Origin of the sequence: Mesorhizobium sp. M1423 (genome assembly GCF_040317575.1) — a bacterium.
Taxonomy (GTDB): domain Bacteria; phylum Pseudomonadota; class Alphaproteobacteria; order Rhizobiales; family Rhizobiaceae; genus Mesorhizobium.
The window spans coordinates 1-54,846 of the sequence record NZ_JAMYKU010000035.1 but is presented as its reverse complement, the minus strand read 5'-3'; the positions used below and the strand labels follow the sequence as shown (position 1 = coordinate 54,846).

Annotated in this window: 62 protein-coding genes, 1 tRNA gene and 2 pseudogenes (1 of these 65 only partly in view); 5 read left to right on the top strand and 60 right to left on the bottom strand. The window is 61.8% G+C overall.

The genetic code is table 11. The annotated features are described in order from the left end of the window. Nucleotides 1-187, bottom strand: the 5' portion of a protein-coding gene (locus tag NKG95_RS30180; protein ID WP_352496328.1) for an NAD(P)H-hydrate dehydratase. 1,364 nt of this gene lie to the left of the window's left edge; only the first 187 of its 1,551 coding nucleotides appear in the window; its start codon is at nt 185-187; the stop codon falls past the left edge of the window. A 364-nt stretch (nt 188-551) separates the two neighbouring features. Between NKG95_RS30180 and NKG95_RS30175 the strand changes: the two genes are divergently transcribed. Both NKG95_RS30175 and glnA read left to right on the top strand, forming a co-directional pair. Beyond that, the gene (locus NKG95_RS30175; protein WP_019857988.1) at nt 552-890 is read left to right on the top strand and encodes a P-II family nitrogen regulator; all 339 of its coding nucleotides are present in this window, start codon (nt 552-554) and stop codon (nt 888-890) included. Nucleotides 891-944: 54 nt separating this feature from the next. Further along, complete coding sequence (glnA, locus tag NKG95_RS30170; protein ID WP_023717536.1) at nt 945-2,354, top strand: type I glutamate--ammonia ligase; 1,410 nt, start codon at nt 945-947, stop codon at nt 2,352-2,354. Nucleotides 2,355-2,469: 115 nt separating this feature from the next. Here the strand turns inward: glnA and NKG95_RS30165 are convergent, their stop codons facing one another. Then, entirely contained in the window at nt 2,470-3,510 is a 1,041-nt protein-coding gene (locus tag NKG95_RS30165) for a glutamine synthetase beta-grasp domain-containing protein (protein WP_353043293.1), read from the bottom strand. 317 nt (nt 3,511-3,827) lie between these two features. Here NKG95_RS30165 and NKG95_RS30160 point away from each other — a divergent pair, with 317 nt between their 5' ends. Beyond that, nucleotides 3,828-4,022 carry a DUF2735 domain-containing protein gene (locus NKG95_RS30160; protein ID WP_353043292.1) on the top strand — a complete coding sequence of 65 codons (195 nt, stop codon included), beginning with the start codon at nt 3,828-3,830 and terminating at the stop codon, nt 4,020-4,022. 89 nt (nt 4,023-4,111) lie between these two features. On the opposite strand, the gene NKG95_RS30155 is transcribed toward NKG95_RS30160, so the two are convergent. The 41 genes and pseudogenes from NKG95_RS30155 to rpsL form a co-directional block, all read right to left on the bottom strand. Further along, nucleotides 4,112-6,001, bottom strand: coding sequence for an MFS transporter (locus NKG95_RS30155; RefSeq protein WP_023717534.1), 1,890 nt, complete (start codon nt 5,999-6,001; stop codon nt 4,112-4,114). Between the two features lie 185 nt (nt 6,002-6,186). Continuing rightward, entirely contained in the window at nt 6,187-6,978 is a 792-nt protein-coding gene (locus NKG95_RS30150; protein ID WP_352849263.1) for an ATP12 family chaperone protein, read from the bottom strand. A gap of 2 nt (nt 6,979-6,980) precedes the next feature. After that, complete coding sequence (locus tag NKG95_RS30145) at nt 6,981-7,838, bottom strand: DMT family transporter (protein WP_502899004.1); 858 nt, start codon at nt 7,836-7,838, stop codon at nt 6,981-6,983. A 68-nt stretch (nt 7,839-7,906) separates the two neighbouring features. Beyond that, a complete protein-coding gene (locus tag NKG95_RS30140; protein ID WP_352507446.1) occupies nt 7,907-8,887 on the bottom strand; it encodes an RluA family pseudouridine synthase in 981 nt (326 codons plus the stop codon). Nucleotides 8,888-8,949: 62 nt separating this feature from the next. Continuing rightward, nucleotides 8,950-9,288, bottom strand: a complete 339-nt coding sequence (locus tag NKG95_RS30135) for a DUF190 domain-containing protein (protein WP_254817158.1) — start codon at nt 9,286-9,288, stop codon at nt 8,950-8,952. Next, the gene (crcB, locus tag NKG95_RS30130) at nt 9,285-9,773 is read right to left on the bottom strand and encodes a fluoride efflux transporter CrcB (protein WP_352849269.1); all 489 of its coding nucleotides are present in this window, start codon (nt 9,771-9,773) and stop codon (nt 9,285-9,287) included. Before crcB (NKG95_RS30130) ends, NKG95_RS30135 begins: the two co-directional genes overlap by 4 nt. Next, nucleotides 9,770-10,156, bottom strand: a complete 387-nt coding sequence (gene crcB / locus NKG95_RS30125) for a fluoride efflux transporter CrcB (protein WP_031193553.1) — start codon at nt 10,154-10,156, stop codon at nt 9,770-9,772. Before crcB (NKG95_RS30125) ends, crcB (NKG95_RS30130) begins: the two co-directional genes overlap by 4 nt. Nucleotides 10,157-10,187: 31 nt before the next feature. Further along, complete coding sequence (locus NKG95_RS30120; RefSeq protein WP_023717527.1) at nt 10,188-11,018, bottom strand: aspartyl/asparaginyl beta-hydroxylase domain-containing protein; 831 nt, start codon at nt 11,016-11,018, stop codon at nt 10,188-10,190. A 135-nt stretch (nt 11,019-11,153) separates the two neighbouring features. Continuing rightward, nucleotides 11,154-12,465: pseudogene (locus NKG95_RS30115) on the bottom strand (replication-associated recombination protein A). Between the two features lie 42 nt (nt 12,466-12,507). Then, nucleotides 12,508-13,995 (bottom strand): DegQ family serine endoprotease, encoded by a 1,488-nt coding sequence (locus NKG95_RS30110; protein WP_023717525.1) that lies wholly within the window; start codon nt 13,993-13,995, stop codon nt 12,508-12,510. Nucleotides 13,996-14,187: 192 nt separating this feature from the next. Next, the gene (gene rplQ / locus NKG95_RS30105) at nt 14,188-14,619 is read right to left on the bottom strand and encodes a 50S ribosomal protein L17 (RefSeq protein ID WP_023675127.1); all 432 of its coding nucleotides are present in this window, start codon (nt 14,617-14,619) and stop codon (nt 14,188-14,190) included. A 39-nt stretch (nt 14,620-14,658) separates the two neighbouring features. Continuing rightward, nucleotides 14,659-15,669, bottom strand: a complete 1,011-nt coding sequence (locus NKG95_RS30100) for a DNA-directed RNA polymerase subunit alpha (protein ID WP_023675128.1) — start codon at nt 15,667-15,669, stop codon at nt 14,659-14,661. A 106-nt stretch (nt 15,670-15,775) separates the two neighbouring features. Next, nucleotides 15,776-16,165: a 30S ribosomal protein S11 gene (rpsK, locus tag NKG95_RS30095; protein WP_006205444.1), complete on the bottom strand. Its 390-nt coding sequence runs from the start codon at nt 16,163-16,165 to the stop codon at nt 15,776-15,778. Nucleotides 16,166-16,304: 139 nt separating this feature from the next. Further along, nucleotides 16,305-16,673, bottom strand: coding sequence for a 30S ribosomal protein S13 (gene rpsM / locus NKG95_RS30090; RefSeq protein ID WP_006205445.1), 369 nt, complete (start codon nt 16,671-16,673; stop codon nt 16,305-16,307). A 198-nt stretch (nt 16,674-16,871) separates the two neighbouring features. Next, nucleotides 16,872-17,483 carry an adenylate kinase gene (locus NKG95_RS30085; RefSeq protein ID WP_023717524.1) on the bottom strand — a complete coding sequence of 204 codons (612 nt, stop codon included), beginning with the start codon at nt 17,481-17,483 and terminating at the stop codon, nt 16,872-16,874. Further along, nucleotides 17,480-18,820 carry a preprotein translocase subunit SecY gene (gene secY / locus NKG95_RS30080; RefSeq protein ID WP_023717523.1) on the bottom strand — a complete coding sequence of 447 codons (1,341 nt, stop codon included), beginning with the start codon at nt 18,818-18,820 and terminating at the stop codon, nt 17,480-17,482. Before secY ends, NKG95_RS30085 begins: the two co-directional genes overlap by 4 nt. A gap of 191 nt (nt 18,821-19,011) precedes the next feature. Further along, nucleotides 19,012-19,485, bottom strand: a complete 474-nt coding sequence (gene rplO, locus NKG95_RS30075) for a 50S ribosomal protein L15 (RefSeq protein ID WP_023717522.1) — start codon at nt 19,483-19,485, stop codon at nt 19,012-19,014. Between the two features lie 22 nt (nt 19,486-19,507). Next, nucleotides 19,508-19,705, bottom strand: a complete 198-nt coding sequence (gene rpmD / locus NKG95_RS30070; RefSeq protein ID WP_006205449.1) for a 50S ribosomal protein L30 — start codon at nt 19,703-19,705, stop codon at nt 19,508-19,510. A 24-nt stretch (nt 19,706-19,729) separates the two neighbouring features. Beyond that, a complete protein-coding gene (gene rpsE, locus NKG95_RS30065) occupies nt 19,730-20,293 on the bottom strand; it encodes a 30S ribosomal protein S5 (RefSeq protein WP_006333394.1) in 564 nt (187 codons plus the stop codon). 155 nt (nt 20,294-20,448) lie between these two features. Continuing rightward, the gene (rplR, locus tag NKG95_RS30060; RefSeq protein WP_353043291.1) at nt 20,449-20,808 is read right to left on the bottom strand and encodes a 50S ribosomal protein L18; all 360 of its coding nucleotides are present in this window, start codon (nt 20,806-20,808) and stop codon (nt 20,449-20,451) included. Between the two features lie 87 nt (nt 20,809-20,895). Further along, nucleotides 20,896-21,429, bottom strand: coding sequence for a 50S ribosomal protein L6 (gene rplF / locus NKG95_RS30055; protein ID WP_023675133.1), 534 nt, complete (start codon nt 21,427-21,429; stop codon nt 20,896-20,898). An 88-nt stretch (nt 21,430-21,517) separates the two neighbouring features. Further along, the gene (rpsH, locus tag NKG95_RS30050; RefSeq protein WP_006205453.1) at nt 21,518-21,916 is read right to left on the bottom strand and encodes a 30S ribosomal protein S8; all 399 of its coding nucleotides are present in this window, start codon (nt 21,914-21,916) and stop codon (nt 21,518-21,520) included. A 12-nt stretch (nt 21,917-21,928) separates the two neighbouring features. After that, nucleotides 21,929-22,234 (bottom strand): 30S ribosomal protein S14, encoded by a 306-nt coding sequence (rpsN, locus tag NKG95_RS30045; protein WP_352849274.1) that lies wholly within the window; start codon nt 22,232-22,234, stop codon nt 21,929-21,931. A 27-nt stretch (nt 22,235-22,261) separates the two neighbouring features. Then, a complete protein-coding gene (gene rplE / locus NKG95_RS30040; protein WP_023717521.1) occupies nt 22,262-22,840 on the bottom strand; it encodes a 50S ribosomal protein L5 in 579 nt (192 codons plus the stop codon). Beyond that, entirely contained in the window at nt 22,833-23,147 is a 315-nt protein-coding gene (gene rplX, locus NKG95_RS30035; protein ID WP_254817150.1) for a 50S ribosomal protein L24, read from the bottom strand. The genes rplE and rplX overlap by 8 nt, the downstream gene beginning before the upstream one ends. A gap of 12 nt (nt 23,148-23,159) precedes the next feature. Then, nucleotides 23,160-23,528 carry a 50S ribosomal protein L14 gene (rplN, locus tag NKG95_RS30030; protein ID WP_006205457.1) on the bottom strand — a complete coding sequence of 123 codons (369 nt, stop codon included), beginning with the start codon at nt 23,526-23,528 and terminating at the stop codon, nt 23,160-23,162. 86 nt (nt 23,529-23,614) lie between these two features. After that, nucleotides 23,615-23,854: a 30S ribosomal protein S17 gene (gene rpsQ / locus NKG95_RS30025; protein ID WP_023675136.1), complete on the bottom strand. Its 240-nt coding sequence runs from the start codon at nt 23,852-23,854 to the stop codon at nt 23,615-23,617. 11 nt (nt 23,855-23,865) lie between these two features. Next, nucleotides 23,866-24,066: a 50S ribosomal protein L29 gene (rpmC, locus tag NKG95_RS30020; RefSeq protein ID WP_006205459.1), complete on the bottom strand. Its 201-nt coding sequence runs from the start codon at nt 24,064-24,066 to the stop codon at nt 23,866-23,868. 13 nt (nt 24,067-24,079) lie between these two features. After that, nucleotides 24,080-24,493: a 50S ribosomal protein L16 gene (gene rplP, locus NKG95_RS30015; RefSeq protein WP_352849276.1), complete on the bottom strand. Its 414-nt coding sequence runs from the start codon at nt 24,491-24,493 to the stop codon at nt 24,080-24,082. Nucleotides 24,494-24,520: 27 nt separating this feature from the next. Further along, nucleotides 24,521-25,246, bottom strand: coding sequence for a 30S ribosomal protein S3 (gene rpsC / locus NKG95_RS30010; RefSeq protein WP_095488567.1), 726 nt, complete (start codon nt 25,244-25,246; stop codon nt 24,521-24,523). Continuing rightward, on the bottom strand, nt 25,246-25,635 hold the full coding sequence (gene rplV, locus NKG95_RS30005) for a 50S ribosomal protein L22 (RefSeq protein WP_006205462.1): 390 nt from the start codon (nt 25,633-25,635) through the stop codon (nt 25,246-25,248). Before rplV ends, rpsC begins: the two co-directional genes overlap by 1 nt. 2 nt (nt 25,636-25,637) lie before the next feature. Continuing rightward, entirely contained in the window at nt 25,638-25,916 is a 279-nt protein-coding gene (gene rpsS / locus NKG95_RS30000) for a 30S ribosomal protein S19 (RefSeq protein ID WP_006205463.1), read from the bottom strand. 16 nt (nt 25,917-25,932) lie between these two features. Further along, on the bottom strand, nt 25,933-26,766 hold the full coding sequence (rplB, locus tag NKG95_RS29995) for a 50S ribosomal protein L2 (protein ID WP_023675138.1): 834 nt from the start codon (nt 26,764-26,766) through the stop codon (nt 25,933-25,935). A 22-nt stretch (nt 26,767-26,788) separates the two neighbouring features. Continuing rightward, nucleotides 26,789-27,082 carry a 50S ribosomal protein L23 gene (locus tag NKG95_RS29990; protein ID WP_006205465.1) on the bottom strand — a complete coding sequence of 98 codons (294 nt, stop codon included), beginning with the start codon at nt 27,080-27,082 and terminating at the stop codon, nt 26,789-26,791. After that, complete coding sequence (gene rplD / locus NKG95_RS29985) at nt 27,079-27,699, bottom strand: 50S ribosomal protein L4 (RefSeq protein WP_023675140.1); 621 nt, start codon at nt 27,697-27,699, stop codon at nt 27,079-27,081. Before rplD ends, NKG95_RS29990 begins: the two co-directional genes overlap by 4 nt. Beyond that, on the bottom strand, nt 27,699-28,427 hold the full coding sequence (gene rplC, locus NKG95_RS29980) for a 50S ribosomal protein L3 (protein ID WP_352469149.1): 729 nt from the start codon (nt 28,425-28,427) through the stop codon (nt 27,699-27,701). The genes rplD and rplC overlap by 1 nt, the downstream gene beginning before the upstream one ends. A 96-nt stretch (nt 28,428-28,523) precedes the next feature. Continuing rightward, on the bottom strand, nt 28,524-28,832 hold the full coding sequence (gene rpsJ, locus NKG95_RS29975; RefSeq protein ID WP_006205468.1) for a 30S ribosomal protein S10: 309 nt from the start codon (nt 28,830-28,832) through the stop codon (nt 28,524-28,526). A gap of 63 nt (nt 28,833-28,895) precedes the next feature. Next, nucleotides 28,896-30,071 carry an elongation factor Tu gene (tuf, locus tag NKG95_RS29970; protein WP_127294065.1) on the bottom strand — a complete coding sequence of 392 codons (1,176 nt, stop codon included), beginning with the start codon at nt 30,069-30,071 and terminating at the stop codon, nt 28,896-28,898. A gap of 66 nt (nt 30,072-30,137) precedes the next feature. Beyond that, nucleotides 30,138-32,228: an elongation factor G gene (gene fusA / locus NKG95_RS29965; RefSeq protein ID WP_353043290.1), complete on the bottom strand. Its 2,091-nt coding sequence runs from the start codon at nt 32,226-32,228 to the stop codon at nt 30,138-30,140. 30 nt (nt 32,229-32,258) lie between these two features. Further along, complete coding sequence (gene rpsG, locus NKG95_RS29960; protein WP_008875664.1) at nt 32,259-32,729, bottom strand: 30S ribosomal protein S7; 471 nt, start codon at nt 32,727-32,729, stop codon at nt 32,259-32,261. 85 nt (nt 32,730-32,814) lie between these two features. Next, a complete protein-coding gene (gene rpsL, locus NKG95_RS29955) occupies nt 32,815-33,186 on the bottom strand; it encodes a 30S ribosomal protein S12 (protein WP_006333356.1) in 372 nt (123 codons plus the stop codon). A 462-nt stretch (nt 33,187-33,648) separates the two neighbouring features. On the opposite strand from rpsL, the gene NKG95_RS29950 reads away from it, so the two are divergent. Together NKG95_RS29950 and NKG95_RS29945 are read left to right on the top strand one after the other, a co-directional pair. Beyond that, a complete protein-coding gene (locus NKG95_RS29950; protein ID WP_023680447.1) occupies nt 33,649-33,930 on the top strand; it encodes a transcriptional regulator in 282 nt (93 codons plus the stop codon). 124 nt (nt 33,931-34,054) lie between these two features. Further along, complete coding sequence (locus NKG95_RS29945) at nt 34,055-34,984, top strand: Gfo/Idh/MocA family protein (protein WP_353043289.1); 930 nt, start codon at nt 34,055-34,057, stop codon at nt 34,982-34,984. Nucleotides 34,985-35,020: 36 nt separating this feature from the next. Here the strand turns inward: NKG95_RS29945 and NKG95_RS29940 are convergent, their stop codons facing one another. The 17 genes and pseudogenes from NKG95_RS29940 to NKG95_RS29860 all read right to left on the bottom strand — a co-directional run. After that, the gene (locus NKG95_RS29940; protein ID WP_023721673.1) at nt 35,021-35,392 is read right to left on the bottom strand and encodes a hypothetical protein; all 372 of its coding nucleotides are present in this window, start codon (nt 35,390-35,392) and stop codon (nt 35,021-35,023) included. A gap of 38 nt (nt 35,393-35,430) precedes the next feature. Continuing rightward, complete coding sequence (locus NKG95_RS29935) at nt 35,431-36,096, bottom strand: O-methyltransferase (protein WP_023721672.1); 666 nt, start codon at nt 36,094-36,096, stop codon at nt 35,431-35,433. 84 nt (nt 36,097-36,180) lie between these two features. Further along, nucleotides 36,181-40,377, bottom strand: coding sequence for a DNA-directed RNA polymerase subunit beta' (gene rpoC, locus NKG95_RS29930; protein WP_353043288.1), 4,197 nt, complete (start codon nt 40,375-40,377; stop codon nt 36,181-36,183). 131 nt (nt 40,378-40,508) lie between these two features. Next, on the bottom strand, nt 40,509-44,645 hold the full coding sequence (rpoB, locus tag NKG95_RS29925; protein ID WP_352496503.1) for a DNA-directed RNA polymerase subunit beta: 4,137 nt from the start codon (nt 44,643-44,645) through the stop codon (nt 40,509-40,511). 283 nt (nt 44,646-44,928) lie between these two features. Then, complete coding sequence (gene rplL / locus NKG95_RS29920) at nt 44,929-45,306, bottom strand: 50S ribosomal protein L7/L12 (RefSeq protein ID WP_023680442.1); 378 nt, start codon at nt 45,304-45,306, stop codon at nt 44,929-44,931. 54 nt (nt 45,307-45,360) lie between these two features. Then, entirely contained in the window at nt 45,361-45,879 is a 519-nt protein-coding gene (rplJ, locus tag NKG95_RS29915; RefSeq protein WP_008875657.1) for a 50S ribosomal protein L10, read from the bottom strand. 391 nt (nt 45,880-46,270) lie between these two features. Further along, a complete protein-coding gene (rplA, locus tag NKG95_RS29910; RefSeq protein ID WP_352485033.1) occupies nt 46,271-46,969 on the bottom strand; it encodes a 50S ribosomal protein L1 in 699 nt (232 codons plus the stop codon). A 4-nt stretch (nt 46,970-46,973) separates the two neighbouring features. Further along, nucleotides 46,974-47,402, bottom strand: a complete 429-nt coding sequence (rplK, locus tag NKG95_RS29905; RefSeq protein ID WP_023680440.1) for a 50S ribosomal protein L11 — start codon at nt 47,400-47,402, stop codon at nt 46,974-46,976. Nucleotides 47,403-47,561: 159 nt separating this feature from the next. Beyond that, nucleotides 47,562-48,089, bottom strand: a complete 528-nt coding sequence (gene nusG / locus NKG95_RS29900) for a transcription termination/antitermination protein NusG (RefSeq protein WP_006333333.1) — start codon at nt 48,087-48,089, stop codon at nt 47,562-47,564. 27 nt (nt 48,090-48,116) lie between these two features. Then, a complete protein-coding gene (gene secE, locus NKG95_RS29895; protein ID WP_023721668.1) occupies nt 48,117-48,320 on the bottom strand; it encodes a preprotein translocase subunit SecE in 204 nt (67 codons plus the stop codon). Between the two features lie 366 nt (nt 48,321-48,686). Continuing rightward, nucleotides 48,687-48,762, bottom strand: a tRNA-Trp gene (locus NKG95_RS29890). Between the two features lie 77 nt (nt 48,763-48,839). After that, entirely contained in the window at nt 48,840-49,355 is a 516-nt protein-coding gene (locus tag NKG95_RS29885) for a hypothetical protein (RefSeq protein ID WP_352844900.1), read from the bottom strand. 130 nt (nt 49,356-49,485) lie between these two features. Continuing rightward, entirely contained in the window at nt 49,486-49,968 is a 483-nt protein-coding gene (locus tag NKG95_RS29880) for a group II truncated hemoglobin (protein WP_023721633.1), read from the bottom strand. A 105-nt stretch (nt 49,969-50,073) separates the two neighbouring features. Beyond that, nucleotides 50,074-51,756, bottom strand: coding sequence for a COG3904 family protein (locus NKG95_RS29875; RefSeq protein WP_502900390.1), 1,683 nt, complete (start codon nt 51,754-51,756; stop codon nt 50,074-50,076). Nucleotides 51,757-52,084: 328 nt separating this feature from the next. Continuing rightward, nucleotides 52,085-52,183, bottom strand: a pseudogene (locus tag NKG95_RS29870) (EF-Tu C-terminal domain-related protein); the annotation flags it as partial. Between the two features lie 21 nt (nt 52,184-52,204). Next, nucleotides 52,205-53,890, bottom strand: coding sequence for a COG3904 family protein (locus NKG95_RS29865; RefSeq protein WP_352844903.1), 1,686 nt, complete (start codon nt 53,888-53,890; stop codon nt 52,205-52,207). 150 nt (nt 53,891-54,040) lie between these two features. Further along, nucleotides 54,041-54,846: elongation factor Tu (locus NKG95_RS29860; protein ID WP_353043287.1), on the bottom strand; the 806-nt coding region annotated here is incomplete at its 5' end.

The following is a 54,846-nucleotide window of genomic DNA, read 5'->3' as shown; positions in this document are numbered from 1 at the left end:
CGCCGCCATTGTTGCCGGGGCCGCACAGGACATGGACGCGTCTCGCCTGGGGATAGCGCGCCAGGACGACGGCAGCGACCGCTTCGCCGGCGCGCCGCATGAGGCCGAAGCCATCGAGTGGCCCGGCCGCAATCGCCAGCCGATCGGCCTCGGCCATTTCAGACGGAGACAAAAGTTCGTTGCTCATGGAATATCAGGCGACATGCACATCATTTCCCCAAGCATTGTCCAGTTTTTGATCCGACGCAAACAACGAAGGTCCCTAAGCAAAGTTGGCGGCGTACCTCGTTCGGGACGACGGCGCGCAGCTGCTCATGAAATATCCGATCTGCCCAATTTTTGTGCGGACGGCAGGACCGGCGGTGTGTAGGCTCGCGGTGTTCATGGCGCATCCGACGCAGCGAATGATGCGAATGTACATTCCTGCGCGGCATGGTATCCAAATCATGTGAGGCTGCTCGGCGCCCCATCAATTGGCACAGTTCGTGCTTGATTGAGGCGCAAGCGGGGCTCACAACCCGTCTTTTTTGGCAGTGGAGGCCACTTTTTACATGAAAAAGATCGAAGCGATCATCAAGCCGTTCAAGCTAGACGAAGTGAAAGAAGCGCTTCAGGAGGCCGGGCTGCAAGGTATCACCGTTACCGAGGCCAAAGGGTTTGGCCGCCAGAAGGGCCATACCGAGCTTTATCGCGGTGCCGAATATGTCGTCGACTTCCTGCCGAAGGTGAAAATCGAGGTCGTGCTCGGCGACGATGCCGTCGAAGCCGCGATCGAAGCCATCCGCAAGGCGGCCCAGACCGGCCGCATCGGCGACGGCAAGATCTTCGTCTCCAACATCGAGGAAGTCGTGCGCATCCGCACCGGCGAAACCGGCATGGACGCGGTCTGAATTTTCCCGTTAAAAGGCCATGTTCAAAACGTCATCACATAGGGAAGCAGGGACATGACGACAGCCAAAGACATCATGAAGCAGATCAAGGACAACGACGTGAAGTTCGTCGATCTGCGCTTCACCGATCCGAAGGGCAAACTGCAGCACGTTACTATGGATGTCGTCGAGGTCGAGGAAGACATGTTTGCCGATGGTGTCATGTTCGACGGTTCCTCGATCGCCGGCTGGAAAGCGATCAACGAGTCCGACATGGTGCTGATGCCCGATCCCGATACGGTGCATATGGACCCGTTCTTCGCCCAGTCGACCATGGTCATCCTGTGCGACATCCTCGATCCGATCTCGGGAGAATCCTACAACCGCGACCCGCGCGGCACCGCCAAGAAGGCCGAGGCCTACATGAAGGCGGAAGGCATCGGCGACCAGATCTTCGTCGGTCCTGAAGCCGAGTTCTTCGTGTTCGACGACGTCAAGTACAAGGCCGACCCCTACAATACCGGCTTCCGGCTGGATTCGACCGAATTGCCGTCCAATGACGACACCGATTACGAGACCGGTAACCTCGGCCACCGGCCGCGCATCAAGGGCGGCTATTTCCCGGTGCCGCCGATCGATTCGGCACAGGACATGCGCTCGGAAATGCTCACCGTGCTCGCCGAGATGGGCGTGCGCGTCGAAAAGCACCACCATGAAGTGGCCGCCGCCCAGCACGAGCTCGGCATCAAGTTCGACACGCTGGTCCGCAACGCCGACAAGATGCTGATCTACAAATATGTCGTGCACCAGGTCGCCAATGCGTACGGCAAGACGGCCACTTTCATGCCGAAGCCGGTATTCGGCGACAATGGCTCTGGCATGCACGTCCACCAGTCGATCTGGAAGGAAGGCAAGCCGACCTTCGCCGGCAACGAATATGCCGGCCTGTCCGAGAGCTGCCTGTTCTACATCGGTGGTATCATCAAGCATGCCAAGGCGATCAACGCCTTCACCAACCCGCTGACCAACTCCTACAAGCGCCTGGTGCCCGGCTATGAAGCGCCGGTGCTGCTCGCCTATTCGGCTCGCAACCGCTCGGCCTCGTGCCGCATTCCGTTCGGCTCGTCGCCGAAGGCCAAGCGCGTCGAGGTCCGCTTCCCCGATCCGGGCGCGAACCCCTATCTTGCCTTTGCCGCCATGCTGATGGCCGGCCTCGACGGCATCAAGAACAAGATCCATCCGGGACAGCCGATGGACAAGGATCTCTACGACCTTCCGCCGAAGGAATTGAAGAAGATCCCGACCGTCTGCGGCTCGCTGCGCGAAGCCCTGCAGAGCCTCGACAAGGACCGCGGCTTCCTGAAGGCTGGCGGCGTCTTCGACGACGACCAGATCGACAGCTATATCGAGCTCAAGATGGCCGAGGTGATGCGCTTCGAAATGACCCCGCATCCGGTCGAATACGATATGTACTATTCGGTCTGATCCGGATCGTTGCAGCCAACAAAAAACCCCGGCGGAGACGCCGGGGTTTTTTTATTGCGATGCGATTGGAGAGAAGTCACGGCGCAGACCTGAGGTCTACGCCGGGGACGAATGCTCAAGCCGCGGCCGAAACCTCGGCGCTGGTCGGGACGGAGGCGATCGTCTTCAATATCTGCGAGGCGATCTGGTAGGGGTCGCCCTGCGAGTTCGGACGGCGATCCTCGAGATAGCCCTTGTAGCCGTTGTTGATGAAGGAGTGCGGCACGCGGATCGAGGCGCCGCGGTCGGCGATGCCGTAGCTGAACCTGTTCCACGGCGCGGTCTCGTGCTTGCCGGTCAAACGCTTGTCGTTGTCCGGACCGTAGACGGCGATGTGATCCATCAGGTTCTTGTCGAAAGCCGCCATCAGCGCTTCGAAATACGCCTTGCCGCCGACTTCTCGCATATAGGCGGTCGAGAAGTTGGCATGCATGCCGGAGCCGTTCCAGTCGGTATCGCCGAGCGGCTTGCAGTGATATTCGATGTCGATGCCGTATTTCTCGGTCAGGCGCTGCATCAGATAGCGTGCCATCCACATCTGGTCGGCGGCCTTCTTGGAGCCCTTGCCGAAAATCTGGAATTCCCACTGGCCTTTGGCCACTTCGGCGTTGATGCCTTCATGGTTGATGCCGGCGGCGAGGCAAAGGTCGAGATGCTCCTCGACGATCTGCCTGGCGACGGAGCCGACATTGCTGTAGCCGACGCCGGTGTAGTACGGGCCTTGCGGCGCCGGATAGCCACTCTCGGGGAAGCCGAGCGGGCGGCCGTCCTTGTAGAAGAAATACTCCTGCTCGAAGCCAAACCAGGCACCCTCGTCGTCGAGGACGGTGGCGCGCTTGTTGGATGCATGCGGCGTCACGCCGTCCGGCATCATGACCTCGCACATGACGAGCGCGCCATTGGTGCGGGCGGGATCCGGATAGACGGCGACCGGCTTCAAAACGCAGTCGGAGCTGTGGCCCTCGGCCTGCATGGTCGAAGAACCGTCGAAGCCCCACAGCGGAAGCTGGTCGAGCGTCGGAAACTCGGCATAGTCCTTGACCTGCGTCTTTCCGCGAAGATTGGGAACCGGGGTGTATCCATCGAGCCAAATGTACTCGAGCTTGTATTTCGTCATTCTAGCCTCTCGTTGCTTGATCACCGAACCCTGGATGGCGCCGGGGCGAGCCGGCCTATCCAGCAGCCGACCTGCCGACTGTTAAAATGCAATTCGTGTGCCATTTGGCTGGCGACGGGTGCGGCAAAAGCGATGTAGTGTCGGCGCAAAATTGCTGAGCCGTCGTAATTGTGCGATCGGATCGCTCACAAGCATAGTTTGCATAAATATTGTGCAGCTACTGATCTTTTTATAATCATGTTGCCTAATTCGATTGCGAAACCTATCTTGGGGAAAGGTTGAATCGGCAAGGTTGTGCCGAAGAAAGGAAACCGACAATGGAAATCACTTCCACTCGTCAGTCGGCCAAAATCCTGATGTTCCCGGTGGCAGCGCGCGCTTCTGCCTCAAATTTAAGCGGAAGGGCTAAGTTCGCAGCAGAACTTGCTTCTTTGGGCAACCGAACGGATTTCGGAAGTGCCTGGTATCATGAGGCAGCGATCGAAGAAGCGAAAAACGATCGGAAGAGCTGAGCCTCCCCATCTCTCGTCTCCCTCCGATGAATCGCAAAGCCCGGCGCGATCGCTCGCGCCGGGCTTTGCTTTGAATCGGGACAGGTCGGCTATTGCTTGGTATGCAGGTCTGTTCCGAGGGTATCCCTGATGAAGATCATGCCGATGACCAGCGACATCGCCGCGATCACCACCGGGTACCAGAGACCGTAGTAGATGTCGCCCTTGTAGGCGCTGAGCGCGAACACCGTCGCCGGCAGCAGCCCGCCGAACCAGCCATTGCCGATATGGTAGGGCAGCGACATTCCGGTGTAGCGGATGCGGGTCGGAAACATCTCGACCAGGATCGCGGCGATCGGCCCGTACACCATCGTGACGAAGATCACGAGGACGAACAGGATGGCGATCGTCATCGGCCAGTTGACCGCGGCCGGGTCGGCAAACATGGCAAAGGGACCGCCGCCCGGTATGGTGTAGACAGTGACCTCGGGGGCTCCCGCAGCCTCATCGGCAGTCAGCAGCTTGTCCTTGATCGCCTGGTCGGTCGGGACCGTCGCCTTGTCGCCGGAGCGGATCGCGGCCGTATCGAGCTTCAGCTCGGGATTGGCCGCAATGAAGGCCTCAAGCTTTTGGTCCGGCACCTTGGCCGCTGCCCGCTTCAGCGGATAGCCGCCGTCCCGAAGCGCTGTGTTTACCGCTTTGGCGAAAACGGCGTCCTTAGCCTTGGCTTGATCGCCGGCCGCAGTCGCGTCGTACGACTCAACTGTCTCGTTGCCGATTTTGACCGACGCTGCAGTGCCGGGGGCTGCCGTCGTTACCACGTCATAAGGCACTGAGTTCTTGGTCAAGAACGAGGTGGCGATATCGCAGGACGTCGTGAACTTCGCCGTGCCCACCGGATTGAACTGGAACTTGCAGTCGCCCGGTGCCGCGGTGACCGTCGCGCGCGTGTTTTGCTGCGCGGTGGCGAGCGCCGGGTTGGCTGCCCAGGTCAGCGCCTTGAACAACGGGAAAGTGCAGACGATCGCCAGTGCAAGGCCGGCCATGATGATCGGCTTGCGACCGATCTTGTCGGAGAGCCAGCCGAACACGACGAAAAAGATGGAGCCGACCGCCAGCGCGATTGCGATCATGATGTTGACCGACTGCGCGTCGACCTTGAGCACGTTGGTTAGGAAGAACAGCGCGTAGAACTGGCCATTGTACCAGACCACGGCCTGGCCGGCTGTGAGGCCGAGCAGTGCCAGCAGCGCAATCTTTGCGTTCTTCCATTGGCCGAAGGCTTCCGTCAATGGCGCCTTGGAGCCTTTGCCTTCGTCCTTCATGCGCTGGAAGGTCGGCGATTCAGAAAGCGACAGCCGGATCCATATCGAAATCCCGAGGAGCAGAAAGGAAACGATGAAAGGAATGCGCCAACCCCACGCGGCGTAGGTTTCCTTGGCCATCGACCCCTGGACGATCAGGATGACGACCAGCGACAGGAACAGGCCGAGCGTTGCCGTCGTCTGTATCCACGACGTGTAGTAGCCGCGGCGATCGTCGGGTGCGTGCTCGGCGACATAGGTCGCGGCACCGCCATACTCGCCACCGAGCGCCAGGCCTTGCAACATGCGCAAGATGATCAGGATCACGGGAGCGGCAATGCCCAAAGTCGCATAGCCAGGCAGCAAGCCGACCAGGAAGGTCGACAGGCCCATGATCGTCATCGTGACAAGGAAAGTGTATTTACGGCCGACAAGATCGCCGATGCGGCCGAACAGCAATGCGCCGAACGGACGCACGAGGAAGCCAGCGGCGAAAGCCAGCAGCGCGAAGATATTGCGCGTAGCTTCCGGGATGGTTGGGCTGAAAAAAGTCGAACCAATGAACACTGCCAACGAGCCGTAGAGATAAAAATCATACCATTCGAAAACGGTGCCGAGCGAGGAGGCGAAGATGACCTTCTTCTCCTCGCGCGTCATGCCGCGGCTTGTTTTGCCGGCGGTCGATGCCATTGCCATGAGTGTATCCTCCCGTGTGATTCCGTCGGTCTTCGATGCTGCGCGTCATCGTCCGCGTTTCCTCGGAACGCAGACTCAGTGCAGCCACCGGTGCAAAAAATGACAGAAAGCAGTGCCCAGAGGCAGACCGCCTTTGGGATTATGACTTTGGTCTAATGTGCAGTGCGAAATAGCGGCCGGTGCCGTCAGCCTTTGAGCGCTTCGAGCAGGCTCACTGCCGCCATCATGTCGCGCTTGCGGGCGGCGCGGCGGGCGACGGCCTCGGCATCATGGCCCCATTGCTCGGCCTGCCAGTCCTCGTCGACATGGCCGGCAGCCCAGGCCACCTCGCCGTCGAGCTCGCCGAAATCGACGGCCAGCCCCAGCAGCGCCGATCCGGTCAGCGAGGTCATGACGTGGATGGCAGCAAGGCGCAGCGGATCGGCACGTTGGGCTAGATGCTGGCCAAGCAGCGCGATACTCTCGCGCGGCTGCTCGACGTGGATCACGCCTTCGGCGAGCTGGAACCGGGCGCCGAGCGCGCTGCGCGCCCAGTCGATGACCGGATCCCAATGCTCGTTCTGCCGGTCGACCAGCCCCTGTGGTGTATCCGCGCGGTAGCAGAGCAGATCTGATGAGGCGAAGCGCAGGATGTCCTCCAGCACCGCCTGGGGATCACTGGCGACCCCATCGATTGCGGTGTTGACCAGACGCATCACCGGCATCGTTACCGGGTCGATGGTCTCCTCCTGTGCGGCGAATTCCTCGGCGACGAGAGCAGCCGCCTTTTCGGTCGGCAGCGCCAGCAGCGCCTTGGCCGGTGTGCGGACGGGCTTGCCATCGAGATGGACGGCAAAACCATCCTCGACCGGTGCCACCGCGACGGTCTTGTAGAAGCGCTTCGGCAGTTGCGTCTTCATCTGGATCTGGGCGCGACGCACCGGGTCCGGATCGGAGAGCTGCTTTCCCGCTTCGAGGTCGTTCAGTATGTCGCGCATGCTCATCCGGGGGGTTGTTTTCGGGCCGGGCGGTTGACGATGATAAGACCGGCGGCGATGAGGCCGAGTGCCAGGAAGATACGAACGGTCAACGGCTCGTTCAAGAAGACGGCGCCGCAGAGCACACCGAACACCGGCGACAGGAAGGTGAAGCTCGACAGTCCAGATGCAGGGTAGCGCCGGAGCAGCCAGAACCACAGAACATAGGTGAACGCGACGACGTAGACGGCCTGGAACAACAGAGCCAAGGTCGGCAGAACGACAAAGCTGCGGACTGGCGGCCCGGCAAAAGGCATCACCAAAATCCCGACGACGGCGGCCCCGGCCAGCTGATAGAGCAGCAGCTTTTCGGCGCTGGCCGTCACCAGCTTCGACCGCTTGATGACGATATTGGTCACGGCCCACAGAATGCCGGCGCCGAGACTGAGCAAATCGCCGCTCAATGTTGCGCCGCCATTGGCACTCAGTTTATCGGAAAACACTGCGACCAGTCCGGCGAAAGCGAGCAGAAGACCAGCGAGCTTGCGTGCCGTGATGCTTTCGCCCAGCAGGAAATGGCCGCCGACCAACATCCAGAACGGCATGGTGTTGACCAGCAAGGTGTTGCGCACGACGGTGGTGTGCTCGAGCCCGACATACAGAAACAGGAACTCGAGACCGAAAAGCGCGCCTGCCAGAATGCCGGCGACGAGAGTCTTGTCGGGCGTGAACAGCGCGATGCCGCGCCAGCGGCACCAGCCGAAAACACACAGGCCGCCGATCACCGAGCGGGCGATCGACAGGAAAACGGGATCGTAGCCGGCATAGGAGATCTTGGCGGCGACGTAGTTCAGCCCCCAGGAAAAAGTCAGCCCAACCATGATGGCGGCGGCCGCCAGATCGACCGCGTCACGGCGGTCGAGCGTATCTGTGGCGACGCCCACCGGCCCTAGTCCTCCGCGCTTGCGTCGTCGAAGCCGATCAGGTTCCAGCTCTGGCGCATGTGCGGCGGCATCGGCGCGGTGACGTCGACAAACCCCTTATCGGGATGCGGGATGACGATGCGGCGGGCGTGCAGATGCAGGCGGTTCTGCATGCCGCCGGGAAAATCCCAATTGGTGTCGGCCTCGAAATATTTGGGGTCGCCGATGATCGGGCAGCCGATATGCGCGGCATGGACACGAAGCTGGTGGGTGCGGCCGGTATACGGCTCCATCTCCAGCCAGGTCATCGTCTGTGCAGCCTGCTCGATGACACGGTAGTAGGACACGGCGTGGTCGGCACCCTTTTCGCCATGCTTGGCGATGCGCACGCGATCGCCGTCGGGCGTCGGTTCCTTGATCAACCAGGTCGAGATCTTGTCCTCGCGCTTCGGCGGCACACCCTTGACCAGCGCCCAGTAGGTTTTCTTCGTCTCACGCGCCCGGAACGCTTCGGCGAGCTTCATGGCGGCGAGCCTTGTACGGGCGACAACCAGAACACCCGACGTGTCGCGGTCGAGCCGGTGCACCAGACGCGGCTTCTCGCCCTTCTGGTTGCGCCAGGCTTCCAGCATGTCGTCGACATTGCGGGTGACCCCGGAGCCGCCTTGCACCGCCAGGCCGGCCGGCTTGTTGAAGACGAAGACCTTCGGGTCCTCATGGATCAGCATCTTGGCTAGGACATCGGCATCGCCCTGGTTGCGTATCGAATGGCCGGTCAGCGGGCTTTCGCCTTTCTTGTCGACTTCGAGCGGCGGCACACGCACCGTTTGGCCGGCTTCGACGCGGGTATCGGCCTTCACCCTGCCGCCGTCGACGCGGATCTGGCCGGAACGCAGCAGCTTCTGCAGATGACCAAAACCAAGACCGGGGAAATGGCTCTTGAACCAGCGGTCGAGCCGCATGCCCGCCTCACCGGCGTCCACTGTGATCTGTTCAACGCCTGCCATGATTCCAATCGCCGTTTTGCAGGCATGCAACGGCATTCGCCGGCATCCGCAATCTCACTCGGTTATTCGTTGTCGGTTCCATATTGCAGAACCTGAACTTTCTCCAGCGTAATCAAACCACTTGTCATGATTGTTTCAAGAACGGGCAGGAAAGCGGCCAATTTTTCCTCGTCATCGACGATCTCGATGACGAGGGGCAGATCCTCCGATAGGCGGAGAATCTTGGTGGTGTGAAGCCGGCTGGAATGGCCGAACCCCATCGCGCCGCGCAGGACGGTCGCGCCGGCGATCTGCATTTCGCGGGCCCTCAGCACGATAACCTCATACAGCGGACGGCCATCTGCCTTGTCGTTTTCGCCGATAAATATGCGCAGCAATTGCGCCTGCGTTGGTATCTTCATTGCCTGGACCCTCTCAGCCGGTTGAGGCGAACTGCAAAAATGTAGCCAAGCCAGACGGCGGCAAGCCAGGCCACCACGGAGACCGCGATATTGAGCCCCGCCGCCACAAGCCTCCCGCCTTGCGCGAGGGTGAGTGTTTCAAGGCTGAAAGCGGAGAAGGTCGTCAGGCCGCCGCAGAAGCCGGCCATGAAGAACTGGCGCTGCAGCGGACCGGCGAAGACGCGACCATCCGGTCCCGTCAATGTCGCGTAGAAGCCGATGAGGAATGAGCCGACAATGTTGACGAGGAGCGTGCCGAAGGGAAATCCAGTGCCCCACCAGGCGGTGCTCGCCAATGAGGCGAGCGCCCGCAGCACGCCGCCGATCATGCTGCCAGCGGTCACGGTCGCATAGATACGAACCGTTTGGCTCGTTCGGCGCCAGCCAATGAGGCGCGCCGCACGCCCCGCCATCCCGTCGGAGCGGAGCTTCTGCGGGCCGCTCATGGCGCCCCGCTGCCAATCAGAAGACTTCCCGCGGCAAAGCCCAGCGTCACGCCGCCGAGGCTCAGGAAAACCGAAAGCAGCACATTTCCGCCGGCGCGCAGCCATTCGCCCTCACGCGCCAGCGCCAGCGTCTGCAGGCTGAATGAAGAGACCGTGGTGTAGCAGCCGAGGCCGCCGGTGACGACAAAGGCCCAAAGGGCAGGCATGCCGTCGCGCGCCACGGCATGCGCAACGACGCCGATTGCAAACGCCCCCGACACATTGACGACCATCGTGCCCCAAGGAAAGGTCTCGCCGACCCGGCGGGCGACGAAGCCGGACAGGAAGAAGCGGGCCATTGCACCGATCGCGCCACCAAGACAGACAAGCAACAGATGATACATCGTGCTCCCTCGCGCCAGTTACGCTACGGTGTCAGGCAGCTCCGACCTTCTTCGGCTTGCTGGAGGCGATCATCTTCCAGTTCTTGTAGAACATGGCATTGATGCGCTCGACGCTGACCGAAACAATGGCGAGGAGCGTCGAGATCAGACCGGGAAACGGCGATGGGCGAATGATGTCCATGAACACGCAGTAGCGGCGCCCGTCATACTCGTTGACCGAGCGATGAAGCAGCGTGTCGTCGAAGATGAACAGCGGGTTCTCGTGCCAGTAATTCTTGGCGTTGCCACACTGGACGAACACTTCCGATTTCACCGGGATGAGGTTGTAGAGAATGCGCAGGCTGAGCCGGAGCGGGCCAAAGTGCCAGGAAGTCGATTCCCTGCCGCTGAACACAGAGACGGCAATCGTCTTGATGTATTTGAAATCCTTGTTGAATTCGGCGACGTTGTCTATTTTGTGCTTGCCATACCACTGATAGACATACATGCCGCGCCGGCCGCTGCCGAAATTGGCGTCGATGTCGGCGATGATCTCGTCCTTGCGTGCCTTGAAGACATCCAGGACCTCGTTGACCTCGCGCTGGTAGTCCGGAGGAAACTGGTCCAATTTCCAGACACCGCGGTTTCTATAGCACAGCAGATCCACCAGCAGATTGAAGGGCGAAAGCAGCCAGGTGAAGATGCCGTTGCCCAGGAAATAACCACTGAACAGCGCCCAATTCTTGTTGTCGTTGCGCAACACGTCGATCAGGCCGAGGACGATGAAAATCGTCGTCAGAATGGGAATGACATAGAAGCCGAGCGCCAGCAGCGGAATGGCTATGGCGAACTTCCGAAGGGTTTTGCGGGATTTTTTTGTCATTTTTCCACGCGCCAGGCGCGATTCCGTTCTGAATATCGTCGGTACGTTTCTGGCCTGCCGCCGGCCGAAGGCGCATCTTGATAGGGTTTTTTATCCCACCAGACAACGCCGATCACACCAGTGTGCGACTGGCAGCTACTTTTCCCGCTCGCTGCGCAGCTTCGCCCAATAGTCCAGCCGCTTCCTGATATCGCGCTCGAAGCCGCGCTCGGGCGGATCGTAGAATGTCTGCCTTCCCATCTTCTCAGGAAAATAGTCCTGGCCGGAAAAAGCGTCGGGCTCGTCGTGGTCGTAGCGATATCCGGCGCCGTAATCTTCCTGTTTCATCAGCTTGGTCGGCGCATTGAGAATGTGCTTGGGCGGCAGCAGCGAACCGAATTCCTTGGCCGCCTGTGTGGCGGCCTTGAATGCGGTATAGACTGCATTGGATTTCGGCGCGGTAGCGAGATAGACGGTAGCCTCGGCGAAGGCCAGTTCGCCCTCGGGCGAGCCCAGATAGTCGTAGGCGTCCTTGGCGGCGTTGGCGACGACGAGTGCCTGCGGGTCGGCCAGCCCGATATCCTCCATCGCCATGCGCACCAACCGGCGCCCGAGATAGAGCGGATCCTCGCCGGCGTCGAACATGCGGGCCAGATAGTAGAGTGCCGCGTCGGGGTCGGAGCCGCGCACCGATTTGTGCAAGGCGGAGATCAAATTGTAATGGCCGTCCTGGCCCTTGTCGTAGATCGGCGCGCGGCGCTGGACGATGCGCTGTAAGGCCTCGGCGCCAAACACTTCACCTGATTTGGCGGCAGCGCCAGCCCTCTTCGGCCAGTGTCAGCGCCGCGCGGCCGTCGCCGTCGCTCATGCGGATGAGCATCGCCCGCGCCTCGTCATCGAGCGGCAGCGCCCTGCCCTCTGCCTCCTCGGCCCGCGCCAGGAGCTTGGCGATGCTGTCCTCGCCGAGCGAGTGAAAGACCATGACGCGTGCGCGCGACAACAGCGCGGCGTTAAGCTCGAAGGACGGGTTCTCCGTGGTGGCGCCGACCAGCACGACGGTGCCGTCTTCCATCACGGGCAGAAAACTGTCCTGCTGGGCGCGGTTGAAGCGATGGATCTCGTCGACGAACAGCAGTGTCTGGCGGCCGTTGGAGCGGCGCAGCTTCGCTGCCTCGAACACTTTCTTCAGGTCGGCAACGCCGGAAAACACGGCCGAGATCTGTTCGAAAGCGAGGCTTGTCTCGCCGGCAAGCAGCCGTGCGACCGTGGTCTTGCCGGTGCCGGGCGGGCCCCAGAAGATCATCGAGCCGAGCGAGCCGGAGCCGATCAGCCGCGTCAGCGCGCCGTCGGGACCGGTCAGATGCTCCTGGCCGACGACCTCGCCGAGGTTCTTCGGGCGCAGACGGTCGGCCAGCGGCCTGCCGGGCGGCGTCTTTTCCGGTTCATCGACACTGAACAGATCGGCCATGCAACTTCTTCTGCCTGGAGCCCGACCATGCTGACGTCGGGCTTAGTAACGCAACACCTGGCGCAGTATCTGCCCGCCGCGCTCGACGGTAAAGCGCCACCAGCGTGTATCCTGCTGGGCTATCTGTTCCAGGGTCGCCGCCTTGTCGATCGTCAGGCCATTGACCTCACGCACGATGTCGCCCGGCTGGAAACCAAAATCGGCAGCGGGCGAATCGCGGTTGATATCGACGACGGTGACGCCTTTGACATCGGTGCGCAGACCAAGCCGCTGGGCAAGCCGTGGCGATAGTTCGGCAACCCTGGCACCGGAAAACGGGCTACGGCCGCGCAATGTGAGCTCCGCAGCTTTGGCGCCCTCAGGCGGCCGTTCCAGCGCGATGTCCATCGTCGCCTGCTGACCCTTGCTTAGAACGCCGAAGCTGGCATTCGTACCGATCGACAGCGTCGCCATCCGGTAGTCCAGCGCCCCGACGCTCTCGACCGGCTTGCCGTTGAGCGACAGCACCACGTCACCAGGCTTGAGCCCTGCCTTGGCAGCGGGTCCTGCCTCTTCGACCGAAGAAACCAGCGAGCCGGCCGGTTTGTCCATGCCGAGCGATTCGGCAATCTGCGGCGTCACCGCCTCGAACTCGGCACCGACATACGGCCGCTCGAAGAAGTCGAGCCCGGCCTTGGCCGCATCGGCGAAGGCGCGAACCATGTTCGAAGGGATGGCAAAGCCGATACCGATCGAGCCGCCGCTACGGCTATAGATCGCAGTGTTGATGCCGATCAGTTGACCACCCATGTTGACCAGCGCGCCACCGGAATTGCCCGGGTTGATGGCGGCGTCGGTCTGGATGAAGAAGCTGGAATCGGAGACGCCGATATGGCTGCGCGCCACAGCCGAAATGATGCCGCTGGTGGTGGTCTGGCCGACACCGAACGGATTGCCGATCGCCAGCACCAGGTCGCCGACCTCGAGCGCGTCGGAATCGCCAATGGCGATCACCGGGAACGGCTTGTCGGAAGAAATCTTGAGCACGGCGAGGTCGAGCGTCTCATCCTTGAGCAGCACCTTGCTGTCGAATTCGCGCCCGTCGGCGGTCGCGACCTTGACCTGGTCGGCGTCCTTGACGACGTGGAAATTGGTGACCACGACGCCGGTCGGATCGACCAGCACCCCCGAACCGAGCGAAGACTGCGCGCGCGGCTGCGAGCGGCCGAAGAACTCCTCGAAGAACGGATCGCCATCAAAGGGCGACGTCACCTTGGCGGTTTGCGAGGCGTAGACATTGACCACGGCCGGGGCCGTCTGCTTGACCAGCGGCGCGAAGGACAGCTGCACCTCCTCGCGGCCGAACGGCACGCGCTTGTCGGGGCCGGAGGTGGCGTTTTCGCCTTCGACGCCATGCAGCAGATCGGTCAGCACGTCGGACAGACCGGGATCTGGCTTGGTCTCCTCCGCCAGCGCGTGCCTGGCCGCCGGCACGACGGCCAGCGCCATCAAGGCGCAGATCAGAACAAGGGACAGCCGTTTAACGCGCATTCCGAATCCTCCAAGTCGGGCGCCATTGTCCTGACGATTGTGCAAAATGAAAGGCTAAGCCGCTGAAATCCGATTATTTTGGATAGTCGCCGCAAAAACCGGTGACAAAACCCCTGCAAGCCCTGCCCTGCAGCTTCGGAAACAGAAAAAGGGGCCCGCAGGCCCCTTTGAACTTCTCAGAAAAACCGAAGCTTATGCGGCTGCGGCTTCCTCTTCGGTGCCTTCGGCCTCGATGCGGGCGCGGTCGCCGGCGCCTTTGGCCGAGGTGTCGCGGTCGACGAATTCGATGACGGCCATTGCGGCATTGTCACCGTGACGGAAGCCGGCCTTCATGATGCGCAGATAGCCGCCATTGCGAGTGGCGTAACGTGGCGCGATTGTGTCGAACAGACGCTTGACGACGCCCTCATTGCCGATCTGGGCAATCACTTGGCGGCGGGCGTGCAGGTCGCCGCGCTTGCCGAGCGTCACCAGCTTCTCGACGATCGGACGCAGATCCTTCGCCTTCGGCAGCGTGGTGAGGATCTGCTCGTGCTCGATAAGCGACACGGCAAGGTTGGCAAACATCGACTTGCGATGGCTTATGCTGCGGGCGAACCGGCGGCCTTTAAATCCGTGGCGCATGGCTCTTCTCCTTCATTGCGGGTTCAAGAGGCCTGAGCCTCAGTATTGATCTTCGTAACGCTTGGCGAGGTCTTCGATGTTTTCCGGCGGCCAGTCCGGCACTTCCATGCCGAGATGCAGGCCCATCGCCGCCAGGACTTCCTTGATCTCGTTCAGCGACTTGCGGCCGAAGTTCGGGGTGCGCAGCATCTCGGCTTCGGTCTTCTGGATCAGATCGCCGATATAGACGATGTTGTCGTTCTTCAGGCAGTTGGCCGAACGCACCGAAAGCTCGAGTTCGTCGACCTTCTTGAGCAGCGCCGGGTTGAAGGCAAGCTCGGTAACCTGTTCGGCAGCGACTTCCTTCTGCGGCTCGTCGAAATTGACGAACAGGCCGAGCTGGTCCTGCAGGATGCGAGCGGCGAAGGCCACCGCGTCCTCGCCCGAGATCGAACCATCGGTCTCGATGGTCATGGTCAGCTTGTCATAATCGAGAACCTGCCCCTCACGGGTGTTCTCGACCTTGTAGGAGACCTTCTTGACCGGCGAATACAGGCTGTCGACCGGGATCAGCCCTATCGGCGCGTCTTCGGCGCGGTTGCGGTCGGCCGGCACATAGCCCTTGCCGGTGTCGACGGTGAATTCCATGCGGATCTCAGCGCCTTCGTCCAGCGTGCAGATGACGTGGTCGGGATTGAGGATCTCGACGTCGCCGACCGTCTGGATGTCGCCGGCGAGAACCGCGCCCGGTCCCTGCTTGCGCACGACCATGCGCTTGGGGCCATCGCCTTCCATGCGGATGGCGATTTCCTTGATGTTCAACACGATGTCGGTCACGTCCTCGCGCACGCCGGCGATGGACGAGAATTCATGCAGAACGCCGTCGATCTGCACGGCGGTCACAGCCGCGCCACGCAGCGAAGACAGAAGCACGCGGCGCAGCGCGTTGCCGAGGGTGAGGCCGAAGCCGCGCTCGAGCGGCTCGGCGACCAGCGTGGTCAGCGTCTTCTTCTTCGACGAGAACTCGATCTTGTTCGGCTTGATCAGTTCCTGCCAATTTTTCTGGATCATAGTGCTTTCCTTCCGTTGTCCCGCCACCATCCAATCGTGGCGGGCGACCTGGAATGCCGTGGAGGAGCGCCCTTGAGGCGCTCGCGCGGCGTTCGGTAAATTCTCTTTAGACGCGGCGCTTCTTGCGCGGGCGGCAGCCATTGTGCGGGATCGGCGTCACATCACGGATCGAGGTGATGGTGAAGCCTGCTGCCTGCAGCGCCCGCAGCGCCGATTCACGACCGGAGCCGGGTCCACAGACCTCGACCTCGAGCATGCGCATGCCGTGTTCCTGAGCCTTCTTGGCAACATCTTCGGCGGCCATCTGGGCAGCGAAAGGGGTCGACTTGCGCGATCCCTTGAAGCCCTGGGCTCCGGCCGACGACCAGGCAATGGAATTGCCCTGCGCGTCGGTGATGGTGATCATCGTGTTGTTGAAGGTCGAATTGACGTGGGCAACGCCCGATGAGATGTTCTTGCGTTCGCGACGGCGAACACGAGCGGCTTCCTTGGCCATGATAGTCCTTTCAGTTGATCTCTACACCGCCGTAATGCCAGCGGCTCCACCAGGGAGAAGGCAGTAGGGGAATATGGCAGTAGGGCAGTATGTCTGCCGTTCCTATTGCCTTACTGCCCTACTCTCTTACTGCCCTAAATTACTTCTTCTTTCCGGCAATCGACTTGGCTGGGCCTTTGCGGGTGCGCGCATTGGTGTGCGTGCGCTGGCCACGAACCGGCAGCGAGCGGCGGTGACGCAGGCCGCGGTAGCAGCCGAGGTCCATGAGCCGCTTGATGTTCATCGACACTTCGCGGCGCAGGTCGCCCTCGACCTGGTAGTCGCGGTCGATGGTCTCCCGGATCTGCAGCACTTCCGCGTCGGTCAGCTGGTTGACGCGGCGCTCGGCCGGGATGCCGACCTTGTCGACGATCTCCTGGGCGAACTTCTTGCCAATGCCGTGAATGTATTGAAGCGCAATGACGACGCGCTTGTTGGTAGGAATGTTGACGCCGGCTATACGAGCCATGTTCTTCTCTTCTCCATATAGGCCGGACGAGCCGGCGCTTCAAGTTGCCCCGCGTCCGGTGGAGGCCGGCCCTTGCGGGAGTTTCCAGTTCAAAGCGGCCTGCCTTGCCCTTGCGGACAAGCAAGCCTCATGCCTGATAGGAAGACGGGCCGCCATACCCCAGCGGACCGCTCCAGTCAAGCGCAATCGTTCGTTTCTCTAGCCGGCCGCCTGGCCAACCTGCCGGGTCGTCGCCCTGAGCACCGCCTCGATCTGCTGCGTCACCGCATCGATGTCGGCCATGCCATCGACGCCCCTGAGCTTGCCCTTGGCGTAGTAGTAGCCGATCAGCGGCGAGGTTTTCTTGTAATATTCCCTCAAGCGTTCTTCGAACACCGCTGGGCTGTCGTCCTTGCGCACCGGCAGGCCTGCGGCCTTGGCGTCCTCGGCGCGTTTGACGATTCGGCCAACCAGCGCCTTGTCGTCGACGACAAATTCGATGACCGCGTCTAGCTCCAGCCCGCGATCCGAAAGCATTTCCTCAACGGCGTCCGCTTGCACCAGGGTTCGCGGGTATCCGTCAAGGATGAAGCCGTTTGCGCAATCGGCTTGATCGATGCGCTCGGCCACGATGGCGTTGACGATAGCGTCGGACACCAGTTCACCAGCATCCATCACCGCCTTGGCTCGCCTGCCGACTTCGGTGCCGGCCTGAACAGCAGCACGCAGCATGTCCCCCGTGGAAAGCTGTGGGATGCCGTGTCTTTCTACCAGTCTCAGTGCTTGTGTCCCCTTGCCCGCCCCCGGCGGTCCAAGCAATATCAACCTCATCTGGCCTTCTTCCCCCCGCGCAGCTTCGACTTCTTGATCAGGCCCTCATACTGGTGCGCGATCAGGTGACCCTGAATCTGCGCCACCGTATCGAGCGTTACACTGACCACGATCAGGAGCGAAGTGCCACCAAGGTAGAACGGTACGCCAGTCGCTGAAATCAGGAACTCGGGCAGCAGACACACCAGCACCAGATAGATGGCGCCGACGACGGTGATGCGGGTGAGCACATAGTCGATATAGTCCGCAGTGCGCTCGCCCGGACGATAGCCCGGGATGAAGCCCGAATGCTTCTTGAGCTGGTCGGCGGTGTCCTTCGGATTGAAGACGATCGCCGTATAGAAGAAGGCGAAGAACACGATCATGGCAGCGTAGAAGGCCATATAGAGCGGCTGGCCGTGGCCGAGCGCCGCCAGGATGGTGCTCGCCCAGGCAGGCATGTTGGTCGTCTGCGAGAAGCCGGCAACCGTTGCCGGAAGCAGCAGCAGCGACGAGGCGAAGATCGGCGGAATGACGCCGGACGTGTTGAGCTTCAGCGGCAGATGCGAGGTATCGCCCTGGAACATGCGATTGCCGACCTGGCGCTTGGGATACTGGATCAGCAGGCGGCGCTGGGCGCGCTCGAAGAAGACGATCAGCGCGATGACGACGATGGCGAGCACGATGATCGCCAGGATCAGGCCGGTCGACAGTGCGCCGGTGCGGCCAAGCTCCAGCGTGCCGGAGATGGCGCGCGGCAGGCCGGCGACGATGCCGGAGAAGATGATCAGCGAAATGCCGTTGCCGATGCCGCGGGCGGTGATCTGCTCGCCAAGCCACATCAGGAACATGGTACCGCCGACCAGCGTGACGACGGTGGAGATGCGGAAGAACATGCCGGGATCGTTGACGATGCCATTGCCGCCCTCAAGCCCGACCGAAATGCCATAGGCCTGGACCAGCGCCAGAAGCACGGTGCCGTAGCGCGTGTACTGGTTGATGATCTTGCGACCCTGCTCGCCCTCCTTCTTCAGCGCTTCCAGCGAAGGAATGACCGAGGTCATCAGCTGCATGATGATGGAGGCGGAGATATAGGGCATGATGCCGAGGGCAAAGATCGCCATGCGCTGCACGGCGCCACCGGCGAACATGTTGAACATGCCGAGTACGCCCTTGCTCTGCGACGAGAAGGCCTGGGCGAAAGCGTCGGGATTGATGCCGGGCAGCGGGATATAGGTGCCAAGGCGGTAAACGAGCAGCGCGCCGATGGTGAACCAGATGCGCTTCTTCAGATCCTCGGCTTTGGCGAAGGCCGAAAAATTCAGATTCGAGGCTAGTTGTTCAGCAGCCGAAGCCATGCCTGATTCTCCGCTTGGTCACGCTCGATGCCCGCAGCTCAGGCGGCGCGTGTCACCGAAGCTCACGAGATAAGCTCCGGACTGCAAACATGCAAGCGGCCGCGTTGATGCGGCCGCCACATCTGTCGGATCAAAGCACGACCGAAGGCAAAACCGAATTCCACCTTTGCCGACCGTGCTTCAAATTGCCGTTACTCGGCGGCTGCTTTCTCAGGCAACTTCACCGAACCGCCGGCCTTTTCGATCTTCTCGACCGCGGCCTTGGAGGCTCCGGCCACGTCGAAGGCAAGCTTGGCCTTGATGTCGCCGTCCGAAAGGATGCGCACGCCGTCCTTGACGCGACGGATGACGCCGGCCGCAACCAGCGCCTCGGCCGTCACAACTGTCTTAGCATCGAGCTTCTTGGCATCGAGCGCAGCCTGGATGCGGGCCAGCGACACAACGGTGAAGCTCTTGGCGAAGATATTGTTGAAGCCGCGCTTCGGCAGACGACGGTAGAGCGGCATCTGGCCACCCTCGAAGCCGTTGACGGCGACGCCGGAGCGCGCCTTCTGGCCCTTGACGCCGCGACCGGCGGTCTTGCCCGAACCGGAACCGATGCCACGGCCGAGACGCTTCTTGGAATGCGTCGCGCCGTCCTTGTCACGCAGATCGTTGAGTTTCATCTGGGTTCTCCTGCGCTCTGGCTCAGCCCTCGTCCACAACGCGGACGAGATGCTGGACGGCAGCGATCATGCCGCGCACCGAGGGCGTATCCTCCAGCGTGCGCTGCTTGTGCATCTTGTTGAGGCCGAGGCCGACCAGCGTTGCGCGCTGCTCCTTCGGCCGGCGGATTGGCGAGCCGATCTGCTCGACGGTGATGGTCTTGGTTGCTTTCTTGGCCATGGTCAGATCCCTGGTCAGCGTCGACTATTCTTCAGCCGCAACGGCGGTGCCGCGGCGGGCCTGAAGGGTCGAATACTTGATGCCGCGCGCGGCAGCCACATCCTTCGGATGCATCTGGCTCTTCAGCGCGTCGAAAGTGGCGCGAACCATGTTGTAGGGGTTCGACGAACCCATCGACTTGGCGACCACGTCATGCATGCCGAGCGTCTCGAAGACGGCGCGCATCGGGCCGCCGGCGATGATGCCGGTACCTTGCTTGGCAGCGCGCAGCAGAACACGTCCCGCGCCCCAGCGTCCCTCGACGTCATGGTGCAGCGTGCGGCCCGAGCGCAGCGGCACGAAGATCATGTCGCGCTTGGCCGATTCGGTCGCCTTACGGATCGCCTCCGGCACTTCGCGCGCCTTGCCGTGACCGAAGCCGACGCGGCCCTTCTGGTCGCCGACGACGACGAGCGCTGCAAAGCCGAAGCGCCGGCCGCCCTTGACGACCTTGGCGACACGGTTGATGTGGACGAGCTTGTCGACCATGCCGTCGTCGCGCTCTTCGCGATCACGGCCGCGGCCGCCATCCCTACGTTCCTGTGCCATATCCTGTTCCTTGTTTTTTTCCGGAAGCACGGTTGATGATGATATCCGGCGCCTCTGTGGGTCGCCGGGGGCGAAAACTCTTTTTTCCTTCGCATGATCCTATCCGAAAAGTCTGCAACTTTTTGCTGCGCTGACCTCCGGTTCGGGATCATGCTTTAGAAGCTCAGACCACCTTCACGGGCAGCCTCGGCAAGCGCCTTGACGCGGCCGTGGTAGATGTAGGCACCGCGGTCGAAGACGACTTCCTTGACGCCGGCCTTCGAGGCACGCTCGGCGATCAGCTTGCCGATGGCAGCTGCGGCCGCGGTGTCGGCGCCGGTCTTGAGCGAACCCTTGAGCTCCTTCTCGAGCGTCGAAGCAGCGGCGATGGTGTGGCCCCTGGCGTCGTCGATGACCTGGACGTAGATGTTCTTCGACGTGCGATGGACCGACAGGCGCGGACGATCGCCGGCAACTTTCTTGATCTGGCGGCGGACGCGCTGAGCGCGGCGTTGGGTGGATTCTTTCGAGCCCATGATATCAGTTCCTTGCCTTCAAAAAACGGGGGCAACCATATGCGGTAGGCGAAGCGCCTCCCGCGACCGCTCCCCGCGGCGTTAAAATTACTTCTTCTTGCCTTCCTTGCGGACGATCTTCTCGCCAGCATAGCGGACGCCCTTGCCCTTATAGGGCTCGGGGCTGCGATACTCGCGGATCTCGGCGGCAACCTGGCCGACCTGCTGCTTGTCGATGCCGGTCACGGTGATTTCCGTCGGTTTCGGCACCGAAATCGTCACGCCCTGCGGCGTTTCGTAGACGACGTCATGGCTGAAGCCGAGCGCCAGCTGCAGGTTCTTGCCCTGCATGGCGGCACGATAGCCGACGCCGGTGATCTCGAGCTTCTTTTCGAAACCGTCCTTGACGCCCTGCAGGATGTTGACGATCTGCGTGCGCGACATGCCCCATTTGGAGCGGGCGGTCTTGGTCTGGTCGCGCGGCTGGACAGCGATCTCGCTGCCTTCCATCTTGACCAGCACTTCGTCGTTCACCACGAACTTCAGCTCGCCCTTCGGACCCTTCGCCGTCACGGTCTGGCCGTTGACGGTCGCGGTCACGCCCTGCGGCAGCGAAACGGGCTTCTTTCCAATACGAGACATTTTGTTGTCCTCGTCACTTCTCTTGTTTCAGGTCTCGGCTTCGGGATTTGATCCCGAAACCGGTTTCCAATTGGGGTCACGTACCAGATCAGAAGATCTGGCAGAGGATTTCCCCGCCGACATTCTGTTCGCGCGCTTCGTGGTCGGCCATCACGCCCTTCGGCGTCGAAAGGATGGCGATGCCGAGCCCGTTGGCGACATGCGGTATCGACTTGGCCGAAACGTAGACGCGGCGGCCGGGCTTCGAGACCCGGGCGATTTCGCGCACCACCGGCGCACCGTCGAAATACTTCAGCTCGATCTCGATTTCGGACTTGCCGTTGTCGAAGTCGGTCTGGCTGTAGTCGCGGATATAGCCTTCGGCCTTCAGCACGTCGAGGACGCGGGTACGCAGGCGCGAGGCCGGCGTCGAAACGCTCGACTTCTTACGGCCATACGCGTTGCGGATGCGGGTCAGCATATCGCCGAGAGGATCGCTCAATGACATGTTATGTCCTCCTTACCAGCTCGACTTGACCAGGCCCGGGATCTGGCCGTTATTGCCGAGATCACGAAGCGCGATACGCGATACTTTGAGCTTGCGATAATAGGCACGCGGGCGTCCGGTGACTTCGCAGCGGTTGCGGATGCGGGTCTTGGCCGAGTTGCGCGGCAGCGCCGAAAGCTTCAGCTGAGCGCGGAAGCGCTCTTCCATCGGCTTGGACTGATCCATGATGATCGCCTTGAGCACCATGCGCTTGGCAGCGAACTGGTCCGCAAGCTTGCGGCGCCTGTTGTTCTTCTCGACTGAGCTGGTCTTTGCCATTTCAGATTTTTCCTTTTCTCGCTGCCGTTACTGGCGGAAGGGGAAGTTGAAGGCCTTGAGCAATGCCCTGGCTTCGTCGTCCGTCTTCGCAGTCGTACAAACGATGACGTCCATGCCCCAGATCTGATCAACCTTGTCGTAGTTGATCTCCGGAAACACGATGTGTTCCTTGATGCCCATGGCATAGTTGCCACGGCCATCGAAGCTCTTCGGGTTGAGCCCGCGGAAGTCGCGGACGCGCGGCAGTGCGATGTTCACGAGACGATCGAGGAACTCGTACATGCGTTCCTTGCGCAGCGTGACCTTGGCACCGATCGGCATCTTCTCGCGGACCTTGAAGCCGGCGATCGAGTTGCGGGCGCGGGTGACGACGGCCTTCTGGCCGGCGATCATCGCAAGGTCTTCCGCCGCGATCGAAGGCTTCTTCGAATCGCCGGTCGCCTCGCCGACGCCCATGTTCAGCACGATCTTGTCGATGCGCGGAACCTGCATCTCGTTGTCGTAGCCGAACTGCTCCTGCAGCGCCTTGCGGATGGTCTCGTTATAGACCTGCTTGAGGCGGGGCGTGTTCTGGGCAGTTGCCTGCTTGGTTTGAGCCTTAGCCATTGATGACTTCTCCCGAGCGCTTGGCGACGCGCACCTTCTTGCCGTCCTTCTGGAAGATGAAGCCGACGCGGGTCGGCTTGCCATCCTTGGGGTCGGCCAGCGCGATGTTCGACAGCTGGATCGGCGCTTCCTTGGTGATGATCCCGCCCTCCTGGGACTGGGACTGCTTCTGGTGACGACGGATCAGGTTGACGCCGCGCACCAGCGCGGTGTCGTCCTTCGGCTGCACCGAGAGGACTTCGCCCGAACGGCCCTTGTCCTTGCCGGCCAGCACGACGACCTTGTCGCCTTTTCTAATCTTTTGCATTGGTCCGGCTCCTTACAGCACTTCAGGCGCGAGCGAGATGATCTTCATGTGATTCTTGGCGCGAAGTTCGCGCGGAACCGGTCCGAAGATACGCGTGCCGATCGGCTCTTTCTTGTTGTCGACGAGAACGGCTGCGTTCTTGTCGAAACGGATCACGCTGCCGTCCGGGCGGCGGATGTCCTTGGCCGTGCGAACCACGACCGCCTTCATCACATCACCCTTCTTGACGCGGCCGCGCGGGATGGCTTCCTTGATCGACACCACGATGATGTCGCCCACGGAAGCGTATTTCCGCTTCGAGCCGCCCAGCACCTTGATGCACATGACACGACGGGCGCCGGAATTATCCGCGACGTCGAGGTTTGTTTGCATCTGAATCATGACTGGCCGCCTTCTTCTCTTCTTCTAACGGGACGGGTTTCTCACCCCTCCCCGGTCTGTCCAAAATTCGTTTTCGTTCGCCCTGATCAGGCCTGGTCCGAAGACACCACGACCCAGCGCTTGTCCTTGGAAATCGGCTTCGATTCCTGGATGAACACCTGATCGCCGACCTTGTGGGCGTTGTTCTCGTCGTGCGCCTTGTACTTCTTGGTCATGCGCACGGTCTTCTTCATCACGGGATGCGTGAAGCGCCGTTCGACCTTGACGACAACCGTCTTCTCGTTCTTGTCGCTGACGACGGTGCCCTGCAGAATGCGCTTTGGCATGGTTTTCGTCCTTAAGCCTTCTTGGCCGCGGACTTTTCCGCAGCGATGGTCTTGATACGCGCAATGTCCTTGCGGACCTGCCTCACGCGCGCGGTCTTCTCAAGCTGGCCGGTGGCCTTCTGGAAGCGCAGGTTGAACTGCTCCTTCTTCAGGCTGGCCAGGTCGTCGGTCAGCTGGTCCTGGGTCTTGGTCCGGATGTCTTCGGCTTTCATGATCAGCCCGTCCTTATTCTGCGATGCGCTGCACGAAGCGCGTCCTGACCGAGAGCTTGGCCGCGCCGAGACGCAGCGCCTCACGGGCGATTTCCTCGTTGACGCCGTCGATCTCGAACATGATGCGACCCGGCTTGACGCGCGCCGCCCAGTAATCGACCGCGCCCTTGCCCTTGCCCATGCGGACTTCGGTCGGCTTCGACGTCACCGGCACGTCCGGGAAGATACGGATCCAGACGCGGCCGGCGCGCTTCATCTCGCGGGTGATCGCGCGGCGGGCCGCCTCGATCTCACGCGCGGTGACGCGGTTCGGCTCAAGCGCCTTCAGCCCGAAACCACCGAAATCCAGGTTGGTGCCGCCCTTGGCGGTACCGTGGATGCGGCCCTTGAACTGCTTGCGGAACTTTGTGCGCTTTGGCTGCAGCATCGTTCTAACTCCAAATTCCTAACTGTCTTACGCGTTTTCGCGACGGCGACCGCGTTCGCGCTCACCACCACCGCCATGCGCATGATCGCCCTCGGTGGCGCGGCGCTCCGAAGCCATCGGGTCGTGCTCGAGGATCTCGCCCTTGAACACCCAGACCTTGACGCCGCAAATGCCGTAGGCGGTGTGCGCTTCGGCCGTGCCGTAGTCGACGTCGGCACGCAGCGTATGCAGTGGCACGCGGCCTTCACGATACCATTCCATGCGCGCGATCTCGGCGCCGCCGAGACGGCCGGCGCAGTTGATGCGGATGCCTTCGGCACCGAGGCGCATCGCCGACTGCACGGCGCGCTTCATGGCGCGGCGGAACGCGATGCGGCGCTCGAGCTGCTGGGCGATCGACTGGGCGACCAGGGTCGCGTCGATCTCCGGCTTGCGCACTTCGACGATGTTCAGATGCGTCTCGGACTTGGTCATCTCCATCAGCTTCTTGCGAAGCTTCTCGATGTCGGCGCCCTTCTTGCCGATGATCAGGCCCGGACGCGCCGCATGGATGGTGACGCGGCACTTCTTGTGCGGACGCTCGATCACGACCTTCGAGATCGCAGCCTGCTTGAGTTCCTTCTCAAGATATTTGCGGATCTTGATGTCCTCGTGCAGCAGCTTGCCGTACTCGCCTGTATTCGCGAACCAGCGCGAATCCCAGGTGCGGTTGATGCCGAGACGCAGACCGATCGGATTGACTTTCTGGCCCATTATGCGGCCTCCCCTTTTTCTTCGACTTCACGAACGACGATCGTGAGGTGCGAGAACGGCTTCTCGATACGGCTGGCGCGACCACGGCCACGGGCATGGAACCGCTTCATGACGATCGACTTGCCGACATAGGCTTCCGCCACGATCAGCGCATCGACGTCGAGGTCGTGGTTGTTTTCCGCGTTGGCGATCGCCGATTCCAGCGTCTTCTTGACCGTGCCGGAAATCCGCTTGGCCGAGAATTCGAGGTCGGAAAGCGCTGTCGCGACCTTCTTGCCGCGGATCAGCGCGGCAACCAGGTTCAGCTTCTGCGGGCTGATACGGATCGTGCGCAACACGGCGCGCGCTTCGTTGTCAGCAAGCCTGCGCGGAGCTTTGGCCTTGCCCATGATTATTTCCTCTTCGCCTTCTTATCCGCGCCGTGACCGTAATAGGTCCGGGTCGGAGCGAATTCACCGAACTTGTGACCGACCATGTCCTCGTTCACCGAGACGGGAACGTGCTTCTGGCCGTTGTAGACACCGAAGGTGAAGCCGACGAACTGCGGCAGGATGGTGGAGCGGCGGCTCCACATCTTGATCACCTCATTGCGACCACCTTCACGAACCTTGTCCACCTTCTTCAGAAGGTAGCCGTCGATGAAGGGGCCTTTCCAAATCGAACGAGTCACTTGGCGTTACCTCTTCTTAGCTCTTGCGCTGATGGCGCGAGCGCAGGATGAACTTGTCGGTCGCCTTGTTGGACCGCGTCTTCTTGCCCTTGGTCGGCTTGCCCCAGGGCGAAACCGGATGGCGGCCACCCGAGGTGCGGCCTTCGCCGCCGCCATGTGGATGGTCGACCGGGTTCATGGTCACGCCGCGATTGTGCGGACGCTTGCCGCGCCACACCGTGCGGCCTGCCTTGCCGTCATTGATGTTGCCGTGGTCCGGGTTGGACACGGCACCGACAGTGGCCATGCAGGAGCCGTGGACGACACGCTGCTCGCCCGAGTTGAGGCGCAGGATCGCCATGCCCTGGTCGCGGCCGACAAGCTGGCCATAACCGCCGGCCGAGCGGGCGACCTGAGCGCCCTTGCCAGGCTTCAGCTCGATATTGTGGACGATCGTGCCGACCGGCATCGAGGCCAGCGGCATCGCGTTGCCCGGCTTCACGTCGACCGATTCACCGGCCACGATCTTGTCGCCGGGAGCCAGACGCTGCGGGGCGATGATGTAGGACAGCTCGCCATCGTCATACTTGATCAGCGCGATGAAGGCGGTGCGGTTCGGATCGTATTCGATACGCTCGACCGTGCCGACGACGTCGAACTTGCGGCGCTTGAAGTCGATGATGCGGTAAGTGCGCTTGTGACCGCCGCCGATGAAGCGGGCCGTGATGCGGCCGTAATTGTTGCGGCCGCCCGACTTGGTCAGGCCTTCGGTCAGGCCCTTGACGGGCTTGCCCTTGTAGAGGCCCGAGCGGTCGACGATGACCAGCTGACGGGTGCTCGGCGTTACCGGGTTGAATTTTTTCAGTGCCATTGTTCTGTCCTCGCGACCTTGCTCAGAGACCCGTCGCGACGTCGATCGACTGGCCGTCGGCCAGCGTCACAACCGCCTTCTTGACGTCGCTCTGGCGGCCGATCGTGCCGCGGAAGCGCTTGATCTTGCCCTTGCGGACAAGCGTGTTCACGGCCATCACCTTGACGCCGAACAGCGCTTCGACGGCGGCCTTGATTTCCGGCTTCGACGCCTTCTTGGCGACGTTGAAGACGACCTGGTTCTGCTCGGAAGCCATGGTCGACTTTTCGGTGATCGCCGGCGAGACGATCACATCGTAATGACGAAGGTCGGTCATTTGAAGCGCTCCTCGAGAGCCTCGACGGCGGCCTTGGAAAGGACCAGCGTGCCGCGGCGCAGAATGTCGTAGACGTTGATGCCCTGGATGGGCAGCACGTCGATGTTCGGGATGTTGGTCGCCGCCAGCTTGAAGTTCTTGTCAAGCTCGGCGCCGCCGATCACCAGGGCGTTGCTCAGGCCCAGCGTCGCGAAATTCGCGATCAGCGCCTTGGTCTTGGCCTCGGTCAGCTTTAGCTCGTCGATGATGATGATCGACGCGCTCTTGGCCTTGGCCGAGAGGGCATGCTTGAGGCCGAGCGCGCGCACCTTCTTCGGCAGATCGTGCTCGTGGCTGCGCACGACCGGGCCGTGGGCCTTGCCGCCGCCGCGGAACTGCGGAGCGCGAGCCGAATGGTGACGGGCGCGGCCGGTACCCTTCTGCTTGTACATCTTGGCGCCGGTGCGGGCGATTTCAGCGCGGCCCTTGGCCTTGTGCGTGCCCTGCTGCTTCTTGGCAAGCTGCCAGCGCACGACGCGCTGCAGGATGTCCTCGCGCGGGTCAAGGCCGAAAATCTCTTCGGAGAGCTTCAGCTTGCCGGCGTCCTTGCCGCCAAGCGTTGTAATCTTGAGGTCCATTATTCCGCTCCCTCTGTGGCCTGGGCCTCGTTCTTGGCGGCACCATCGGTTGCAACGGCGCGGATCGCGGCGGGCTTCGGCGCATTGGCCGGAAGCGCTACCTTGGCCGCGTCGCGGACCAGGATCCATGCACCCTTCGAACCCGGGACCGCACCGCGGATCAGGATCAGGCCGCGATCGGCGTCGGTCGAGACGACCTCGACATTCTGCGTGGTGACGCGGGTGTCGCCCATGTGGCCGGCCATATGCTTGCCCTTGAACACCTTGCCCGGATCCTGGCGCTGGCCGGTCGAGCCGTGTGTACGGTGCGACACCGAGTTGCCGTGCGTCGCGCGGCCGCCACCCATGTGGTGCCGCTTGATGACGCCCTGGAAACCCTTGCCGATCGTGGTTCCCGTCACATCGACCTTCTGGCCGACGACGAAATGCTCGACGGTGATCTCGGCGCCGACATCGATCATGTTGTCGGCGGAGACGCGGAACTCGGCAACCTTGGCCTTGGGCTCGACGGAAGCGGTCGCGAAATGGCCGCGCATCGCCTTCGACGTGTTCTTCACCTTGGCAAGGCCAACGCCGAGCTGGACGGCGGTATAGCCGTTCTTCTCCTGCGTGCGCTGCGCCACGACCTGGCAGTTCTCCATCTGGAGAACAGTGACGGGAACATGTTCCCCGGCATCGTTGTAGATGCGGGTCATTCCCACCTTCTTTGCAATCACACCTGAACGCATCGGTTCAATTCCTTTAGAGTTCCCTGTCGGGGCTGTCGCCCCTCCACGCCTCTTGTTCCTTCAGAGTTCCGGGTCGCCCCGCTGACCTCTGGTTCCTTAGAGCTTGATCTCGACGTCGACACCGGCGGCCAGGTCGAGCTTCATCAAAGCATCGACCGTCTGCGGGGTCGGGTCGACGATGTCGAGCAGACGCTTGTGCGTGCGCATCTCGAACTGCTCGCGGCTCTTCTTGTCGACGTGAGGCGACCGGTTGACCGTGAACTTTTCGATCCGCGTCGGCAGCGGAATGGGGCCGCGGACGTTGGCGCCGGTGCGCTTGGCGGTCGACACGATTTCCCGTGTCGAGGCGTCGAGCACCCGGTGATCAAACGCCTTCAGGCGGATGCGGATATTCTGTCCGTTCATGCGTCACTTCCTTGTTCTGGCGCGGCGCGGGCGGCGCCCGCGACAGATCGGTTTAAGTCCAAATTACTCTTTGATGGTGACGACGATGCCGGCACCGACGGTGCGGCCGCCTTCACGGATGGCGAAGCGCAGCTTCTCTTCCATGGCGATCGGCACGATCAGCTCGACATCGACGGTGATGTTATCGCCCGGCATCACCATCTCGGTGCCTTCCGGCAGCGACACGATGCCGGTTACGTCCGTCGTGCGGAAATAGAACTGCGGACGGTAGTTGGTGAAGAACGGCGTGTGACGGCCGCCCTCGTCCTTGGTCAGGATGTAGGCTTCGGCGACGAACTTCTTGTGCGGCTTGACGGTGCCGGGCTTGGCCAGAACCTGGCCGCGCTCGACGCCTTCACGGTCGACACCGCGCAACAGCGCGCCGATGTTGTCGCCGGCCTGGCCCTGGTCGAGCAGCTTGCGGAACATCTCGACGCCGGTGCAGGTCGTCTTGGTGGTCGGACGGATGCCGATGATCTCCAGCTCCTCGCCGACCTTGACGACGCCGCGCTCGACGCGACCGGTCACCACCGTGCCGCGGCCCGAGATCGAGAACACGTCCTCGATCGGCATCAGGAACGGCTTGTCGAGCGGACGAACCGGCGTCGGGATGTAGGCATCGACCGCCGCCATCAATTCGCGGATCGCGTCCTCGCCGATCTTCTTGTCAGAATCTTCAAGTGCGGCAAGCGCCGAACCCTTGACGATCGGAATGTCGTCGCCGGGGAACTCGTTCTTGGTCAGGAGCTCACGCACCTCGAGCTCGACCAGCTCGAGCAGCTCGGCGTCGTCGACCTGGTCGACCTTGTTCAAGAACACCACGATCGACGGCACGCCGACCTGGCGGGCCAAAAGGATGTGCTCGCGGGTCTGCGGCATCGGGCCGTCGGCGGCCGACACGACCAGGATCGCGCCGTCCATCTGCGCGGCACCGGTGATCATGTTCTTCACATAGTCGGCGTGGCCGGGGCAGTCGACATGGGCATAGTGGCGGGCAGCCGTCTCGTATTCGACGTGTGCCGTCGAAATGGTGATGCCGCGCGCCTTTTCTTCCGGCGCCGCATCGATCTGGTCGTAGCGCTTGTATTCGCCAAAATACTTGGTGATCGCCGCCGTCAGCGACGTCTTGCCGTGGTCGACGTGACCAATCGTGCCAATGTTCACATGAGGCTTAGTGCGCTCGAATTTACCTTTTGCCATGTGATCTCTCCATTCCTGCCAGCCCGTGCGGGCCTTGAATTAAGTTACTGGTGCAACTCGTCTGAGTTACGCGTATTTCTTCTGGACTTCCTGGGCGACCGCGGTTGGGACCGGTTCGTAATGGTCGAACTGCATCGTGTAGGCCGCGCGGCCCTGGCTCATCGAGCGAAGGTTGTCCACGTATTTGAACATATTGGCGAGCGGCACCATCGCGTTGATGACCACCGCGACGCCACGGGCTTCCTGGCCCTGGATCTGGCCGCGACGGCCGTTCAGGTCACCGATAACGCTGCCGACGTAATCTTCCGGCGTCACCACTTCGACCTTCATGATCGGCTCGAGCAACTGCACGCCAAGCTTGGGCGCAGCTTCACGGAAGCAGGCGCGGCCGGCGATTTCGAAGGCCAGAACCGAAGAGTCCACGTCGTGGTAGGCGCCATCGATCAGCGTCGCCTTGACGCCGATCATCGGGAAGCCGGCGAACGGGCCCGAGGTCATGACGCTGTTGATGCCCTTTTCGACACCGGGGATGTATTCCTTCGGCACAGCGCCGCCGACGATCTTGGTTTCGAACTCGAATTCGCTGCTTTCCGGATTTGGCTCGAACAGGATCTTGACGCGGGCGAACTGGCCGGTACCGCCGGTCTGCTTCTTGTGCGTGTAGTCCTGCTCGTGCTTGCGGGTGATCGTCTCGCGATAGGCCACCTGCGGCGCGCCGACATTGGCCTCGACCTTGAACTCGCGACGCATGCGGTCGACGATGATGTCGAGGTGAAGCTCGCCCATGCCGGAGATGATCGTCTGGCCGCTTTCCTCGTCGGTCTTGACGCGGAAGGACGGATCCTCGGCGGCCAGGCGGTGAAGAGCGAGGCCCATCTTTTCCTGGTCGTTCTTGGTCTTCGGCTCGATGGCGATCTGGATGACCGGATCAGGGAATTCCATGCGCTCGAGGATGACCGGATGCAGCGGATCACTGAGCGTGTCGCCGGTTGTGGTGTCCTTGAGGCCAGCAAGGGCGACGATGTCGCCGGCAAAAGCCTCTTCGACGTCGGCGCGCGAATTCGCATGCATCTGCAGCATGCGGCCGATGCGCTCTTTCTTGCCCTTCACGGTGTTGTCGACCGAGATGCCCTTGGTGAGCTTGCCCGAATAGATGCGGGCAAAGGTGAGCGAACCGACGAACGGGTCGTTCATGATCTTGAAGGCAAGCATCGACAGCGGCTCGTTGTCGTCGGCATGACGCTCGATCTCGGCGTCGGTCTTGGCGTCGACACCCTTGATGGCCGGGACGTCGGCCGGCGACGGCAGATATTCGACGACGGCGTCGAGCAGCGGCTGCACGCCCTTGTTCTTGAAGGCCGAGCCGCAGAACATCGGATAGAACTTCACCGCGATCGTACCCTTGCGGATGAGCGCACGGATCTCGTCGTTGCTCGGCATCTTGCCTTCGAGGTAATTCTCGAGCGCCGTTTCGTCCATTTCGACGGCGGCCTCGATCATCTTCTCGCGGTATTCTTCGGCACGAGCCTTGAGGTCGGCAGGGATCTCGACGACGTCCCAGGCAGCGCCCAGCGTCTCGTCGCGCCAGACCAGCGCGTTCATCTCGACGAGGTCGACGACACCCTTGAACTCGGTCTCGGCGCCGATCGGCAGCTGCATGACGACGGCATGCGCACCGAGGCGCGAACCGATCATCTCGACCGAGCGGTAGAAGTCGGCGCCGATCTTGTCCATCTTGTTGCAGAAGATCATGCGCGGCACGCGATACTTGTCAGCCTGGCGCCAGACGGTCTCCGTCTGCGGCTCGACACCGGCATTGGCATCGAGCAGCGCGATGGCGCCGTCGAGCACGCGCAGCGAACGCTCGACCTCGATGGTGAAGTCGACGTGGCCGGGGGTGTCGATGATGTTGAAGCGATGCATCTTGCCGTCGCGACCCTTCCAGAAGGTCGTGGTCGCGGCCGACGTGATGGTGATGCCGCGCTCCTGCTCCTGCTCCATCCAATCCATGGTCGCCGCGCCGTCATGGACTTCGCCGATCTTGTGCGACTTGCCCGTGTAATAGAGGACGCGCTCGGTGGTCGTCGTCTTGCCGGCGTCGATATGCGCCATGATACCGAAATTGCGGTAGTCTTCGATTTTATATTCGCGGGCCATGGGAGGTGCCTCTTCAGTCTCGTTCGCGCTTTACCAGCGGTAGTGCGCGAAAGCGCGGTTGGCTTCTGCCATCTTGTGGGTATCTTCACGCTTCTTGACGGCGGTGCCGCGGTTGTTGGCCGCGTCCATCAGCTCGCCGGAGAGGCGGTCGACCATAGTGGTCTCGTTGCGGTTGCGGGCGGCGGCGATCAGCCAACGGATGGCCAATGCCTGACGGCGCTCGGGGCGCACGTCGACCGGAACCTGGTAAGTGGCGCCGCCGACGCGGCGCGAACGCACTTCCACATGCGGCGCGACATTGTCGAGCGCCTGATGGAAGACGGTGACCGGTTCCTGCTTGGTCTTGGACTGGACCTGGTCGAGCGCGCCGTAGACGATGGTCTCGGCAACCGACTTCTTGCCGTCATACATGACGGCGTTCATGAACTTGGTGACGATCAGATCGCCGAACTTCGGGTCCGGATTGATCTCACGCTTTTCTGCACTGTGACGACGGGACATTTTTTCTCTGCCTCAATTCTACGCGGTGGCCTGGATCCCGGATCGTCGCTTGACGCCGCCCGGAACGACCTTGGCTACGCTTCGGTCACTTCGGACGCTTGGCGCCGTATTTCGAACGGCGTTGCTTGCGGTTCTTCACGCCTTGCGTGTCGAGCACGCCGCGGATGATGTGGTAACGGACGCCCGGAAGATCCTTGACGCGACCGCCGCGGATCATCACCACCGAGTGCTCCTGAAGGTTGTGGCCTTCGCCGGGGATGTAACCGATCACTTCAAAACCATTGGTCAGGCGGATCTTGGCCACCTTGCGCAGCGCCGAGTTCGGCTTCTTCGGCGTCGTGGTGTAGACGCGCGTGCAGACGCCCCGCTTCTGCGGGTTCTGCTGCATGGCCGGGACCTTGTTGCGCTTCACCGGCGCAATGCGCGGCTTGCGGATCAGCTGGTTGACGGTAGGCATTAAACCCTCTTGTCTCTCAATTCCGTGTCTCGCCCGGTCAGGGCCGCTCAAAGCGTCATTTCCATACGCAAATTCGGGCCACAAACCGCGCCTCGCGGTCTTGCCCGAACAAATGGCAGAGGAAGCGGAAGCCGCTTCATGCACGCCGGAAATGTCTTTTCGCTCGTAAAACGAACCCTGTTTGAGGCAAACTCCAAAGCGTGTCGCTTCGGAAGCAAGAGCCTCACATCGGTTCTGACTGGGCGGCTTCTACTCGTATGGCCACTGTCCGTCAACCCCGGAGCGGCAAATATTGCGCTGAAACCGAGGCGTGGCAGCCATGCGAAAAATGCATGTAATTTTCTTGCGCCGTTTTTCAAGAGGAAGGCAGAAAGTGACCGGCTTGCGGCTGTTTCCAGGCCATGCTTCGTGCGAAAAGGCGGCATGAACAGCCCAAACCCCCTCGCCCGGAGGTACGAACCCGTGAATGACAATGAGGAGCGCCCGGTCACCATTATTACCGGCCGGGTGTGGAAGCGCAAAGGCGGCAAGCCGGAAGGCGTGCATGTGATGCTGGTCGCGCCGGACGACGATTCGGCTGTGCGCCGCGCTCTCGAATCGCTTGCCGCGGAAGGTTATGCCGAGGCCGAGCTCGACCAGATCGGCGACATGGACGGCGTGCCCGACGAGGAACCGCATCTGTCCGCCTATCAGGGCGCGCTCGAAGGCGAAGTGTCGATCGTGACGTTCGATGTGCCGATCTGAAGAGATCTGAATCGCGGTCGATCTCACGAGCCGGCGACAAAAGCCCGGCGACTTGCCCGCCACAACTTCTCTGCTAAGAAACGACCTCTGGCAAAACCAAGCACACTCAACCTACGGAGTTCCCATGTCCTCTAATCCCATCAAGCTCGGCATCGTCGGCGTGGGAAAGATCGTCCGCGACCAGCATCTGCCGGCGCTGGCGAAGGACCAGGATTATCGCCTGGTTGCCGCAGCCAGTCGCCATGGCAAAGTGGAGGACATCCCGAACTTCCCGACGATCGAGGCGATGCTCGACGCAACGCCCGAACTCGAGGCGGTGTCGCTGTGCATGCCGCCGCAGTTTCGTTACGACGCTGCGCGCACGGCGCTGGCGGCGAAAAAGCATGTCTTCCTGGAAAAACCGCCCGGCGCCACGGTCAGCGAGGTCGAGGATTTGAAAGCGCTGGCGGTGGCGAACGGCGTCTGCCTGTTCGCCAGCTGGCACTCGCGCTATGCGCCGGCCGTCGAAGCAGCGCGTACATTCCTCAGCTCGACTACGATCAGGTCGGCCGCCATCAACTGGAAGGAAGACGTGCGCCGCTGGCATCCGAATCAGGAATGGATCTGGGCTCCCGGCGGCTTTGGCGTCTTCGATCCCGGCATCAACGCGCTGTCGATCGCCACCCAAATCCTGCCACCGATGTTCATCAGTTCGGCAGAGCTCGATTTCCCCGAAAACCGCGCGGCCCCGATCGCCGCCCATATCGTCTTCCGTACTTCGAACGGTCTGCCGGTGACGATGGAACTCGACTGGCGCCAGACCGGGCCGCAAAGCTGGGACATCCTGGCCGATACCGAGGCCGGATCGATGGTGCTTTCTGGCGGCGGCTCAAAGCTCGCCATCGATGGCCGCGTCGTTCACGAGGAGCCGGAAGCCGAATATCCGATGCTCTACAAGCGCTTCGCCGAGATCGTGCGCGCCGGCGTTTCCGACGTCGACCTCGCGCCGCTCCAGCACGTCGCCGACGCCTTCATGCTCGGCAAGCGCAATGTGGTCGAAGCTTTTTTTGACTGACACTGACCCCGGTAGAGCGACCTTGAATGTTCCGGATCATCTTGGCTTGCGGTCCAGGAATTCTCCCGGACGAGGCGCAGAAGCAACGGGAGCCGTCCGGTGTCCTTGTTCAAGTTCGCTCATGACATGTTGAACCGCCACCTCGAGATCGGCCTGCCCCCAGCCAAGCTCGGTGATTTCTCCATATCGAATGAAATTTGAGCGGCCGAAACCACCTTCAATGTCATTGTAAGAAATCACGCTCCGGCCGATCAACGCTACGACCCAGATGCGATGATCACTCCCAGCAGGAGAGTGATGCAGCCATTCTTCCGGATCGATCTTGATCAGGTCCCAAAGCCTTCGCTGCCCAAAGCTCATACGATCTCGGCCAGTGTTGATCAATTCCCAGATGGTCGCCTCGTTCAATTGCCGATTCCTTAAAAAGCCAGCCGCCGGTGGCAGCTTCAACTGACGATCGCTATTGCAAAGCCGTCATAGCCCTTGGCGCCAACAGTCTGGATCGCGGTACCTTGCAGACGCTTGTCGCTGCCAATGAACGAGAACGCCGCGCGTGCCCCTTCGACATTGGCGTCGCGGCCATCTTCGTTCACCACCGCGCCGTCACGGATGACATTGTCGCAGACGATGACAGTCCCCGGCCTCGAAAGACGCATCGCCCAGGACAGATAGTGCTGGTTGTTCGGCTTGTCGGCGTCGATGAAGATGAAGTCGAACGGCCCGGCATTCTCGGCGCCTAACGCCGCAAGCGATTGAAGCGCCGGTCCGACCCGCAGTTCCACGCGGTCAGATACCCCTGCCCGTTCAAAGTTCGACCGCGCGACACTGGCGTGGTGCGGATCAAGCTCGAGCGTCACGACCTTGCCGTCCACGGGCAACGCTCGCGCCATCCAGATTGTCGAGTAGCCGCCCAACGTGCCGATTTCGAGTACCTTCTTCGCTCCCTGCATTCGCGCAAGAAGTGACAGCAGCTTGCCTTGTGCCGGGGAAACATCGATCGGCGGTAGGCCGTGGTCATGGTTGGCCGCCAGAACGGCATCGAGGGCGGGATCCGCCTCGAAAAGAGCCTCGACAATGTAGCCGTCGACAGAAGCCCAGATCCTCCTGCTCATCCGTTGTCCTCCGATCCGATTGGGGAACCACAATGCGAAAAGGGGCCACTTGGGCCCCTTTTCTATCTTCTCTTACTTGCGCGCTTACTGCGCGGCGGTAACCATGTCGGTCAGCATCGGCTCGGCGACCTCGACGCCGGACGCCTTGCGGCGCTCGTCGATGATCAACTCGTCGCGCGAGGTGGCGATGCGCCGGATCTGGCTCATCGTGCCGCCGGTGCCGGCCGGGATGAGCCGGCCGACGATGACGTTTTCCTTCAGCCCCTGCAGCATGTCGGTCTTGCCGGCAACCGCAGCTTCGGTCAGCACCCTCGTCGTCTCCTGGAAGGAGGCGGCGGAGATGAAGGACGGCGTCTGCAGCGAGGCCTTGGTGATGCCCAGCAGCACCGGCTGGCCTTCGGCCGGCTTCTTGCCCTCCTCGACCAGGCGCTCGTTGACCTCTTCCAGTTCGATCACGTCGACGTGGTCGCCCGGAATGTAGGTCGAATCGCCCTGCGTGGTGATCTCGACCTTCTGCAGCATCTGGCGAACGATCACCTCGATGTGCTTGTCGTTGATCGACACGCCCTGCAGGCGGTAGACCTCCTGGATCTCGTTGACGAGGTAGGAGGCAAGCGCCTCCACGCCCTTGATTGCCAGGATGTCGTGCGGCGCCGGATTGCCGTCGAGGATATAGTCGCCCTTCTCGATGACGTCGCCGTCCTGGAGATGGAACGGCTTGCCCTTCGGGATCAGGTATTCGACCGGCTCAAGCGTCGAGTCATGCGGCTCGATGATGATGCGGCGCTTGTTCTTGTAGTCGCGACCGAAGCGGATCGTGCCATCGATCTCGGCGATGATGGCGTGATCCTTCGGACGGCGTGCCTCGAACAGTTCGGCCACACGCGGCAGACCGCCGGTGATGTCCTTGGTCTTGGCGCTTTCCATCGGAATACGCGCCAGCACGTCGCCGGGGCGAACCTGTGCGCCGGGCTCGACCGAAAGAATGGCCTCGACCGAGAGCAGGAAGCGGGCGTCGCCACCCTTCGACAGCTTGCCGACCTTGCCCTTGGCATCCTGGACGACGATCGCCGGCTTGAGGTCGTTGCCGCGTGGCGTCGAACGCCAGTCGATGACCTCGCGCTTGGTGATGCCGGTCGATTCGTCGGCGGTTTCCTGAACGGAAATGCCATCGACCAGATCTTCGAACGCCACCCTGCCCTCGATTTCGGTGAGGACCGGGCGGGTATAGGGATCCCACTCGGCAATACGCTGGCCGCGCTTCACCTTGTCGCCATCGTCGACGAAGATGCGCGAACCGTAGGTGACGCGGTGCGTGGCGCGTTCCTTGCCGGCCTCGTCGAGGATCAGCACCGCCATGTTGCGACCCATGACCATCAGCTGGCCGTCGGAGTTGCGCACCACGTTGCGGTTGCGGATCTCGACCTTGCCCTCGTACGAGGCTTCAAGGAACGAGGAATCCACCACCTGCGCCGTGCCGCCCATGTGGAAGGTACGCATGGTGAGCTGGGTGCCCGGCTCGCCAATCGACTGCGCCGCGATGACGCCGACAGCCTCGCCCTGGTTGACAGGCGTGCCGCGGGCCAGATCGCGTCCGTAACAGACCGCGCAAACGCCGACCCTGACCTCGCAGGTTAGCGCCGAACGGATGCGGACAGACTGCACACCGGCCTTTTCGATCAGTTCCACGTCACGCTCGTCCATCAGCGTTCCGGCCTTGACCAGAACCTCGCCGGTGACCGGGTGAGTGATATCGTCGAGCGAGGTGCGGCCGAGAACGCGCTGACCAACCGAAGCGACGACCTGACCGGCATCGACGATCGGCTGCATGGTGAGGCCCTTGTCGGTGCCGCAGTCGAGCGAGTTGACGATGCAGTCCTGCGCCACGTCGACAAGACGACGCGTCAGGTAACCCGAGTTCGCCGTCTTCAAGGCGGTGTCGGCCAGACCCTTGCGGGCGCCGTGGGTCGAGTTGAAGTACTCGAGCACGGTCAGGCCTTCCTTGAAGTTCGAGATGATCGGCGTCTCGATGATTTCACCGCTAGGCTTGGCCATCAGGCCGCGCATGCCGGCGAGCTGGCGCATCTGGGTGGGCGAGCCGCGCGCACCGGAGTGCGACATCATGTAGATCGAGTTCATCGGCTTCTGACGGCCGTTGTCCTCGAACTCGACCGCCTTGATGCGGGCCATCATTTCGTCGGCGACCTTTTCCGAGCACTTGGCCCAGGCGTCGACGACCTTGTTGTACTTCTCGCCCTGGGTGATCAGGCCGTCATTGTACTGCTGCTCGTATTCCTTGGCCAAAGCCTCGGTGTCGGACACCAGCTTGATCTTGGCATCCGGGATCAGCATGTCGTCCTTGCCGAACGAAATGCCGGCACGGCAGGCGTGGCTGAAGCCGAGAGCCATGATGCGATCGCAGAAAATGACCGTCTCCTTCTGACCGCAATGGCGGTAGACGGTGTCGATCATCTTGGAGATGTTCTTCTTGGTCATCTCCTGGTTGGCGGTCTCGTAGGGCACGTTGACGTTCTTCGGCAGCAGCTCGCCGATGATCATGCGGCCAGGCGTGGTGTCGTGGATCTTCGATACGACCTTACCGTCGGCGTCGACCGTGCGGAAGCGCCCCTTGATCTTGGAATGCAGCGTTACCGCCTTGGTCTCGAGCGCATGCTGGAGCTCGCCCATATCGGCAAACACCATGCCCTCGCCCGGCTCGTTCTGGTTGACGATCGACAGATAGTAGAGACCGAGAACCATGTCCTGCGACGGGACGATGATCGGCGCGCCGGAAGCCGGGTGCAGGATGTTGTTGGTCGACATCATCAGCACGCGAGCCTCGAGCTGCGCTTCCAGCGACAGCGGCACGTGGACCGCCATCTGGTCGCCGTCGAAGTCGGCGTTGAAGGCCGTGCAGACCAGCGGGTGAAGCTGGATCGCCTTGCCTTCGATCAGGATCGGCTCGAACGCCTGGATGCCGAGGCGGTGCAGCGTCGGCGCGCGGTTCAACAGCACCGGATGCTCGCGGATGACCTCGTCGAGGATATCCCAGACCTCCGGACGCTCCTTTTCGACCAGCTTCTTCGCCTGCTTGACGGTCGAGGAGTAACCCTTGGCGTCGAGACGGGCGTAGATGAAGGGCTTGAACAGTTCGAGCGCCATCTTCTTCGGCAGGCCGCACTGGTGGAGCTTGAGCTCCGGACCGGTGACGATGACCGAGCGGCCGGAATAGTCGACGCGCTTGCCTAGCAGGTTCTGACGGAACCGGCCCTGCTTGCCCTTCAGCATGTCGGACAGCGACTTCAGCGGACGCTTGTTGGCGCCGGTGATGACGCGGCCGCGGCGGCCGTTGTCGAACAGCGCATCGACGGCTTCCTGCAACATGCGCTTTTCATTGCGCACGATGATGCCGGGCGCGCGCAGCTCGATCAGCCGCTTCAAGCGGTTGTTGCGGTTGATGACGCGGCGATAGAGGTCGTTCAGATCCGACGTGGCGAAACGGCCGCCGTCCAGTGGGACAAGCGGACGCAGATCCGGCGGGATCACCGGAACCACCTTCATGATCATCCATTCCGGACGGTTGCCGGATTCCATGAAGTTCTCGACGACCTTGAGACGCTTCAGGTACTTCTTCTGCTTGACCTCGGAGGTGGTCGAAGCCAGTTCCGAACGCAGATCGCCGGCGATCTTCTCGAGGTCCATGCCGGCCAGAAGGTCGTGGATCGCCTCGGCGCCGATCATAGCGGTGAACGAGTCCTCGCCATATTCGTCGACGGCCATCATGTACTCTTCCTCGCTGAGCAGCTGGTGCTCCTTCAGCGCGGTGAGGCCGGGTTCGGTGACGATGTAGTTCTCGAAGTAGAGAACCCGCTCGATGTCCTTCAGCGTCATGTCGAGCAGCGTGCCGATGCGCGACGGCAGCGACTTCAGGAACCAGATGTGGGCGACCGGTGCCGCCAGCTCGATATGGCCCATGCGCTCGCGGCGGACGCGCGACAGCGTGACTTCGACGCCGCACTTCTCGCAGATGACGCCCTTGTACTTCATGCGCTTGTACTTGCCGCACAGGCACTCATAGTCCTTGATCGGACCAAAAATGCGCGCGCAGAACAGGCCGTCACGCTCCGGCTTGAAGGTGCGGTAGTTGATGGTCTCCGGCTTCTTGATCTCGCCGAATGACCAGGACAGAATCTTCTCAGGGCTGGCAAGCGAGATCCGGATGGAATCGAACACCTGCGCAGGCGCCTGGGGGTTGAAGAGATTCATGACCTCTTGGTTCATGCCGTTCTCCTTTTCGGGGTCCTCGAAAACCCCTTGCATCTAGCGCGGGCCAAACGCCCGCCGACTTGATCGGCCATCGGCCGAGAATTTGGTGCGTCCGGTCGCGGGAAGGCCGCGGCCGGACGTCTTGCTTACTCGGCCGCGTCGGGCAGCCGGATCGGGTTGTCGTCGAGCTTGGTGTTCTCCAACTCGACATTGAGGCCGAGAGACCGCATTTCCTTAACGAGAACGTTGAAGCTCTCGGGGATGCCGGCCTCGAATGTGTCGTCGCCTCTGACGATCGCCTCGTAGACCTTGGTGCGGCCGGCGACGTCATCCGACTTCACCGTCAGCATCTCCTGCAGCGTGTAGGCGGCGCCGTACGCTTCAAGCGCCCAGACCTCCATCTCGCCAAAGCGCTGGCCACCGAACTGCGCCTTGCCGCCCAGCGGCTGCTGGGTAACGAGCGAGTACGGCCCGATCGAACGCGCGTGGATCTTGTCGTCCACAAGGTGGTGAAGCTTGAGCATATATATGTAGCCCATCGTCACTTTGCGATCGAACGGTTCGCCGGTGCGTCCGTCATAGAGCTGCGACTGACCGCTGGTGTGCAGGCCCGCCTGCTCCAGCATGATGTTGATGTCGGCCTCGTGCGCGCCGTCGAACACCGGTGTCGCGATGGAGACGCCGCGGCGCATCTGCTCGCTGAGGCGAACGATGCTCTCGTCGTCATATTCGCGGACCGGCTCGTTGCGGTCATTGGCCGGCATGAAGCTCTCAAGCGTCTTGCGCAGCGGCTTGATGTCGCCCGCCGTCTTGTACGCATCGATCAGATCGCCGATCTTCTTGCCCATTCCGGCGCAAGCCCAGCCCAGATGCGTTTCCAGGATCTGGCCGACATTCATGCGGCTCGGCACACCCAGCGGGTTGAGCACGATGTCGGCATGCGTGCCGTCCTCGAGGAAAGGCATGTCCTCGACCGGAACGATCCGCGACACGACACCCTTGTTGCCGTGCCGGCCGGCCATCTTGTCGCCGGGCTGCATCTTGCGCTTCACGGCCACGAAGACCTTGACCATCTTCATGACGCCCGGAGGCATCTCGTCGCCGCGCTGCACCTTCTCGACCTTGTCCATGAAGCGCTGCTCGAGCGCCTTCTTGGAATCGTCGTACTGGCCACGCAGGGCTTCCAGTTCGCTCTGGAGCTTTTCGTTCTCCACGGCAAACTGCCACCACTGCGAACGCGGATACTCGTCGAGCGTGTCCTTCGACAGCTTCGAGCCCTTCTTGAAGCCCTTCGGCCCGGCAATCGCCTCCTTGCCGACGAGAACGTCGGAAAGGCGCGAATAGACGTTACGGTCGAGGATCGCCTGCTCGTCGTCGCGGTCCTTGGCGAGGCGTTCGATCTCCTCGCGCTCGATCGCCATGGCGCGCTCGTCCTTCTCGACACCGTGGCGGTTGAAGACGCGCACTTCGACGACGGTGCCGAAGGTTCCCGGAGGCATGCGCATGGAGGTATCGCGCACGTCCGAGGCCTTTTCACCGAAGATGGCGCGCAGCAGCTTTTCTTCCGGCGTCATCGGGCTTTCGCCCTTCGGCGTGATCTTGCCGACCAGGATGTCGCCCGGCTGCACTTCCGCACCAATGTAGACGATGCCGGCCTCATCGAGGTTCTTCAGCGCTTCTTCCGAGACGTTCGGGATATCGCGCGTGATCTCCTCCGGCCCGAGCTTGGTGTCGCGGGCCATGACTTCGAACTCCTCGATGTGGATCGAGGTGAAGACGTCGTCGGCGACGATGCGCTCGGACAAGAGGATGGAATCCTCGTAGTTGTAGCCATTCCACGGCATGAACGCGACCAGCACGTTGCGGCCGAGGGCCAGATCACCGAGCTCGGTCGACGGGCCGTCGGCGATGATGTCGCCCTTGTTGACCCGGTCGCCCATGCGCACCAGCGGACGCTGGTTGATGCAGGTGTTCTGGTTCGAACGCTGGAACTTCATCAGCCGGTAGATATCGACGCCGGACTTGCCGGGATCGAGATCTTCCGTGGCGCGGATGACGATACGCGTCGCGTCCACCTGGTCGACGATGCCGCCGCGGCGGGCGCCGATGGCGGCGCCCGAGTCACGGGCGACGATCGGCTCCATGCCGGTGCCGACGAACGGCGCTTCGGCGCGCACCAGCGGCACGGCCTGACGCTGCATGTTCGAGCCCATCAGCGCGCGGTTGGCGTCGTCGTTCTCAAGGAACGGAATCAGGGCCGCGGCCACCGACACCATCTGCTTCGGCGACACGTCCATCAGATCGACGTTTTCGCGCGGCGCCATCATCACTTCGCCGGCGTTACGGCAAATGACGAATTCGTCGACGAAATGACCATTCTTGTCGAGCTCGGCATTGGCCTGCGCGACGTGGTGCTTGGCCTCTTCCATAGCCGACAGGTAGACGACCTCATTGGTCAGCTTGCCGTTGACGATCTTGCGGTACGGGCTCTCGATGAAGCCGTATTTGTTGACACGCGCGAAGGTCGCAAGCGAGTTGATCAGGCCGATATTCGGGCCTTCCGGCGTCTCGATCGGGCAGATGCGGCCGTAATGCGTCGGGTGCACGTCGCGCACCTCGAACCCGGCACGCTCGCGGGTCAGGCCGCCCGGTCCAAGCGCCGACAGGCGGCGCTTGTGGGTGATCTCCGACAGCGGGTTGGTCTGATCCATGAACTGCGACAGCTGCGAGGAACCGAAGAACTCGCGCACGGCGGCAGCCGCCGGCTTGGCGTTGATCAGGTCCTGCGGCATCACCGTGTCGATCTCGATCGAGGACATACGTTCCTTGATCGCGCGCTCCATGCGCAGCAGGCCGACGCGGTACTGGTTCTCCATCAGCTCGCCGACCGAGCGCACGCGGCGGTTGCCGAGATTGTCGATGTCGTCGATCTCGCCCTTGCCGTCGCGCAGTTCGACCAGCGTCTTGACCACGGCCAGGATGTCGTCCTTGCGCAGCACGCGCACGGTATCCTCGGCCTTGAGTTCGAGGCGCATGTTCATCTTGACGCGGCCGACGGCAGAAAGATCATAGCGCTCGCTGTCGAAAAACAGCGAGTTGAACATGGCTTCGGCGGTCTCGAGCGTCGGCGGCTCACCGGGGCGCATGACGCGGTAGATGTCGAACAGCGCGTCCTGGCGGCTCTCGTTTTTGTCGACGTTGAGCGTGTTGCGGATATAGGCGCCGACATTGACGTGATCGATGTCGAGAACCTTGATCTCGTCATCGCCGGTGCCGAGAAGCACTTTCAGCGTCTTTTCATCGATCTCGTCGCCGGCTTCGAGGAAAATCTCGCCGGTGCCATAGTTGACGATGTCCTCGGCAAGGTAGTTGCCGAGCAGATCCTCGTCGGTCGCCTTGATCGCCTTGAGACCTTTTTCGCCAAGCGCCCTGGCCTGGCGGGCAGTGATCTTCTTGCCGGCCTCGACGACGACCTCGCCGGTGTCGGCGTCAACCAGGTCACCAACGGCCTTGAGGCCGCGGAAACGCTCGACGTTGAAGGGAATGCGCCAATGGTCGCCGGCGCGCTTGTAGGTGATCTTGTTGTAGAAGGTCGACAGGATCTCTTCGCCGTCCATGCCGAGCGCCATCAGCAGCGACGTCACCGGAATCTTGCGGCGGCGGTCGATACGGGCGTGCACGACGTCCTTGCTATCGAACTCGATGTCGAGCCACGAGCCGCGATAGGGAATGACGCGCGCGGCAAACAACAGCTTGCCGGACGAGTGCGACTTGCCCTTGTCATGGTCGAAAAAGACGCCCGGCGAACGGTGCATCTGCGAGACGATGACGCGCTCGGTGCCGTTGACGATGAAGGTGCCGTTCAAGGTCATGAGCGGCATGTCGCCCATGTAGACGTCCTGCTCCTTGATGTCCTTGATCGACTTCGCGCCGGTATCCTCGTCGATATCGAACACGATGAGGCGCAGCGTCACCTTGAGCGGCGCCGCATAGGTCAGGTCGCGCTGGCGGCATTCGTCAACGTCGAATTTGGGTCCTTCGAACTCGTACTTCACGAATTCCAGCATCGAGGAGCCGGAAAAATCGGAAATCGGGAAGACCGACTTGAAAACTGCCTGCAGCCCCTCGTCAGGACGCCCACCCTTGGGCTCCTCCACCATCAGGAACTGGTCATAGGATGCCTTCTGAACCTCGATCAGGTTCGGCATCTCCGCAACTTCCGGGATCTTTCCGAAAAACTTGCGTACGCGTCTGCGGCCATTGAAAGTCTGGGTCTGGGCCATCGTCGCTCCTTAGCTCAATTCTCGGGACGAGCCTCGCCGCGGCTCGCCTTGCATCTCGGGCCACCTCAGGCGGCCCTGTCTTGTTGCCCGCCGCCTGTCGGCGGCTTCTTGTCTTTTCACCCACCACCAATTGGCGGTGGGCCAGAAACGGGAGAAAACCCGTTTCCTGAAGGCCGGTTTGCGGCCCTCAGGAAAGAGGTTTTCGCACTCTTCGCGCCATGAGCCTCCCTTCGACGTGAAGGGAGTGGCGGACGGCGCGACGCCGTCCGCCGGTACTCAACGCTTACTTCAGTTCGACCTTGGCGCCGGCTGCTTCCAGCTGGGCCTTGAACTTGTCCGCGTCGGCCTTGGAAACGGCTTCCTTGACCGGCTTCGGAGCCGCCTCGACCAGGTCCTTGGCTTCCTTGAGGCCAAGACCGGTGATGGCGCGAACTTCCTTGATGACGTTGATCTTCTGAGCGCCTGCTTCGGTGAGGACGACGTCGAATTCCGTCTTTTCCTCGACCGGAGCAGCAGCGGCCGCGGCGCCGCCAGCAGCGGCAACCGCCACCGGAGCAGCGGCGGAAACGCCCCACTTTTCTTCAAGAAGCTTCGACAGCTCGGCCGCCTCGAGGACGGTCAGCTTCGAAAGGTCGTCTACGATCTTTGCCAGATCAGCCATTGCAATGTTCCTTCATAAGGTTCGAACGTGTGTTTGTGATAGCGAGGAACGGCCTCATGCCGCCTCGTCCTTCCGGGCGTAAGCGCCGATGACGCGCGCGACCGAAGCCGCAGGCGCATTGACGATCTGGGCGATCCGGGTTGCCGGCGTGGCGATCATGCCAACCAGCCTGGCGCGCAGCTCATCGAGCGACGGAAGTGTGGCGAGTGCCTTCACACCGTCGGCGTTGAGCGAGGTGGTGCCCATTGCGCCGCCGAGAATGACGAGCTTGTCATTTCCCTTGGCGAAATCGGACGCGACCTTCGGCGCCGCAATCGGATCCTCCGAATAGGCGATCAGCGTCTGTCCCTTGAACAGCTCGATGATCGATGCGGAGTCCGTGCCCTGAAGAGCGATTTTGGCGAGACGGTTCTTCGCGACTTTGACGGTGCCACCGGCGGCGCGCATTTTCGACCGAAGGTCGTTCATTTGCGCGACGGTGATACCGGCGTAGTGGGCCACGACGACTGAACCAGCGCTTGAGAACGCATCATTCAGGCCCGTGACGAGTTCGCGTTTTTCCGCTCTGTCCACTGCCTATCTCCAGTTGACCCCTGCCCTCTACGAAGGACAGGCGTCGGGTTGCCTTTTGCCGGCCGGGCCATCCAGTAACGGATCTCCCGAACGACGCTCGAGGATCCTGCCCCCTTTCGCCACACCTGCCGGCAAGCCGGACGGTGCGCAGACAAAAGGCAAACACGGTTCGAACCTTTCATTGGAGCTTTCGCTCCTTTGTCCGGTCTTCACCCGTCTCATGCAGGCCCACATGAATTAAGGCCCACATCACCTAAGGCTTGGGGGCCGCCTGCAATCTCGGACAGGATGTCCGGAAGCCTTTCGACTTCCGGTACCGGGCCGCCGACAGATCGGAGGCCCGGAATTCTTTCACGGATCAGCGTTTTAGCGGCCGATCCAATTGTTCGTATCAGGACGCCGCGAGCGTCGAGACGTCGAGCTTGAGGCCCGGGCCCATCGTCGAGGTGACCGACACCTTCTTGACGTAATTGCCCTTGGCACCAGCCGGCTTTGCCCTGGTCACCGCATCAGCGAAGGCGCGGACGTTTTCTTCCAGCGCCTTGACGTCGAACGAGACCTTGCCGACGCCGGCATGAACGATGCCGGCTTTCTCGACGCGGAACTCGACGGCGCCGCCCTTCGATGCCTTGACGGCGGCGGCCACGTCGGTGGTGACGGTGCCGACCTTCGGGTTCGGCATCATGCCACGCGGGCCGAGCACCTTGCCGAGACGGCCGACCAGCGGCATCATGTCCGGCGTGGCGATGCAGCGGTCGAAGTCGATCGTGCCCTTCTGGACGATGTCGACCAGATCCTCGGCTCCGACGATGTCAGCGCCGGCGGCCTTGGCCTCCTCGGCCTTGTCGCCACGCGCGAAGACGGCGACGCGAACGCTGCGGCCGGTGCCGTTCGGCAGGTTGACCACGCCGCGGACCATCTGGTCGGCATGGCGGGGGTCGACGCCGAGGTTCATCGCGACTTCGATCGTCTCGTCGAACTTCACCGAGGAGCGATCCTTGAGCAGCTTCAGCGCCTCACCCAAAGCGTAAGCCTTGTTGGGATCGATGCCTTCGCGGGTCTGCGATACACGCTTTGCAATCTTTGCCATGATCTCAGCCCACCACTTCCAGACCCATCGAGCGGGCAGAGCCCTCGACCATGCGCATGGCCGCCTCGACGTCGTTTGCGTTCAGATCCTTCATCTTCTGCTCGGCGATGGCGCGCACCTTGTCGCGGCCGATCGTGCCGGCCTTGACCTTGCCCGGCTCCTTCGAGCCCGACTTCAGGTTCGCGGCCTTCTTCAGGAAGTAGCTCACCGGCGGCGTCTTCATGACGAAGGTGAACGACTTGTCCTGATAGTAGGTGATGACGACCGGAACCGGCGAACCCTTTTCCATTTCCTGGGTCTGCGCGTTGAACGCCTTGCAGAACTCCATGATGTTGATGCCACGCTGACCAAGCGCCGGGCCGATCGGGGGCGACGGCGTGGCCGATCCCGCGGAAACCTGGAGCTTGAGCTGGCCTGCAATTTTCTTAGCCATCTCTCTTCCTGCCTTTTCTCATGCCGGTCTTGCCGGCGGTTGCAGTCTGGTGGTACGGTCCGCGCGGCCGGCTAAAGCCGCATTCGCCTCCCACCCGTTTTGGCCGCGCGATCTCCGCGCCGCCTTCCCTGCCGCCGAAACCGGTGCAGGGATTTCGGATCAGCCCTTCTCGACCTGTCCGAATTCCAGATCGACCGGCACGGCGCGCCCGAAGATCGATACTTCCACCTTGAGCCGCGCCCGCTCTTCGTCCACTTCCTGGACGAAACCGTTGAACGACGCGAATGGTCCATCCGAAACGCGGATCGCTTCGCCGATCTCGAACGTCACCGACGGCTTCGGCCGCTCGACGCCTTCCTGAACCTGGTTCAGGATCCGCTGGGCTTCGGCTTCGGTGATCGGCACCGGCTTGGAGTCGCCCAGGAAACCGGTGACCTTCGGCGTGTTCTTGACGAGCGAGAACACGGCATCGGTCAGATTGGCCTTCAACAGCACATAGCCCGGAAAGAACTTGCGCTCGGCATCGACCTTGCGGCCGCGGCGGATCTCGACGACCTTCTCGGTTGGCACCACGATCTGCTCGATGTCGGCGGACAGGCCCTTCTGCTTGGCCTTGTTCTCGATGTCCTCGGCGACCTTCTTTTCAAAGTTCGAGTAGGCGTGGACGATGTACCACCGCGCGGTCATTTCAAGACTTCTCCGTAATCGCCGGACTTACTGTCCGAGGCCGAGGATTTTTTCGACCGCAAAGCCCATGGCCACGTCTGCGGTAAAGAAAAAGATCATCGCGATGACCGCGAACACAAGGACCATCACCGTCGAGATCACCGTTTCGCGCCGCGACGGCCAAGTGACCTTGGCAGTCTCCGCGCGAACCTGCTGGAGAAAGGTGAAAGGATTTGTGGTTTTCGAAGCCATATGCCGCTCTGTCTGCAAGACCCGTTGGCCGGGTCTCCTGGATGATCCCGCTGGCCGGGACGTGCCGCTTGAGCGTGCGTTCGCGCCGAATCAGCGCAATCATTTCGCCCATGCAAATCAGACGCGTAAAGCCGGCTTCCCAGCTCCACGCGTCGCGTGTCTGTTTCGTCTACATAAAACCGATTCTTGATCCACGCAAGTGGCAAGTGTCCGCTTTATGACCAAACGCCGCCTCGGAACCATCCAGTCGTCCCGTCCCGGCTATGCGGCCCTTATGCCGCAACTTATGCTATATGGCAAGTCACAAGCCGGTTTTCAAAGGCTGCGCTGCAAAAGAATCGTTTTTTAGGTATCCATTCGAAGGAATGGCACGGGCAGCAGGGCTCGAACCTACGACCTGCGGTTTTGGAGACCGCCGCTCTACCAACTGAGCTATGCCCGTATGCGCATGTCGGCGCAGCAGGCGCTTCCTAAAAGCTTCCGCGCGCTCTGTAAAGAGCGACGTGCGCTGCCCAGCCTTCATCTTCGAAAGTCCAGGCGTCCTCCCGGCCATTTCCCGTCGATCCGTTGATTGCTGACGACCAAACCGACCCAGGGACGCACGATTTTTGGGTCGGTCAGATTGATATATTTTCCAACCAGCCCTTTCGCACCCTCGCGCCGCGCATCAATGAGCCCCTTGCGCACGCCATCATGCCAATCGAACAGCAGGTAAACTCTCTCTCCCGCAGTCTTCACCTCGCCCCGGCCAGACTTCCATTTACCCTTGCTGTCGCCTGGAATCGTGGGATCGGCACCGCCGTTCCATCGGCTGGACCACCTGCCTTCGATGGTGTCGTTGCGGTCGCGGTCGCTTTCGGTGCCCCAGGCTTCGGCGTTTTCATCGCTTGCAGCTCCCTCCAGTTTTACGCCGGCGGCGAACGCCGACACCTCCTCGTCGTCGGGAGTGGGGACATCCATGACACCGAACGGATTTCGGGTTCCGCGGTTGCCGTCAAAGGTGCTGCCTGAATTTTTCTTGCCTTCCGATCTCATCGCAAAGCCTCCGGTTTTTCAGTGTGGCCCCGCCAGTCGACGGCGACTTTAAACCGTTAGCCTGGAGGACGGAGACCTCCATAGCCACCCGTTTTCCTGGCCGGCAGGGTTTCGACCGATTCGCGCCCGGTCAGTTTCCCGAAGGCGGCTTGTAGGGGCCGCCCGGCACGCCCCAACCCCAGACCGGCATTGGTTCCGCCTCGGGATCGCAGGTCGGACCTTTGTTGGAGTTCATCTTGGCCAGCCGCGATCCCCATTCGATATAGGCCATGAAGGCCGAGCGGAATTCGGGATCGTCAGGCAGCCCGATCTCGTCGGCGGCGTCGGCTAGGAGATTGATCCAGCGCCGGCGCTGCTCCTCCGTCAGATGCTTGCCGAGGTGATGCATCACCATTTCGCGATGGCCGCCATGCTTTTCGCTGTAGGTTTTCGGTCCACCGAAAACTTCGCCGATGAAGGCCGCGACGTGGGCCGGATGGTCCGCCGACATATGCTTGAACACCGGCCCGACAATGGGATCCCGAGAGACGTTGTCGTAGAAGGTCTGGGTCAGGCGGTTCAGCGCTTCGGTGCCGCCGGCCCATTCGAACAATGTCGGGACGTCCTGGCTCATTTGCGATCCCTCGCCTGGCTGGTCTTCTACCACGCCGGACGATAGCGGAAACATCCAGCATCGCTCAACCTGTCTCGATGGCCAGCTTCCGAAACCGACGCGCCCCTACAATTTGGCGGGCGCCTCGGCCTGCGCATTGGGCGAGAGCACCACGCGGCAATTGTCAGGCTTCGGCACCGATCTGCACAGGGTGGCACCGGTCAGCTCGTCCACTGATTGCGGCCCAGTCGTCAGTCCGGCCCTCAGCATCACGTCAGGTTCGAGCTGACGCTCGACCGAAATGCGCTGAAGCGTCATGAACAGATCACGGTTGATTGCCATCTCGTCAAGGTAAGCCTTGATCAGCTGGGCTTGTCCCATCAGGTAAAGGCTGAGTAGCGCCCGTGGACCGACAAGCCGCCTGACGCCCCCAGCCAGCATCAGCGCGCAGGCCGAATCGCAGTCGCCTTTCGCATCGCTGGCCACTCCGGCATAGGCGCCATCTTTGGCCAAGCAATTCCACTCTTCCGGGTCGCAGCCAACGAAATCGGTACGGGCAACGGCGACGTCGAGCTTCTTTTCACGGATAAGTCGCCCCATCGCCAGAGCGCTGAACAAGTCGCCGCCTCGCGAGCTCACCACTATAGGCAGCCGCCGGCTGCCAAGCGTAGCGAGCAACTGGCCCAGCTTCTGCGGGGTTTGGCTCGTGATTACGCCTTGTGCCGAGATCCATTCCGGGCAGTCGGGATTGCAGGACGAATTGCTGCGGCGAACCACAACGAAGCGCATCTCGGGTGCCCCGTTCCCCGGCACTGCCACGAGCGGCCGAGCCCACATCCATTCCGGGCAGTGGGGCTCGCACATCGGATCGCTGCCGCGAACGAGTATGAAGCCCTTGTCCGGCGCCTCGTTTCCTGGCACTGCCTCGACCGGCTGAGCAGGTGCCTCCTTGGCCAGCTGAGAAAGTGGGACTTGAGCCGGCTGAGACGGTCCGGCCTTCGCTTCGATTGCTGCCACCTTGGCCGGCTTGGCATTCGCAGGGACCTCCCTGCAGTTCGGCGGCGCAGGACTCCGCTGGCATATGCCCGCCTGCGTAAGTATGTCGAGGGAGTCCCTGCTGGTGATCAGCTTCATCGTCAGCATGTCGTCGAGGGCGATCTGCCGGATGTCGCTGGCGGGCGTGGCCTTCATTCTGTCGATTACGCCCCGTCCGACACCCATGTCCCTGAGATAGGCCGAAAGTTTCCTCTCAAGCGCCTTGCTCATCTCATAGGTCTTGTAGCCGGCATTGTCTTGAGTGATGGTTTCTGTGGTGATCCTATATTTTTTGCCCCGCACAACTCGATAGGTGGTTCGATAGTGCCGTGTTGTGCGGAAATAGGTCGTAGTGATCTGATGGACGCCTAGATAGGCCCAACCGCCGACCACGCGTCCGACGCCTCCGGCAAACATCAGCGGACATGCGGAGTTGCACATGGCACCCCCGTCAGACGCAATGCCGAAATATGCTGCGCCCTTGCCGTCATTGGCCCGGCAATCTTTCATCCCGGGCCAACAATCGGAAAACTTGGTCGTACCGACGGCGATATCGAGCTTGTTTTTGCGGATTATTCGACCAAGCTGGAGCGCAGCATCGACATTGCCGCCCGGGGAATTGACGATGATCGGCAGTTTGCGGCGGCCGAGCGTCTTCAATATGCGCTTGAGCTGCGCTGGCGTGCCCGCTTCGATGGCGCCTTCTGCCGAAATCCATTCCGGACAGTTAGACTCGCAGCCGGTCGCGTTGCTGCGCACGACGACGAATCGCATCGGCGAGAGATCATCGGATAATAGCTTCGGATCGGTCCAAGTCGTCGGATCGGACCATTTCGGGAAGACATCCTCGGCCTTTGCGGCGAAGGCAGCCATCGCCATGGCAATAACCAGCAGCCCGCGCCACCACCTTGCCACGCTATCTAAACGGCGTCCCGAAACCACGCTTGGCAAAAGCCCCCTTGATGCAACCTATAATAGTTGCGGCAATGGTGGTTGCAATAGCTTTGAAACACCCGCGCAAGATTGTTCTGCCTCGAGTCAGTAAGCGAAAAAGGCGGCCCGAAGACCGCCCTTTCGCATCGACCGGCAATGCCGGCGCCGATCACTCTATAATGGTGACGACGACGCCAGCACCGATGGTGCGGCCGCCTTCACGGATGGCGAAGCGCAGCTTCTCGTCCATGGCGATCGGCACGATCAGCTCGCAGCTATCAAGCCCGCCTTACGATTTGACCGGCGTGCTGGCCTGAGCCTTGGCGCCCGAGGCTTCGCGGCAGTTCTCGGGCTGTGGCTCCGATCTGCAGATGCCGGGGCCTGTCAATTCGTCTGCCGATTGATGCCCGGTTGTCAGCCCGTATTTCAGCATCCTGTCGAGTTCGAGCTGCCGTTCGACTGAATTCAGCTGAATTGCGGTAAACAGACCGGGGCCGATGGCCATGTCCTCGAGATAGGCCTTGACCTTTTGCTCCTGCCCTACCGAATGCACGCTCAACTGTGCACGCGGGCCGACGAGGCGTTTGACACCGCCGGCGAGCATGATCGGACAGGCCGAGCCGCACGCGCCGCCGGCATCGACCGTCAGTCCGTTATAGACGCCGTCTTCGGCCGTGCAGTCGGCCTGCCGCGGTTCGCAGCCAATGAAATCCGTCCGCGCCACGGTGACGTCGAGCTTGCGTTCGCGGATCAGCCTTCCGGCCGCCAAAGCACCGAGCACATCACCACCCGGCGAGTTGATGACGATGGGCAGACGCCGGTCGCCGACGCCGTCCAGCAGTTGGCGCAGTTTTTCGGGCGTGTCGGCGGTAATTGTGCCTTCGGCCGAGATCCATTCCGGGCAGTTGGGATTGCAAAGCGGATTGCTGCCGCGGACCAGGACGAAGCGCATGTCTGCGGCCTCCTTCGGCCGCGTGGTTTCGTGCCCTGCGGGTGCAGGCCCGGCGTTCGCCACCACTTCGCCGGCCGGCTTCGCGATATTCGCCGGCGCCGGCAGCTCCCTGCAACTCGCCGGCAACGGATCGGATTTGCATAGGGTTGGCGCGGTCAGCAGGTCGACGGCATCCAAGCTGGTGACGAGATTCATTTGCAGCATGTCGTAGGGAACCAGTTGCTGGATGCTGCTGGCCGGCGTGCCTTTCATGGTCTCGAGCACGCCCAGGCCGACGCCCATCTCCTTCAGATAGGCCGCCAGCTTCCGCTCCAGCGGCTTGTTCATCTCGTAGGTCTTGTAGCTGCCGGCGTTCTTCCGGCTGACGACCTTGGTGTTGAGGATCTTCTTCTTACCCTTCACCACGCGGTAGGTGGTGCGGTACAGCAATTTCGTCCGGATATAGGTCGTGGTGATCTGATGGACGCCGAGAAAGGCCCATTCCCCGACCACGCGCCGGATGCCACCGGAAAACATCAACGGACAGGCGGAATTGCAGATGGCGCCGTCGGCATAGGCATTGCCAAAATAACGGGCGCCCTTGCCGTCGTTTTCCTTGCAGTTTTTCACATTTGGCAGACAGCCGACGAACCGGGTTTTGCCGACGGCGATATCGAGCTTGTTCTTGCGGATCAGGCGACCAAGTGTCAGCGCCGCTTCGACATTGCCGCCGGGGGAATCGACGACGATCGGCAGCTTTCGGCCGCCAAGCGCCTTCAGCGTGCGTTTGAACAGAGCCGGCGTGCCGGCTTCTATCGAGCCTTCCGCCGATATCCATTCCGGACAGGTCGGCTCGCAGCCCGGCGCGCTGCTGCGGACGACGACGAACCGCATCGTCGGGCCGAGATCCGGCGTGGATTTTTCCGGCGTGGATTTCTTGGCATCGGCTGCGAAGGCAGCGTGGCCCATGGCGAGCAACGACACCAGGCAGATCAGTCCTAACGACCACAATGCCTGACTATGCAAACGGCGCCATGGAACCATTCGGGCAGCCCCCTCGATGCAACCTATACTAGTTACGGCAGAGGCGCTTGCAACAGGATTTGAAGCAAGGCGGTTAATCTATTCGAATCAAAAAGGCGGCCCGAAGACCGCCCTTTCGCATTCGATCTCGACCGGCAACGCCGGCGTTGATTACTCTTTGATGGTGACGACGATGCCGGCACCGACGGTGCGGCCGCCTTCACGGATGGCGAAGCGCAGCTTCTCTTCCATGGCGATCGGCACGATCAGCTCGACATCGACGGTGATGTTATCGCCCGGCATCACCATTTCGGTGCCTTCCGGCAGCGACACGATGCCGGTTACGTCCGTCGTGCGGAAATAGAACTGCGGACGGTAGTTGGTGAAGAACGGCGTGTGACGGCCGCCCTCGTCCTTGGTCAGGATGTAGGCTTCGGCGACGAACTTCTTGTGCGGCTTGACGGTGCCGGGCTTGGCCAGAACCTGGCCGCGCTCGACGCCTTCACGGTCGACACCGCGCAACAGCGCGCCGATGTTGTCGCCGGCCTGGCCCTGGTCGAGCAGCTTGCGGAACATCTCGACGCCCGTGCAGGTCGTCTTGGTGGTCGGACGGATGCCGATGATCTCCAGCTCCTCGCCGACCTTGACGACGCCGCGCTCGACGCGGCCGGTCACCACCGTGCCGCGGCCCGAAATCGAGAACACGTCCTCGATCGGCATCAGGAACGGCTTGTCGAGCGGACGAACCGGCGTCGGGATGTAGGCATCGACCGCCGCCATCAATTCGCGGATCGCGTCCTCGCCGATCTTCTTGTCGCTATCTTCAAGTGCGGCAAGCGCCGAACCCTTGACGATCGGAATGTCGTCGCCGGGGAACTCGTTCTTGGTCAAAAGCTCACGCACCTCGAGCTCGACCAGCTCGAGCAGCTCGGCGTCGTCGACCTGGTCGACCTTGTTCAAGAACACCACGATCGACG

Excerpts from the sequence above, each read along its gene's own strand:
- crcB (WP_031193553.1), bottom strand. The coding sequence starts at position 10,156 with ATGTATCATCTGTTGCTTGTCTGTCTTGGTGGCGCGATCGGTGCAATG.
- secY (WP_023717523.1), bottom strand. The coding sequence starts at position 18,820 with ATGGCTTCGGCTGCTGAACAACTAGCCTCGAATCTGAATTTTTCGGCC.
- NKG95_RS30085 (WP_023717524.1), bottom strand. The coding sequence starts at position 17,483 with ATGAGGTTGATATTGCTTGGACCGCCGGGGGCGGGCAAGGGGACACAA.
- rpsQ (WP_023675136.1), bottom strand. The coding sequence starts at position 23,854 with ATGCCAAAGCGCATTCTGCAGGGCACCGTCGTCAGCGACAAGAACGAG.
- NKG95_RS30140 (WP_352507446.1), bottom strand. The coding sequence starts at position 8,887 with ATGGCAGGCGTTGAACAGATCACAGTGGACGCCGGTGAGGCGGGCATG.
- rpsC (WP_095488567.1), bottom strand. The coding sequence starts at position 25,246 with ATGGGCCAGAAAGTCAATCCGATCGGTCTGCGTCTCGGCATCAACCGC.
- rpsJ (WP_006205468.1), bottom strand. The coding sequence starts at position 28,832 with ATGAACGGACAGAATATCCGCATCCGCCTGAAGGCGTTTGATCACCGG.
- rpmC (WP_006205459.1), bottom strand. The coding sequence starts at position 24,066 with ATGAAAGCCGAAGACATCCGGACCAAGACCCAGGACCAGCTGACCGAC.
- rpsM (WP_006205445.1), bottom strand. The coding sequence starts at position 16,673 with ATGGCTCGTATAGCCGGCGTCAACATTCCTACCAACAAGCGCGTCGTC.
- nusG (WP_006333333.1), bottom strand. The coding sequence starts at position 48,089 with ATGACCGCGCGGTGGTACATCGTCCACGCCTACTCGAACTTTGAAAAG.
- NKG95_RS29875 (WP_502900390.1), bottom strand. The coding sequence starts at position 51,756 with ATGCGATTCGTCGTCGTGCGCAGCAACGCGACCGGCTGCGAGTCTAAC.
- rplA (WP_352485033.1), bottom strand. The coding sequence starts at position 46,969 with ATGGCAAAGATTGCAAAGCGTGTATCGCAGACCCGCGAAGGCATCGAT.
- NKG95_RS30160 (WP_353043292.1), top strand. The coding sequence starts at position 3,828 with ATGGAAATCACTTCCACTCGTCAGTCGGCCAAAATCCTGATGTTCCCG.
- rpoB (WP_352496503.1), bottom strand. The coding sequence starts at position 44,645 with ATGGCCCAGACCCAGACTTTCAATGGCCGCAGACGCGTACGCAAGTTT.
- NKG95_RS30135 (WP_254817158.1), bottom strand. The coding sequence starts at position 9,288 with ATGAAGATACCAACGCAGGCGCAATTGCTGCGCATATTTATCGGCGAA.
- NKG95_RS29885 (WP_352844900.1), bottom strand. The coding sequence starts at position 49,355 with ATGAGATCGGAAGGCAAGAAAAATTCAGGCAGCACCTTTGACGGCAAC.
- NKG95_RS30165 (WP_353043293.1), bottom strand. The coding sequence starts at position 3,510 with ATGACGAAATACAAGCTCGAGTACATTTGGCTCGATGGATACACCCCG.
- NKG95_RS30150 (WP_352849263.1), bottom strand. The coding sequence starts at position 6,978 with ATGCGCGACATACTGAACGACCTCGAAGCGGGAAAGCAGCTCTCCGAT.
- rplE (WP_023717521.1), bottom strand. The coding sequence starts at position 22,840 with ATGGCTAAGGCTCAAACCAAGCAGGCAACTGCCCAGAACACGCCCCGC.
- rpsL (WP_006333356.1), bottom strand. The coding sequence starts at position 33,186 with ATGCCTACCGTCAACCAGCTGATCCGCAAGCCGCGCATTGCGCCGGTG.
- rpsH (WP_006205453.1), bottom strand. The coding sequence starts at position 21,916 with ATGTCATTGAGCGATCCTCTCGGCGATATGCTGACCCGCATCCGCAAC.
- rplR (WP_353043291.1), bottom strand. The coding sequence starts at position 20,808 with ATGGGCTCGAAAGAATCCACCCAACGCCGCGCTCAGCGCGTCCGCCGC.
- rplN (WP_006205457.1), bottom strand. The coding sequence starts at position 23,528 with ATGATTCAGATGCAAACAAACCTCGACGTCGCGGATAATTCCGGCGCC.
- rpsG (WP_008875664.1), bottom strand. The coding sequence starts at position 32,729 with ATGTCCCGTCGTCACAGTGCAGAAAAGCGTGAGATCAATCCGGACCCG.
- rpsE (WP_006333394.1), bottom strand. The coding sequence starts at position 20,293 with ATGGCACAGGAACGTAGGGATGGCGGCCGCGGCCGTGATCGCGAAGAG.
- rplV (WP_006205462.1), bottom strand. The coding sequence starts at position 25,635 with ATGGGCAAGGCCAAAGCTCCGCGCAGGCTTGCTGACAACGAAGCGCGC.
- NKG95_RS30155 (WP_023717534.1), bottom strand. The coding sequence starts at position 6,001 with ATGGCAATGGCATCGACCGCCGGCAAAACAAGCCGCGGCATGACGCGC.
- NKG95_RS30120 (WP_023717527.1), bottom strand. The coding sequence starts at position 11,018 with ATGACAAAAAAATCCCGCAAAACCCTTCGGAAGTTCGCCATAGCCATT.
- secE (WP_023721668.1), bottom strand. The coding sequence starts at position 48,320 with ATGGCTTCGAAAACCACAAATCCTTTCACCTTTCTCCAGCAGGTTCGC.
- rpoC (WP_353043288.1), bottom strand. The coding sequence starts at position 40,377 with ATGAACCAAGAGGTCATGAATCTCTTCAACCCCCAGGCGCCTGCGCAG.
- tuf (WP_127294065.1), bottom strand. The coding sequence starts at position 30,071 with ATGGCAAAAGGTAAATTCGAGCGCACTAAGCCTCATGTGAACATTGGC.
- fusA (WP_353043290.1), bottom strand. The coding sequence starts at position 32,228 with ATGGCCCGCGAATATAAAATCGAAGACTACCGCAATTTCGGTATCATG.
- NKG95_RS29945 (WP_353043289.1), top strand. The coding sequence starts at position 34,055 with ATGTCCTCTAATCCCATCAAGCTCGGCATCGTCGGCGTGGGAAAGATC.
- rplB (WP_023675138.1), bottom strand. The coding sequence starts at position 26,766 with ATGGCACTGAAAAAATTCAACCCGGTAACGCCGAGCACCCGTCAGCTG.
- NKG95_RS29865 (WP_352844903.1), bottom strand. The coding sequence starts at position 53,890 with ATGGTTCCATGGCGCCGTTTGCATAGTCAGGCATTGTGGTCGTTAGGA.
- NKG95_RS30145 (WP_502899004.1), bottom strand. The coding sequence starts at position 7,838 with ATGGTTGGGCTGACTTTTTCCTGGGGGCTGAACTACGTCGCCGCCAAG.
- rpmD (WP_006205449.1), bottom strand. The coding sequence starts at position 19,705 with ATGGCCAAGAAAGCAACCAAGACCATCACCGTCGAGCAGATCGGCTCG.
- rplF (WP_023675133.1), bottom strand. The coding sequence starts at position 21,429 with ATGTCTCGTATTGGAAAGAAGCCCGTTTCGCTGCCGCAGGGCGTGACC.
- rplO (WP_023717522.1), bottom strand. The coding sequence starts at position 19,485 with ATGAAACTCAACGATCTGCGTGACAAGGACGGCGCGACGCATTCCAAG.
- NKG95_RS29935 (WP_023721672.1), bottom strand. The coding sequence starts at position 36,096 with ATGAGCAGGAGGATCTGGGCTTCTGTCGACGGCTACATTGTCGAGGCT.
- crcB (WP_352849269.1), bottom strand. The coding sequence starts at position 9,773 with ATGAGCGGCCCGCAGAAGCTCCGCTCCGACGGGATGGCGGGGCGTGCG.
- NKG95_RS29880 (WP_023721633.1), bottom strand. The coding sequence starts at position 49,968 with ATGAGCCAGGACGTCCCGACATTGTTCGAATGGGCCGGCGGCACCGAA.
- rplP (WP_352849276.1), bottom strand. The coding sequence starts at position 24,493 with ATGCTGCAGCCAAAGCGCACAAAGTTCCGCAAGCAGTTCAAGGGCCGC.
- NKG95_RS29990 (WP_006205465.1), bottom strand. The coding sequence starts at position 27,082 with ATGACCGACCTTCGTCATTACGATGTGATCGTCTCGCCGGCGATCACC.
- rplC (WP_352469149.1), bottom strand. The coding sequence starts at position 28,427 with ATGCGTTCAGGTGTGATTGCAAAGAAGGTGGGAATGACCCGCATCTAC.
- rpsK (WP_006205444.1), bottom strand. The coding sequence starts at position 16,165 with ATGGCCAAGGAAGCCGCTCGTGTTCGCCGTCGCGAACGCAAGAACATC.
- rpsN (WP_352849274.1), bottom strand. The coding sequence starts at position 22,234 with ATGGCAAAGACCAGCTCAGTCGAGAAGAACAACAGGCGCCGCAAGCTT.
- NKG95_RS30175 (WP_019857988.1), top strand. The coding sequence starts at position 552 with ATGAAAAAGATCGAAGCGATCATCAAGCCGTTCAAGCTAGACGAAGTG.
- glnA (WP_023717536.1), top strand. The coding sequence starts at position 945 with ATGACGACAGCCAAAGACATCATGAAGCAGATCAAGGACAACGACGTG.
- NKG95_RS30110 (WP_023717525.1), bottom strand. The coding sequence starts at position 13,995 with ATGCGCGTTAAACGGCTGTCCCTTGTTCTGATCTGCGCCTTGATGGCG.
- rplK (WP_023680440.1), bottom strand. The coding sequence starts at position 47,402 with ATGGCTAAGAAAATTGCAGGCCAGCTCAAGCTCCAGGTTTCCGCGGGA.
- rplQ (WP_023675127.1), bottom strand. The coding sequence starts at position 14,619 with ATGCGCCACGGATTTAAAGGCCGCCGGTTCGCCCGCAGCATAAGCCAT.
- NKG95_RS30100 (WP_023675128.1), bottom strand. The coding sequence starts at position 15,669 with ATGATCCAGAAAAATTGGCAGGAACTGATCAAGCCGAACAAGATCGAG.
- rplX (WP_254817150.1), bottom strand. The coding sequence starts at position 23,147 with ATGCAAAAGATTAGAAAAGGCGACAAGGTCGTCGTGCTGGCCGGCAAG.
- rplL (WP_023680442.1), bottom strand. The coding sequence starts at position 45,306 with ATGGCTGATCTGGCAAAGATCGTAGACGACCTTTCGAAGCTGACCGTC.
- rplD (WP_023675140.1), bottom strand. The coding sequence starts at position 27,699 with ATGGACCTCAAGATTACAACGCTTGGCGGCAAGGACGCCGGCAAGCTG.